Source organism: Paenibacillus antibioticophila, from assembly GCF_000455265.1.
GTDB classification, from domain to species: Bacteria; Bacillota; Bacilli; order Paenibacillales; family Paenibacillaceae; genus Fontibacillus; species Fontibacillus antibioticophila.
In genome coordinates, this window is sequence record NZ_HG005139.1 from 2,140,350 (window position 1) to 2,198,020 (window position 57,671).

The 57,671-nt window shown below is 49.0% G+C and carries 56 protein-coding genes and 1 pseudogene (1 of these 57 only partly in view); 13 read left to right on the plus strand and 44 right to left on the minus strand.

The window, feature by feature from the left end; genetic code table 11:
- The 4 genes from TX85_RS27535 to TX85_RS09850 form a co-directional block, all read right to left on the minus strand.
- On the minus strand, nt 1-431 hold a 431-nt coding region (locus TX85_RS27535; RefSeq protein WP_233500677.1), incomplete at its 3' end, for a sugar phosphate isomerase/epimerase family protein.
- A gap of 33 nt (nt 432-464) precedes the next feature.
- Complete coding sequence (locus TX85_RS09840) at nt 465-1,781, minus strand: anaerobic C4-dicarboxylate transporter family protein (RefSeq protein ID WP_044478952.1); 1,317 nt, start codon at nt 1,779-1,781, stop codon at nt 465-467.
- Nucleotides 1,782-1,903: 122 nt separating this feature from the next.
- Nucleotides 1,904-2,773 carry a fructoselysine 6-kinase gene (locus TX85_RS09845; protein ID WP_044478953.1) on the minus strand — a complete coding sequence of 290 codons (870 nt, stop codon included), beginning with the start codon at nt 2,771-2,773 and terminating at the stop codon, nt 1,904-1,906.
- Nucleotides 2,774-2,812: 39 nt separating this feature from the next.
- Nucleotides 2,813-3,787: an SIS domain-containing protein gene (locus TX85_RS09850; protein WP_044478954.1), complete on the minus strand. Its 975-nt coding sequence runs from the start codon at nt 3,785-3,787 to the stop codon at nt 2,813-2,815.
- 207 nt (nt 3,788-3,994) lie between these two features.
- Between TX85_RS09850 and TX85_RS09855 the strand changes: the two genes are divergently transcribed.
- Complete coding sequence (locus TX85_RS09855) at nt 3,995-4,705, plus strand: GntR family transcriptional regulator (protein WP_044478955.1); 711 nt, start codon at nt 3,995-3,997, stop codon at nt 4,703-4,705.
- Nucleotides 4,706-5,012: 307 nt separating this feature from the next.
- Here the strand turns inward: TX85_RS09855 and TX85_RS27540 are convergent, their stop codons facing one another.
- Both TX85_RS27540 and TX85_RS25835 read right to left on the minus strand, forming a co-directional pair.
- Nucleotides 5,013-5,108: a putative holin-like toxin gene (locus tag TX85_RS27540; protein ID WP_222860707.1), complete on the minus strand. Its 96-nt coding sequence runs from the start codon at nt 5,106-5,108 to the stop codon at nt 5,013-5,015.
- A gap of 192 nt (nt 5,109-5,300) precedes the next feature.
- Nucleotides 5,301-5,420 (minus strand): nucleotidyltransferase family protein, encoded by a 120-nt coding sequence (locus tag TX85_RS25835; protein ID WP_081671687.1) that lies wholly within the window; start codon nt 5,418-5,420, stop codon nt 5,301-5,303.
- A 451-nt stretch (nt 5,421-5,871) separates the two neighbouring features.
- On the opposite strand from TX85_RS25835, the gene TX85_RS09860 reads away from it, so the two are divergent.
- From TX85_RS09860 to TX85_RS09880, 5 genes are read left to right on the plus strand one after another with little or no spacing between them, the layout of a single operon-like run.
- Nucleotides 5,872-7,110 carry an ABC transporter substrate-binding protein gene (locus tag TX85_RS09860; protein WP_044479957.1) on the plus strand — a complete coding sequence of 413 codons (1,239 nt, stop codon included), beginning with the start codon at nt 5,872-5,874 and terminating at the stop codon, nt 7,108-7,110.
- Between the two features lie 10 nt (nt 7,111-7,120).
- Nucleotides 7,121-8,008 (plus strand): carbohydrate ABC transporter permease, encoded by an 888-nt coding sequence (locus tag TX85_RS09865; protein ID WP_101781130.1) that lies wholly within the window; start codon nt 7,121-7,123, stop codon nt 8,006-8,008.
- A 12-nt stretch (nt 8,009-8,020) separates the two neighbouring features.
- Complete coding sequence (locus TX85_RS09870; RefSeq protein ID WP_044478957.1) at nt 8,021-8,857, plus strand: carbohydrate ABC transporter permease; 837 nt, start codon at nt 8,021-8,023, stop codon at nt 8,855-8,857.
- A gap of 38 nt (nt 8,858-8,895) precedes the next feature.
- A complete protein-coding gene (locus TX85_RS09875; RefSeq protein WP_044478958.1) occupies nt 8,896-10,053 on the plus strand; it encodes a GntR family transcriptional regulator in 1,158 nt (385 codons plus the stop codon).
- A 38-nt stretch (nt 10,054-10,091) separates the two neighbouring features.
- Nucleotides 10,092-10,910: an MBL fold metallo-hydrolase gene (locus TX85_RS09880; protein ID WP_044478959.1), complete on the plus strand. Its 819-nt coding sequence runs from the start codon at nt 10,092-10,094 to the stop codon at nt 10,908-10,910.
- A gap of 353 nt (nt 10,911-11,263) precedes the next feature.
- Here TX85_RS09880 and TX85_RS09885 read toward each other — a convergent pair whose 3' ends face one another.
- Both TX85_RS09885 and TX85_RS09890 read right to left on the minus strand, forming a co-directional pair.
- Nucleotides 11,264-11,698 (minus strand): GNAT family N-acetyltransferase, encoded by a 435-nt coding sequence (locus tag TX85_RS09885; RefSeq protein ID WP_044478960.1) that lies wholly within the window; start codon nt 11,696-11,698, stop codon nt 11,264-11,266.
- A gap of 204 nt (nt 11,699-11,902) precedes the next feature.
- Entirely contained in the window at nt 11,903-12,454 is a 552-nt protein-coding gene (locus TX85_RS09890) for an AAA family ATPase (RefSeq protein ID WP_044478961.1), read from the minus strand.
- 311 nt (nt 12,455-12,765) lie between these two features.
- Here TX85_RS09890 and TX85_RS09895 point away from each other — a divergent pair, with 311 nt between their 5' ends.
- Nucleotides 12,766-13,005 (plus strand): hypothetical protein, encoded by a 240-nt coding sequence (locus tag TX85_RS09895; RefSeq protein ID WP_044478962.1) that lies wholly within the window; start codon nt 12,766-12,768, stop codon nt 13,003-13,005.
- On the plus strand, nt 12,989-13,255 hold the full coding sequence (locus tag TX85_RS09900; protein WP_044478963.1) for a type II toxin-antitoxin system RelE family toxin: 267 nt from the start codon (nt 12,989-12,991) through the stop codon (nt 13,253-13,255). The genes TX85_RS09895 and TX85_RS09900 overlap by 17 nt, the downstream gene beginning before the upstream one ends.
- 352 nt (nt 13,256-13,607) lie before the next feature.
- Here the strand turns inward: TX85_RS09900 and TX85_RS28185 are convergent, their stop codons facing one another.
- The 7 genes from TX85_RS28185 to TX85_RS09930 form a co-directional block, all read right to left on the minus strand.
- The gene (locus TX85_RS28185; RefSeq protein ID WP_049894894.1) at nt 13,608-13,883 is read right to left on the minus strand and encodes an NUDIX domain-containing protein; all 276 of its coding nucleotides are present in this window, start codon (nt 13,881-13,883) and stop codon (nt 13,608-13,610) included.
- Between the two features lie 229 nt (nt 13,884-14,112).
- Nucleotides 14,113-14,592: a DinB family protein gene (locus tag TX85_RS09910; RefSeq protein ID WP_044478964.1), complete on the minus strand. Its 480-nt coding sequence runs from the start codon at nt 14,590-14,592 to the stop codon at nt 14,113-14,115.
- A 237-nt stretch (nt 14,593-14,829) separates the two neighbouring features.
- Nucleotides 14,830-15,441, minus strand: coding sequence for an HD domain-containing protein (locus TX85_RS09915; RefSeq protein ID WP_044478965.1), 612 nt, complete (start codon nt 15,439-15,441; stop codon nt 14,830-14,832).
- Between the two features lie 326 nt (nt 15,442-15,767).
- Complete coding sequence (locus TX85_RS09920; RefSeq protein ID WP_044478966.1) at nt 15,768-16,397, minus strand: GNAT family N-acetyltransferase; 630 nt, start codon at nt 16,395-16,397, stop codon at nt 15,768-15,770.
- Between the two features lie 884 nt (nt 16,398-17,281).
- Nucleotides 17,282-17,377, minus strand: a complete 96-nt coding sequence (gene comI, locus TX85_RS25840; RefSeq protein ID WP_071784179.1) for a competence inhibitor ComI — start codon at nt 17,375-17,377, stop codon at nt 17,282-17,284.
- Nucleotides 17,378-17,705: 328 nt separating this feature from the next.
- Entirely contained in the window at nt 17,706-18,083 is a 378-nt protein-coding gene (locus TX85_RS09925; RefSeq protein ID WP_044478967.1) for a hypothetical protein, read from the minus strand.
- Nucleotides 18,084-18,373: 290 nt separating this feature from the next.
- Nucleotides 18,374-18,808 (minus strand): GNAT family N-acetyltransferase, encoded by a 435-nt coding sequence (locus tag TX85_RS09930; RefSeq protein WP_044478968.1) that lies wholly within the window; start codon nt 18,806-18,808, stop codon nt 18,374-18,376.
- Nucleotides 18,809-19,164: 356 nt separating this feature from the next.
- Between TX85_RS09930 and TX85_RS09935 the strand changes: the two genes are divergently transcribed.
- The 3 genes from TX85_RS09935 to TX85_RS09945 are packed head-to-tail and all read left to right on the plus strand — an operon-like array spanning nt 19,165 to nt 21,459.
- Nucleotides 19,165-19,935 (plus strand): MerR family transcriptional regulator, encoded by a 771-nt coding sequence (locus TX85_RS09935; protein ID WP_044478969.1) that lies wholly within the window; start codon nt 19,165-19,167, stop codon nt 19,933-19,935.
- A gap of 59 nt (nt 19,936-19,994) precedes the next feature.
- Nucleotides 19,995-20,729 carry an ABC transporter ATP-binding protein gene (locus TX85_RS09940; RefSeq protein ID WP_044478970.1) on the plus strand — a complete coding sequence of 245 codons (735 nt, stop codon included), beginning with the start codon at nt 19,995-19,997 and terminating at the stop codon, nt 20,727-20,729.
- Nucleotides 20,716-21,459 carry an ABC transporter permease gene (locus TX85_RS09945; RefSeq protein ID WP_044478971.1) on the plus strand — a complete coding sequence of 248 codons (744 nt, stop codon included), beginning with the start codon at nt 20,716-20,718 and terminating at the stop codon, nt 21,457-21,459. The genes TX85_RS09940 and TX85_RS09945 overlap by 14 nt, the downstream gene beginning before the upstream one ends.
- Nucleotides 21,460-21,645: 186 nt before the next feature.
- Here TX85_RS09945 and TX85_RS09950 read toward each other — a convergent pair whose 3' ends face one another.
- The 25 genes from TX85_RS09950 to TX85_RS10070 all read right to left on the minus strand — a co-directional run bounded on the left by TX85_RS09950 (nt 21,646) and on the right by TX85_RS10070 (nt 50,095).
- Nucleotides 21,646-22,044, minus strand: coding sequence for a hypothetical protein (locus tag TX85_RS09950; RefSeq protein ID WP_044478973.1), 399 nt, complete (start codon nt 22,042-22,044; stop codon nt 21,646-21,648).
- A gap of 106 nt (nt 22,045-22,150) precedes the next feature.
- Nucleotides 22,151-23,710, minus strand: a complete 1,560-nt coding sequence (locus TX85_RS25845) for a M56 family metallopeptidase (protein ID WP_233500739.1) — start codon at nt 23,708-23,710, stop codon at nt 22,151-22,153.
- Nucleotides 23,711-23,721: 11 nt separating this feature from the next.
- Nucleotides 23,722-24,132 carry a BlaI/MecI/CopY family transcriptional regulator gene (locus tag TX85_RS09960; RefSeq protein ID WP_316244893.1) on the minus strand — a complete coding sequence of 137 codons (411 nt, stop codon included), beginning with the start codon at nt 24,130-24,132 and terminating at the stop codon, nt 23,722-23,724.
- 149 nt (nt 24,133-24,281) lie between these two features.
- Nucleotides 24,282-25,169 carry a sporulation protein YpjB gene (locus TX85_RS09965; RefSeq protein ID WP_101781131.1) on the minus strand — a complete coding sequence of 296 codons (888 nt, stop codon included), beginning with the start codon at nt 25,167-25,169 and terminating at the stop codon, nt 24,282-24,284.
- A gap of 96 nt (nt 25,170-25,265) precedes the next feature.
- Complete coding sequence (locus tag TX85_RS09970) at nt 25,266-25,922, minus strand: DUF1405 domain-containing protein (protein ID WP_044478975.1); 657 nt, start codon at nt 25,920-25,922, stop codon at nt 25,266-25,268.
- A 66-nt stretch (nt 25,923-25,988) separates the two neighbouring features.
- Nucleotides 25,989-26,873, minus strand: coding sequence for a menaquinol-cytochrome c reductase cytochrome b/c subunit (locus tag TX85_RS09975; protein WP_044478977.1), 885 nt, complete (start codon nt 26,871-26,873; stop codon nt 25,989-25,991).
- Nucleotides 26,874-26,956: 83 nt separating this feature from the next.
- Complete coding sequence (qcrB, locus tag TX85_RS09980; protein ID WP_044478979.1) at nt 26,957-27,628, minus strand: menaquinol-cytochrome c reductase cytochrome b subunit; 672 nt, start codon at nt 27,626-27,628, stop codon at nt 26,957-26,959.
- A 16-nt stretch (nt 27,629-27,644) separates the two neighbouring features.
- Nucleotides 27,645-28,187: a QcrA and Rieske domain-containing protein gene (locus tag TX85_RS09985; protein WP_044478980.1), complete on the minus strand. Its 543-nt coding sequence runs from the start codon at nt 28,185-28,187 to the stop codon at nt 27,645-27,647.
- A 180-nt stretch (nt 28,188-28,367) separates the two neighbouring features.
- Nucleotides 28,368-28,799 carry a DUF2487 family protein gene (locus tag TX85_RS09990; protein ID WP_044478981.1) on the minus strand — a complete coding sequence of 144 codons (432 nt, stop codon included), beginning with the start codon at nt 28,797-28,799 and terminating at the stop codon, nt 28,368-28,370.
- 97 nt (nt 28,800-28,896) lie between these two features.
- Nucleotides 28,897-29,079, minus strand: a complete 183-nt coding sequence (locus tag TX85_RS09995; RefSeq protein ID WP_044478982.1) for an IDEAL domain-containing protein — start codon at nt 29,077-29,079, stop codon at nt 28,897-28,899.
- A 58-nt stretch (nt 29,080-29,137) separates the two neighbouring features.
- Entirely contained in the window at nt 29,138-30,226 is a 1,089-nt protein-coding gene (locus tag TX85_RS10000; RefSeq protein WP_044478984.1) for a hypothetical protein, read from the minus strand.
- A gap of 121 nt (nt 30,227-30,347) precedes the next feature.
- Nucleotides 30,348-33,002, minus strand: a complete 2,655-nt coding sequence (locus TX85_RS10005) for an ABC transporter permease (protein ID WP_199558827.1) — start codon at nt 33,000-33,002, stop codon at nt 30,348-30,350.
- Complete coding sequence (locus tag TX85_RS10010) at nt 32,999-33,676, minus strand: ABC transporter ATP-binding protein (RefSeq protein WP_044478986.1); 678 nt, start codon at nt 33,674-33,676, stop codon at nt 32,999-33,001. The genes TX85_RS10005 and TX85_RS10010 overlap by 4 nt, the downstream gene beginning before the upstream one ends.
- Before the next feature lie 125 nt (nt 33,677-33,801).
- Nucleotides 33,802-34,719 (minus strand): sensor histidine kinase, encoded by a 918-nt coding sequence (locus tag TX85_RS10015; RefSeq protein WP_044478987.1) that lies wholly within the window; start codon nt 34,717-34,719, stop codon nt 33,802-33,804.
- Nucleotides 34,716-35,399, minus strand: a complete 684-nt coding sequence (locus TX85_RS10020) for a response regulator transcription factor (protein WP_044478988.1) — start codon at nt 35,397-35,399, stop codon at nt 34,716-34,718. The genes TX85_RS10015 and TX85_RS10020 overlap by 4 nt, the downstream gene beginning before the upstream one ends.
- A gap of 101 nt (nt 35,400-35,500) precedes the next feature.
- Nucleotides 35,501-36,097: a histidine phosphatase family protein gene (locus TX85_RS10025; RefSeq protein WP_044478990.1), complete on the minus strand. Its 597-nt coding sequence runs from the start codon at nt 36,095-36,097 to the stop codon at nt 35,501-35,503.
- A gap of 120 nt (nt 36,098-36,217) precedes the next feature.
- A complete protein-coding gene (locus TX85_RS10030) occupies nt 36,218-36,817 on the minus strand; it encodes a hypothetical protein (protein ID WP_044478991.1) in 600 nt (199 codons plus the stop codon).
- Nucleotides 36,814-37,407, minus strand: coding sequence for an RNA polymerase sigma factor (locus TX85_RS10035; RefSeq protein ID WP_044478993.1), 594 nt, complete (start codon nt 37,405-37,407; stop codon nt 36,814-36,816). Before TX85_RS10035 ends, TX85_RS10030 begins: the two co-directional genes overlap by 4 nt.
- A gap of 264 nt (nt 37,408-37,671) precedes the next feature.
- A complete protein-coding gene (locus tag TX85_RS10040; RefSeq protein WP_044478994.1) occupies nt 37,672-39,720 on the minus strand; it encodes a glutaminase family protein in 2,049 nt (682 codons plus the stop codon).
- A 51-nt stretch (nt 39,721-39,771) separates the two neighbouring features.
- The gene (locus TX85_RS10045) at nt 39,772-41,982 is read right to left on the minus strand and encodes a hypothetical protein (RefSeq protein ID WP_044478996.1); all 2,211 of its coding nucleotides are present in this window, start codon (nt 41,980-41,982) and stop codon (nt 39,772-39,774) included.
- Between the two features lie 18 nt (nt 41,983-42,000).
- Nucleotides 42,001-44,994, minus strand: a complete 2,994-nt coding sequence (locus TX85_RS10050) for an alpha-mannosidase (protein ID WP_233500678.1) — start codon at nt 44,992-44,994, stop codon at nt 42,001-42,003.
- 48 nt (nt 44,995-45,042) lie between these two features.
- A complete protein-coding gene (locus TX85_RS10055; protein ID WP_044478999.1) occupies nt 45,043-46,503 on the minus strand; it encodes an extracellular solute-binding protein in 1,461 nt (486 codons plus the stop codon).
- A 245-nt stretch (nt 46,504-46,748) separates the two neighbouring features.
- On the minus strand, nt 46,749-47,672 hold the full coding sequence (locus TX85_RS10060) for a carbohydrate ABC transporter permease (RefSeq protein ID WP_044479000.1): 924 nt from the start codon (nt 47,670-47,672) through the stop codon (nt 46,749-46,751).
- Entirely contained in the window at nt 47,656-48,642 is a 987-nt protein-coding gene (locus TX85_RS10065; RefSeq protein ID WP_044479001.1) for a carbohydrate ABC transporter permease, read from the minus strand. The genes TX85_RS10060 and TX85_RS10065 overlap by 17 nt, the downstream gene beginning before the upstream one ends.
- A gap of 220 nt (nt 48,643-48,862) precedes the next feature.
- Nucleotides 48,863-50,095 carry a GntR family transcriptional regulator gene (locus tag TX85_RS10070; RefSeq protein WP_044479003.1) on the minus strand — a complete coding sequence of 411 codons (1,233 nt, stop codon included), beginning with the start codon at nt 50,093-50,095 and terminating at the stop codon, nt 48,863-48,865.
- A gap of 387 nt (nt 50,096-50,482) precedes the next feature.
- Here TX85_RS10070 and TX85_RS10075 point away from each other — a divergent pair, with 387 nt between their 5' ends.
- Nucleotides 50,483-52,393 (plus strand): GxGYxYP domain-containing protein, encoded by a 1,911-nt coding sequence (locus tag TX85_RS10075; protein WP_233500679.1) that lies wholly within the window; start codon nt 50,483-50,485, stop codon nt 52,391-52,393.
- 445 nt (nt 52,394-52,838) lie between these two features.
- Nucleotides 52,839-53,903, plus strand: coding sequence for a GNAT family N-acetyltransferase (locus TX85_RS10080; RefSeq protein ID WP_044479004.1), 1,065 nt, complete (start codon nt 52,839-52,841; stop codon nt 53,901-53,903).
- A gap of 616 nt (nt 53,904-54,519) precedes the next feature.
- On the opposite strand, the gene TX85_RS10085 is transcribed toward TX85_RS10080, so the two are convergent.
- From TX85_RS10085 to TX85_RS27545, 4 genes and pseudogenes are all read right to left on the minus strand, one after another.
- Nucleotides 54,520-55,614, minus strand: coding sequence for a prephenate dehydrogenase (locus tag TX85_RS10085; RefSeq protein WP_044479005.1), 1,095 nt, complete (start codon nt 55,612-55,614; stop codon nt 54,520-54,522).
- A gap of 61 nt (nt 55,615-55,675) precedes the next feature.
- Entirely contained in the window at nt 55,676-56,758 is a 1,083-nt protein-coding gene (gene hisC / locus TX85_RS10090; protein WP_044479006.1) for a histidinol-phosphate transaminase, read from the minus strand.
- Nucleotides 56,759-56,793: 35 nt separating this feature from the next.
- Nucleotides 56,794-57,594: a tryptophan synthase subunit alpha gene (gene trpA / locus TX85_RS10095; protein WP_044479962.1), complete on the minus strand. Its 801-nt coding sequence runs from the start codon at nt 57,592-57,594 to the stop codon at nt 56,794-56,796.
- 23 nt (nt 57,595-57,617) lie between these two features.
- A pseudogene (locus TX85_RS27545) lies at nt 57,618-57,671 on the minus strand (tryptophan synthase subunit beta) (its annotated part continues 292 nt past the right edge of the window); the annotation flags it as partial.

The following is a 57,671-nucleotide window of genomic DNA, read 5'->3' on the forward strand; positions in this document are numbered from 1 at the left end:
GTTTCAGCCGTTTTACAAATTTCGCTCAAAGATTCCCTGCACCATTCCCATGCCTCCGTCTCATCGGCATCCAAATAGGCAATTCCCGTTGTCACCAGCACTCTGTCACATTCCAGAAGCGACGCAGCTTCAATATGCCGGCGAAAATATTCGACACTTTGTTTGCGGTATTCCGGATCCGGATGGCTGATGCTGACCGGATAGACATACTGTTCTGGGGTCAAGCAGACAACTTTTAAGCCCTTTGATTTTATCTGTTGGTATAAACTTTTAACCTCTTGAATCGTAAAATAATCCAAATGAAAATGCGGTCCTGATGCCCATAACTCAATATTGCGGAAGCCCAACCGAGCTGCGGAATTCAAAAAATACTCTAGAGAATACCTTTTATAATGATAGTTTGCGGCCGCCACTTGCGAGATCTGTATCATACTAACGAAATCCCTCCTTCTTCTTTACTCCCCCTAAATTAAAACGCTTCCAATTAAAGTGGCCACAACGATAGAGATAACACTATTAATTAATCCCGGTAACATAAAACTGTGATTAAGTACAAACCTGCCGATTTTGGTCGTTCCAGCGGTATCAAATGAGATGGCGGCCAGGCACTGCGACGCGACTGGCAAAAAGTAGTTGGCATTGACGGCCATCCATGCTCCGATGATGATGTAAGGAGGCAAATCAAGAGCGATAGCAATCGGAATCATAATCAACGTCGTGGCTCCTTGGCTTGTGGTTAAAGCTGCGACGATGAACATGATCACGGCAAGCGACCATGGATGGCTATTTACGATAGTAGCAACATGTTCTTGAATAAAAGCGGTTTGTCCGTTGATGAAGGTACTGCTCATCCACGCGAGCCCAAAAGCACAAACCATCGCCAGCGCCCCTGCCCTGAATATCGGACCGTTAAGAATCGTTTCGATTGCCGGTCGACCAAAGATAATGATGAGCGTAGCGCAAACCAGCATAATAATCTCAATCGTATATGGCATGGATAAAATAGTAATCTCATCGCCCTGTACCCAGGATGGACGGAGATGGGTAAACAGCCCCATGATAACGATCGTCAGAACGCCCAGCAAAAAGAGAACAACCGAGACTTTCGCTCCTTTTGAGACCGCTTTTTCCTCTGCACTTTGTTCCGGTTTGACGATTAACCCTTCCGCCAACCTACGCAAGTATTCCGGATCTTCCTCCAGTTCTTTCCCCTTGCGAATCGTCAACAATGCACTTGCAACGATGCCTAAGAGTGTTGCAGGTATCACGATGGCCAAAATGGTTCCCAAACTCACACCAAGGGGAGCCATAAATCCGATCATAGCCGCGGTAGCCGCAGATACCGGCGAGCAGGTGATGGCCTGCTGGGAAGCGATGATACTGTTAGAAATCGGCCTTTCCGGTCTGATTTTATTGTCAATGGCCAGTTCATTGATGATTGGCAATAAGCTATAGACGACATGTCCCGTCCCCGACATGAACGTAAATAACCAGGAAATGATCGGAGCTATAATCGTAATATTTTTAGGCGACTTTTTGAGCATTTTTTCCGCCAGATGGACGAGAAAATGAAGCCCTCCCGAAGATTGCAGCGCGGAGGCCGCCAATACGACCGCCAAAATAATCAACATGACATCGATGGGAGGCGCCGCCGGTTTGACGTGAAAGATAAAGACAAAGATCGCCACACCCACGCCACCGAGCAAGCCCATAAATACATCGCCTTTTCTGGCGCCAAAGAATATGAGCAAAACAATAATTAACAGTTGAAACCAAAACATGAAGGTTCCCCCTCCTTATATGAATTTACCGACCTATCTAAACTAAGCAGCATTTGCCATCATAAATGAATACGCTTACAATCAGCCGGTTTAAGGTATATCTTTTGGTTTCGGAAGTTTCTTTATAGAATTGCTGTCCCATAGCCAAAAGCACCGTTGATTCGGCATATCTTCGCGGCGAATGCAGCCCCCTGCTCCATGCTTGCTTTGATTCTACGGAGCATCTCCTCATCCGAACCTGAGAACATGTTGCCGTCTTCCGAGCTTCTGATCATCCCTATAAGAAAAGCTGTTAAATAAGAATCGCCCGCTCCCATCGTATCCACGGTTTCCGTCAATTCAGCCTGCTGGTATATCCATTGATCTTTATAAAGCGCGTATGAGCCGTTTTCCCCCACCGTTCCTATCACCATTTGGGAGCCGAAGGTCTGGGCCTTCCGCATTTCTCTTTCTCGTTCGCTATCCGATAGATGACTGCAGGAAAGAAAGGAAATGTCCGCATGCCCGCATACTTGCTCTAAATACTCGTCATTCCAGCGCACCGAGAAATCAAAGGAGATCGGTACATTACTCTTTTTTAAGGTCTTCAAATCCCCCTCGATGTAGCTGTTAAGACTGGTATGAATCACGGAAAATTGTTCAATATAATTCAAGTCCTCTTCCGTAAAATCCCAAGCCTTTTCCTTCGCTATACCGCCCTTGTTCGATCCGAGAAATATACGGTCTCCGTTCTCCAATGTAACTCGCGCATACCCGTTCTCTCCTTCAAAGATCCGGCAATGACTATGCTCAATCTCCAACTTCTCCATCACCTGTTTGATATATTCGGCGACTTGATCATTGCCAAATTTCCCTATATAAGACGCTTGCATTTCGCACATTCTGGCATACGCGCAAAAGTTTAGGGCGTTGCCACCAGGGTACATCATACCCTGGTGGACATACTTGTCTACTACGTTGTCTCCAATGCCGATAACCTTATATTGTTTCATAAGAATAATCCCCTTCGAGGCTTCTAAATGTAGGTAAAATTAATATTCAACCTTCCACATATATCTGCGGGTTGTAAGCGGATGCTCTCTTTCCACCGCCAGAGCTTGGTTGTAAACCGGGTACACGTTGTTATACAGGGAGTGGTTGAAGTAATCGACCACGGAGCTGTCGATGGTGGACAAGCCCAAATCCTTGGCGTCTAATACTTCTACTCTCTTGGCATAACGGTTCAGGAACTTCAGCGCTCTTTCATCCAGGGGCCGTGTGCTTCCTTCAGAAATTTGAATGATAAACGGAATCTCGGCATCTGTAATCTCAAACGGTCCGTGGAAAAATTCGCCCGAATGAATGCTGGAGGAGTTGATCCACTGCATTTCCATGAAGATACAGATGCTTTCCATGTAGGCCGCCCCGTAACCGGCTCCGCTCGCCATGGTGTAAATGACGTTATCCTCTTTGTGATTTTTGGCGAACGTCAGCGCGCGTTTGGCCACATGTTTGCAAGCGTTTTTAACAATCTGATCAATTTTGGCCACGCCGTCGAGGAATTGATTATAATGCTCGTATCCCTCAGTTTGGTTCAATGCCTCTACCGCCGTCAACAGGGCTTTTATGGTTTTTTCACCAGCGATATCCTTGCCTTCGCCAAAGGTATATTTCACCACATAATCCGCATGCTCCGTAATTGGCGAATCCGTGAGCCAGGTTAACGCAATGACTGGAACGCCCGCCTTTTTGCCGATCTCGGCCGCTTTGACCGTTTCCGGCGTATTACCCTTATGGGAAGCTACCACCAGCACCGAATTTTCGCCAAATGATTTAGGCGTGTTGTATACAAACTCATTGCTGTTATACAGTCCTACTTTAATGTTCTTGGCCTCTTTTTCCAGAAAGGTTTTGGCCGGATAAAAAGCCCCATAAGAACCTCCGCATGCTACATAATAAATCTGCTTAATGCCTCCGACCTCTTGCTTCTCCGCTACAATTTCTCCAATAATCTGTTTTATGTCCATCTTCTTCTCCTTGTATGATACATTTTATTTTTTTCATCCCACACCGGTGATTTGTATTGGAATGTATTAATGAAATAGTAGCACATAGCAATACATAAAACAAGTACACTTTATTGCTTTTTTATGTTCATAACAAATTATCTTTGTTATAATATAGAGACGGATTGATAAAACAATATAATACAAAGTTTTTTTGGAGGTATAACCATGGTTGATCATTCTGAATCCGTGCCATTATATAAACAACTGCAAGATAAAATCCTGGACTCCATCCATAGCGGTATCCTTGCACCGGGGGACAAACTCCCCACGGAATTGGAATTAAGCGAAACGAACAATGTGAGCCGCGTGACGGTCCGCGCTGCTCTCGATTCACTTACCTCTGAAGGTTATTTAGTGCGAATTCCCGGAAAAGGTACGTTTATCACGAAAGAAAAGATCAGAAAGAACGTCACGGAGACGATTGGGTTTAGCGACACTTGCAAATTGCAAAACAAAATCCCTGGCGCAAAGGTCATTAAGTGCGTGATTGAAGAGGCTACGTTACCGGATCAGGAACATTTGGGCTTAAAACCCGGAGATAAAATCATTAACATCGAAAGAATCAGATATGCCGACAATATTCCTGTATCTGTGGAATACACCCGTCTTCCTTCTTCCTATTCTTTTTTGCTACAGGAGGATTTAAATCATAAATCTTTATACGAGATTTTAAGAAACAAGCACAAAATTTCATTTGGCATATCGCGAAAGTATATTGTGATGGAGTACGCCTCCTTCGATGTGGCCACCTATTTAAATATCGAGGAAGGCCATCCTCTGCTTTGCATCAGAAGTACCGTCAGCAGCCCGGACGGGCAAAAAATCCATCGTTCCAAACAATTGATATTAGGGGATAGATTTGAATTGATTGTTTAAACGGTTGTTCAAAAAAGTCATCTTTGATGGCGAAGTTGTGTTCTGTTACGGGTAAGCAATTGAGCCAATGAATAAAAAAAGCCCCGCTATTGTTAGCAGAGGAGCCGGATTAATATTTTCTTTTTCCAGTTTTGATTTATCATTACTCCAATTTCAGGTTTTCATGGTCTTGTAAATATGGTATCATTTGTATTTGAAAACCGGGTGCTGCTAACACCCGGCTATACAATTGGCTTGGATGGATATATCCCTTCAGTCAATTAGGGCACAAAAACCCACCTATGGCCGCGAAACCTTAGGGTGGGTTTTACTTTTTCTTGTAGTTATTCCCGATGTATGTTAAAGGAGCCAAGACAAATGTTGCGAATAGAATCATGATAGTAATTGCGTCTTTCAACTCCATGATCTCACCTCCTGTCGAAGGGAAACCATGCCCACCCAAGATTCAATTGTACTTCCTCATTTTACCATAATATCCCAATATTCAATACATTCTAAGATATGTGTTAAATAAACTTTTTCGTCCTTCATAATTGAATAGCCTCACTTAAGATAATATCTTTCATTTTCCAATGGATCGAATTCTCAGTTACTATCACAAAGATTTGTCCTCTTCAAATTCCACTAGAAAGTCAATATCACTATCCTCACGCTCTTCTCCGCGAGCTGCAGAACCAAACAAACTAATCTTTTTTGCACCATTTGATTTTGCAATACTAAGTCATGGTTCCTACCTCCTAGTAATTAAATAGCCTCTCGGCAATCGCCGAGACTTGTGGGATAAGGATTTCCTCGTCCCACCATACTTGCCTCCCTCCTACTTTCGTAGGGGGATTTTTTAATTCACCACATCTCGAATTGGAAAAAACATTTGAAAAATGTGGCTGCTTTTGCGAAAAAACACTTGACAAATCCTAAAATTCTCCAACCACCTTACCCAATGGCATCTTAATGCTTCTTCCTTTACATAACTTTTACGCTGACTTTACTCATCTGACATTGAATGTGTCAGTGACATAAATTACGCTTTTTTCAGGCCAGGCCCTGGTTCGGAAAAATGAGCGCTCTCCGGCACCTGGATGGTCTACAAAATAGCGAAAAGGAATGATGCATAAGTGTTTCGAAAGAAGGCTGGGTTAAAACGTGGGTATTCCGTTCTTGCAATAATGCTTATTATGGCTTTGCTGTTCGGTTGTTCAAGCCAGGCGGCCCCTGAGGCTAAGCAGGCTTCAAATCCAATTACCTTCTGGTATGACAAAACCGGGGTAGCGGGCGAAGCCATTGAACAAACAATCAACGGCTTCAAGCAAGCTCACCCGGAGCTTGAGGTAAACTCCGTCTATGTGGCTGACTTGACCGTTGGCGGCGGGCAAAAGCTGCTGTCGGCGATTGCCGGAGGAACAGGTCCTGATGTCGTCTTCTTCGATCGCTTCCAGATTGCCTCCTGGGCCCAGCAGGATGCGTTAACCGACCTCACGTCACTCATGGAGCAGGACGGGGTTGATTCCAGCCGCTTCTATCCGGCAGCATGGAATGAAGTCGTTGTGGACGGCAAGATATTTGGAATGCCTGTAACGACCGACGGGCGCGTGCTGTTTTATAATAAAGATCACTTTATGGAAGCGGGCCTGAACCCGGACAATCCCCCACGGACGATTAAAGAGCTGGAGCAAGCGGCGGCTCAATTGGACGACAAATCGGCAGACGACAATCGCGCGGCCTTCGTTCCTTGGGCCGGACAGGGCAATTTCTACACATGGGGCTGGACCTTCGGGGGCGAGTTTTACAATCTCGATAGCGGAGAAGTCACAGCCAACGACCCGAACATTGTCGCTGCGATGCAATGGATTCAGGATTATGCCAACGCTCATGATGTGACAAAATTCAGCGCGATTACGAGCAACGCCCAACTTGATCCGTTCGCCGCCGGTCAGATCAGTATGGAGGTGGGCAACAATCTGCTTGTATCGACGATTAAGAACAATAACCCTGATTTGAATTACGGCGTAACCCCTATTCCTGCCCCCGAAGGGCATGAATCTACGACATGGTCCGGCGGCTACAGCGTGGTGATCCCCCGGGGCGCCAAAAATGTGGAAGGCGGATTTGAGCTGGTGAAGTATTTTGCCGAAGACACAGCTCAGGAATTCATGGCGGGAGCTTATCTGTCCGTGGTACCCGAGGTGAATGAAAAGGTATTTGCCGATGATCCGGTCAGCCAGCAAATTTTGGGGTTGCTCGATATCGCACACTGGCGTCCGGTTATCTCGCAAGGACAGCTTCTGTGGAATGAGCTGCAAAGCGGTATGGAGACGGCCTATAACAATAAAGCGAAGCCCCAGGATATCCTGAACGATATTACGGCCAAGGTCAACGAGGCGCTGAAACAGGATCGGCAAAATTAAAGGGACGGATATGATGACACGCTTCCTGAAGAAAAATGCCGCCGGCTGGCTTTTTGCCTCACCATGGATTGCAGGCCTGTTGATTTTTTACCTTTACCCGTTGCTAAGCTCTATCTATTTAAGCTTCACCTCCTACAGTATTCTGAAACCCGGCAATTTTGTCGGGCTTCAGAATTACCGCCAGCTTATGGCGGATAAGGTATTTTGGCAGTCGGTAGCCAACACGCTTTATTTTGCCGCTGCCTTTGTCCCGCTCAGCATCGTCAGCAGCCTGATCCTGGCTCTTCTTTTGAATATGAACATTAAAGGGAGGACCATTTACCGAACACTGTTCTTTCTGCCGACGCTTGTTCCACTCATTGCCAAGGCGATCATTTGGACTTGGCTCTTGCATCCGCAATATGGTGCCGTCAACAATGTGCTTGCGGCGTGGGGCATCGAAGGACCGGCATGGTTGAACGACGAAAGCTGGTCCAAGCCTACTCTCGTTCTGATCGAGCTATGGAGCGTCGGGCAGATTATGACCATCCTTCTTGCCGGGCTGCAGACGATTTCGAGGGATTATTATGAAGCTGCCGAGGTTGACGGTGCCCGCTGGCACCGAAAGCTCTGGCATATTACACTGCCGCTGATGACTCCTGTTATTTTTTACAATCTGGTCATGGGAATCGTTGGCGCTCTGCAGGTATTCTCCCTCCCCTACAGCCTGACTGGCGGCAGCGGTTCTCCATCCCGCTCCTTGGTGTTCTATGTCATGTATCTCTATGATAACGGCTTTCTGTATCTCAAAATGGGCTACGCCTCAGCCATGGCCTGGATTCTGTTTGTCATTACGCTATTGCTGACGATAGTTATAACGGTTTCCTCTAGAAAATGGGTTCACTACCAAGGGGATTAAAGGAGGGATTTCATGAGCCACAACATTGGAAAGTTAATCCGGCGCGTCCCTGTCTATATCCTTCTGTTGAGCTGTCTGATCCTGTTTGTCGGGCCGTTTCTGTGGATTGTATCGACCTCCCTCAAACAGGATTCGCAGCTCTTCACGGATCCGTTAAGCCTGCTGCCTCATCCGTTGGTTTGGTCGAATTATCCGGACGCGATAGAACGAAGCTCGTTCTGGAATCTGCTTAAGAATACCATTGTGGTCACCTTCTTCACGACGCTTGGCGTTGTCGTGACCTGTCCGCTGGTGGCCTACAGTCTGGCCAAGCTTCGCTGGAAGGGCCGGAGCGTGTTGTTCGCCGTTACCGTCAGCGTCATGATGGTGCCGACCCAGGTTACGATGATTCCTGAATTTATTCTTTTTCACAAGCTGGGTTGGATCGGGACCATACTGCCTATCATTATTCAGCCTGTCTTCGGGGTACCGGTATATATATTTATGCTGCGCCAATTTTTTCTTGGACTGCCCACGGAGCTTCAGGAAGCGGCACGCATCGATGGGGCAAGCGAGCTGCGAATCTATGCGCAGATTATGCTTCCCGCCGCGTTGCCTGCCGTACTGTCCGCCGGTTTGTTCCAATTTATGAGCAGCTGGAATGACTTTCTCGGCCCGTTGCTGTACCTGAATGATCCCGCGCAATATACACTCTCGCTGGGACTGCAGCAGTTCCAGAGCGACGAAACCATGGAATGGAGCCTGCTGATGGCGGCGTCTATTTGTATGACGCTTCCGCTTGTCGTGCTTTATTTCTTGCTGCAAAAGACCTTTATTCAAGGAATTACGTTCACGGGGATAAAAGGTTAGCCGCGCCAAAAGACCATACGGAACAGGAGGAATCGCCGGTGAGAGCGCTGCAGCTCAAGAACAGTAACCTTCTCTATCTGCAAATGGCGGAAGAAATTATGGAGATCATCCGGGAACGGAACATTCAGCCCCATGAACCTGTTCCTTCCGAGGGTGAGCTTGCGAGACAATTTGGCGTCAGCCGGATGACCAGCAAGTTGGCCTTGAACCAGCTTGCCGAACAGGGCATCGTCTACAGACTGCCAAGAAGGGGGACCTTCCTGGCGGAATCCGCCGCCGTGGATCGCCAGGATCACCCTGCGGGGAAATCCCGCCCTGTTGCGGCCATTCCTCCACTGCCGGAGCAGAGCAGCCGCAAAATTGCCATCGTCCTGCCTCATTTGTCCGACTATACTTCCCGGATATTAACATCCGTTGATCGTGAAGCCAGAAAGCACGGCTGCGAAATCATGTTCCGAATGAGCTGCGACAGAGAAGACGAGGATCAATGCCTGAGTGAGTTGGTCGCGGGCGGCATTGACGGCATTATTTTGTTTCCGCAAGGTCGTAAAACGTGCAGCGACCAGGTGCTGAAGCTGAAGCTGGACAAATTTCCGCTCGTCATTATCGACCGGATTTTCCGTGAAATTCAGATTGACTGTGTGCATCATGATCATTTTAAAGGCTCGTACATGATGGCCAGGTATTTGATAGACAAAGGCCATCGACACATTGGATATATCACTACCCCTCCCAGCGGGGTCACAAGCCTGGAGGATCGCTATCAGGGATACATCCAGGCCCTGCTGGACCATGGCATAGCCGTCAATCACAGCCAGTTGCTGATCCGCAGCGAGGAGTGCGACCTCATGCAGCTCAAAAAGCTGCTTCCCGAACAGGTGGACTTCCTTCGGAACAATCCCGGGATGACAGCGGTGATGTGCGGGGATGATCACATCGCGGGTTCCGCCATGTACACAGCACTGCAGCTTGGCATATCCGTGCCGGATCAATTGTCCATCGTCGGCTTCAGTGATCAGTATTTGTCTCCCCTGCTTCCGGTTCCGATGACAACCGTCAGGCAGCCAACGACTCAATTGGCTCAGTCGGCATTCCATCTGTTGATGAAACGGATGAACAATTCTATGGAAAAGGAGCTAACGATCAAAATCGAAACAACGATCACAGAACGGGAGTCAGTGAAATCGCTCATCTGATTCTTTCGGAATAAACGCTATCGGAGGTTCTATTTTTAATGAAAATCCATTTTCTTGGAACAGCGGCGGCGGAGGGATATCCCAACGCGTTCTGCCGCTGCGGACACTGCCAAAAAGCGCGCGAGCTCGGGGGCAAAAACATCCGCACACGCAGCTCAGCGATTATTGACGATATTATAAAATTCGATTACTCACCGGATTCCTATATGCAGGCGCTCAGAGATCAGGTTGATATGGGAGCCATTCAGCATTTGCTCGTGACCCATACGCACACCGACCATTACAATCCATATGACCTGGACAGCCGGACGCCAGGCATCGCCCACGGGATTGATCATTTGCTTAATATTTGCGGCAACGATGCTGCCATGCATAAGAGCCGAATCGCTATCGGCCGCTTTATCGGGCAACGGTTTGCGCTGCATCTCATGCGACCGTTCCGCACCATAATCCTTGGAGATACGACTATCACACCGCTGCCTGCGGATCATGATCCCCTTGAAACCTGCCTGTTGTACTGCGTAGAGAGAAATCAGAAAAAACTGCTGTATGGGCATGATACCGGCTGGCTGCCTGAGGATACCTGGTCATGGCTCCAGGGCCGCCAGTTGGATTTTGCCATCCTTGACTGTACCAGCGCTTATACCGGCAGCACACGGGACCGCAATCACATGGGAGTGGAAACCATTCTGGAGACGCAGAAGAGGTTCCGGGCCGAGAACATCCTGAGAGCGGAGGGCCGCATGGCTGTGACCCATTTCAGCCATAACTCAGGACTAACACACGGGGAGCTGGAAGACATCTTTCGTCCGGTGGGCATTGAGCCAGCCTATGACGGATGGGTGACTTATATTTGACGAGGTAACAATAAACCCACCCTGGCTATTCGAAGCCTGGGGTGGGTTTACTTACATATTATGGTTCATGTATTTCTTTAGAATAATACCTCACTACAGCGTAACAATCGTTCGGCTTCCCTGTATAACCCGTGCCGTTCCAGTGCTTTTTGCAGCAGTTGCATGAGTTCAAAATTCATCACCGCCTGCTCCTGGCAGTCTCGAATGAATGAAAGCTCTCCCCCGAAATACCTCGTGCGGACCAAGGGATAGCTTGCTAGCCCGCAGCGTGAATGCGGTGTTATGTGACGTCCCCCCCTCAACTTCGAATATTCACATATTCAATAATTAATCTGATATTCTCTTATATCTATTTATAAATGTTTCCGATATCCCTCTACATTTTCCTCTTTGAACCCCAACGATTTATAAAAGGCGTGTGCCTCAACTCGTTGTCCACCAGATACAAATATTATGTAATAACAGTCTCTTTCTCTCGCTATTTGTTCAATTTTAATCATTAAATCTCTGCCTATACCCATTCTTCTAGCAGACTTAGCTACCACCACGTTCTCAATGACCATAAATGGCTTGCATTCACCAACTAAATCTTGACATACGATTCCCATCAGCGATCCGACGAGCTCATCATCCTGATATGCCCCTAGTACAATATAGTCCTTGTTATTTATTAAGTTAGAATATGTATTTATTAGTTTATTTATATTAGTGGGCTTATTTGTAAGTTCTTCATATAATATGGATAATTTTTGAATATCCAATAATTCTATATTCTTAATAGTTACCATAGTAATTCCTGCTTTCGTTTTTATGTTTTTAATGCAATTAAGGGGGGGGGTCATATAACGTTCTTGTATTCACGAATCCGAGAGGCTTAAGCGAACGGAGTGAGCGGGTCACCAGACTTAGACTCACAGGGTTGTCTTCTGAAACCGCTTCTGAAAGTGCCTCTGCAAGCCAAGGGCCGAATGGCCCGCTGCGTGAATACGGTGTTAGGCGAAGTCAGTCCTTTCTGAATAGCCTTCAATCGTCACTAATATTGTATTTATTATGTCATTTGTACTTAATTCATCCGTTATTATCTTCTCCTTAAATTTTTGGTCTTTAAAAGCATTTATACATTTTTCTATCTGCTGAAATTGCCAGCCGCCAACTATATCTCCTCGATTTGTTAAGCGTTTCTTTAATGTATCCTCATTAGCAATCAAACAAAAATGATATAACTCCTCATCTAATTCCCTAAACCCCTTTGTGATATATTCATAATTTGTTGTTTTGTATATGGTCATTGGCACAATTAAATGTTTCTTGTACTTTCTTTTTACTTCCCTGGCTATTTGAACTGTAAGGATCCTCCAAAGTTCAATATCTTGAAAGTCATCGGTACGTTCGTTGTCATGTCTTGCTTCTTCAGAGATAAGTTTTCTTAGCATATATCCAATTTCTTCGGGATCAAAAATCATACTATTCGGAACCATTGTTTGTAGCTTATAAGCTGTTGTAGTCTTTCCGGAGCCGAAAGCTCCATTAATCATAATTATCATTTAGATCTCCTGTTCTCGACTGATTTCACCTAAAGTCCTTGTATTCACGAACCAAAAAGCCTTAAGTGACCGAAGGGAACCGGCCACGATACGGTTAGGTGGTGCGGGTGTGTCCGGTTGAATCTACTTCCCTGCTGCTGAACTGCCTCTCTGAATTCACTTCTAGCTTCGTGCCGGATGGAGGGCTAATGCCCGATGTGTGAACACGGTGTTATCTGATGCCGGTGTCCTCTTCGAGAAGCTTCCATAACTCATCCAGGTGTATTTGATGTTATAATGGTTATAATTAGTTCTTGAAAGGAGTATCTGTTATGGCCATTAATAAAGAACGATTTAATGAATTACTGGATCGGTTATCTGATAAAGACCTCGAACTGGTTTCTGAATTAATGGAACGTCTTTCCCAAAAAAAATCACCTCACAGAGAAGTCCCACTTGATGATGAGCCCACTACTCAAGATGATCTAGATGCCATTAATAAAGCCAAAGAAGCATACTTAAAAGGTGAATTGATTAACTTTAAGGATGTTGAACATGAACTACGAAGTTAAGTTCCTTAAAGATGCCTACAAAAATCTTCAAAAACAAGATTCTACTACACGTAATCGGATTCTGGATCATCTGAAAATTCTATCCGATGATCCTAGGCATCCTGAACTTGATATCAAGAAGATGCAAGGTGTTGAAAATCAATATCGACTTCGAGTAGGATCCTTTAGAATTGTCTATTCAATAATAGATAAAGAGTTAATCATTATAGTTATTAAGCTAGGATCACGAGGAGATATTTACAAATCTTAGTGGCACTTGGGTCTCAAGTGTCTTTTTATTGTTTTACACCGGTTTCAGATAACGTTCTTGTATTCACGAACCCTCACGGCTTAAGGGCGCCAGCCCGCAGCGTGAATGCGGTGTTATGTGATGGTGATGCCTTCCTGATTAACTCTCAAATACCTTACTTTTATGTGGTTCTAATATCTGATCTATAAAGTATTCCTTGAGAAAGTCTTTAGTTGTAATGGGGAATTGATATGTATTTGTTAGCTCATCCGACTGAGTTTGTTTAATCCTTTCAATTGGTAACCACTCAATTCCGATTTGTCCGATATCAGCCTGTGGGCTAAGGAAAAAATTAGTCGAATTAATGTTGCATTCATATATGAATTCTACTGCATGTACTTCCTTCATAATAAAAAAGAGTATTCGTGATTCTTAGATAGGTACTGCTAGTACAAACTAATTTGTAATCCAATATATTTACCCCAAGTTCTTCTAGGCACTCACGCTTTAAAGTCTGATCCAATGTTTCACCTGGCTCCTGTGCACCTCCTGGCAAGGTAAAATAGACACCTATTTCGGGACGTTCTTTCTTAATTGCGAGCAACATTTCGTCCTGGACTATCAATGCCCGGACTGTATTTCTAATCATCTCGAATTACCCCCGTGAGTAGATTTATTAGATTTGCAGCACTTTCACATAACGTTCCCGCATTCACGAACCCGAGAACCTTAAGCCCCCAACGGGGGCGGCCGCGACGCGGTTAGGTTCGCAAGGTTGTCGCCTGAATCCACTCCCCGAAATGCCTCTGGCGACCCAGGGCCGTAAGGCCCGCCGCGTGAATGCATTGTTATGTGAAGGTTCGGTCTCCTTGAGTTGCTTACATGTTCTTCAATTTATTAAAAATGTCTCTTCCTATAAAATTTGAACTGATTGGTTCTATTCCTAATTCCCTTGCCCAAATTGATAATTGTCCAATATGATGAACTTCATGAACCAATATATGTCTAAAGATTTCGCCTTTTCTAAATGATTCTTCCATCCAAGAAGGTTCTACCCTGTCATTCTCCAAGTTATCGTTCCATTGATTTATATATTCTTTGATTTCAACTCTTAACTGATTAGATAATTCTAAAACTTCTGGAAGATCCTTGTATTCATCTAAATTTATCGAAATATCTGGCTTTTTATTCATTGCCCTGATCCAGCTATATTCAACATCTATAATATGCAATAATGTCTTTATAATCGTCCCAAGCCCTGCATTTCGGTCTTTAAACAATTCCTCTTTTGACAAGCTACTAAAAGCTTTTATATATTCATCCCGAACTTCCCAGTTATACAAAATGAGACTTTTCATGGCTTCGCCCCTTAAATCTTTCAGATTTTTATTTAGAACTACCGAACTTTCACATAACGTTTCTGTATCTACGAACCCGAGAGGCTTAAGGGAGCGCACGCGATCGGGTCCGACGGACTTAGCCTCGCAGGTGTTGTCTGCTGAGTTTCATCTGCGAAATGCCTCTTGCAGACCAAGGGCCGAAAGGCACGCAGCGTAGATACGATGTTATCGGATGTTCTTGCCTTCTTCGAATTACTAAACTAAGTCCTTCAATTCATAATAAGCGTCTCTAAGCCATGGATGAATAACTCTAAGGTTATCTTGCTGTTTCCATAAAAAATCAATATATTCGAATGCTGCATCGTTCAAAGAATGATCTAGTTTCTGCGTAATCTGAAATAAATATGGAGGTTCCCCAATTTGGTCCCATTCAATCTTATCTGCAACAAACAAAACCTTGTCTAAAATAGTTGAATTTTTCTTTAGTGTCGTATGACATCCAACTGCATCAAGAATTTCCTGATCCATAATATTAAATATATCTCTGGCCATTTCTTTAGATATCTTCTGATGAATTATCAATGGAAAAGCCTCTTCTTCAGACAGTACTTCAATACCTAGATCATAGGAAACTTGAATCCTTACATCGTCAGAATAAACTGCACTTATATCATGTAAATATCCAGCTATTTCAGCTGAATCTGCATTAGCATTAAATCTTTCTGCTATCTTTCTTGCCTCTTTCCCCACCCTGACACAATGCTCCGCAGTTTTAGGGCAACCATTGTTCACTAAAAAATTATATATGTCATCCTTGAGATTTCCAGATAAAGTATTTATAACAAGATTATTATATACTAACTTCATAAGCCCTCCTAAAACGTATTAACCGCACGCAAGAATTTCCGATAACGTTCTTGTATTCACGAACCCTCACTGGCTTAAGGGGCGCTAGCCCCGGGTCCGCTGGACTTAGCCAGTGCAGGGTTGTCTGCTGGTTCCACTCCCTCGCAAAACCTCGGGCAAACCAAGGGCTGTCAGGCCCGCAGCGTGAATGTAGTGTTATCGGATGGATACGCCTTCTTGGAATAAACTTCTCAAAAATCACTTAATAATCTGTTTAAAAGCCTTCCACAGTCAGTTTGAACTCCTTGTTTGTCGAGCATTCAATTCTCATTGACTTATGGTTCTTTTCAAACCTTTTTTCTCATAATAGCAACGTTACCTTGTTCCGCCACTTTACTGAATCCGGCTTTTTCAAATAGCCGGGCCGGGCCGATGAAATCGAAAGTTTCACGTTGGAGGCGTAGGTGAGGATACCCCTCAATTACATCAAAGCCTTTTGCCTTCGCATCCTCGCACACATGAGTAAGCAAAGCGGTGGCAATACCTTTACCGCGATAATTCGGAGCAATCTCAAAGCATAACACAGACTTAATCCTCTTATTGGGACTATCTTTATACGCATTTCTGATCTCTTCACCGATACCAAGTGTCGTATAATTTTCCTTATCGTTAGCATTACACCAACCGATAGATACGCCACTTTCAAGTGCCAAGTAACCCTGCAAATCACCGTTAAAAATTTGCTGTTCAGCAATTTTTCGGAGCGTCGACTTGAAACTAGGTATGTCGCGAGGCATGACTCCAGGGTTTGCCTCAATTAATCCGAATAGTTCAGTTTTCTCCTGCTCCATAGTCATTTGAGGTCGGCAACAGAAGCACGGCTGCATAGGAGAATTGTCAGTAAACGCTCGATTGTCGAAAAAATCAAAAAAGTCTTCGGAAAGAGCCGGGGTGAGAGGTTTGATTTCAAGCTTCATAATGGTTATCCTCCTGCGTTCAATTATTATATAATCCCATGAACTTAAAGCGCTTAATCTTGATTTTGTAATATTACTGTACTGCGTATCTTTCCGATAACGTCTACTGTATTCACGACCCCGGCGAAGCCGGGGTGTCCGGCTGCATCAACCTCCCTGTATATGTATAGCCGCTCCGAATTCACTTCTAGCTCCGGCCGGACCAAGGGCGCACGCCCGACGCGTGAATATGATGTTATGGGTTGTTCGTAGCGGGGCTACTTCGACTGTTCGTTCGGCTCAAATCCAGTCAGTTCCCTATCGGGAACGGTCCATTGTATCTTCGAATAAGCCATCTACATTTCAATTAGTCAGTTTCCGGAGGAAACGTTCTTCCTCCTCAGCTTGACCGCCCTAACCCATTCATGAACCGTAAAGGATTCTACCTCTTCCTTCTTGTAGCTCTTTATACTCTTTAGGCTCTTTCCCCGCTATGGATTTCCTATAACGTTATTGTATTCATGAACCTTCACTGGCTTAAGGGGCGCAAGCCCCGGGTCCGACGGACTTAGCCAGTGCAGGGTTGTCTGCTGATTCCGCTTCCTTGATATGCCCCTTTGCAGACCAAGGCCCCGTTAGGGGCAGCAGCGTGAATACTATGTTATAGGATGTTCCGGCCTTCTTCGAGCTACTTCTTAATTTTCATATAAGGTTGTATAGTGTGTTTATTCAGGTCTTTGCATTTTGATTTTCGGGTTTTCATCGTCTTGTAGATATGGTATCATTTGTATAAGAAAAACCGAGTGCTACGAACACTCGGCTATACAATTGGCTTGGATGGTTTATTCCCTTTTAAGTTACAGACAATAAAAACCCACCTCTGGCGCTAACCTTAGGGTGGGTTTTTACTTTCTCTTGTTGTTATTCCCGATGTATGTTAAAAGTGCAAGAATAAACATTCCAAATAGGAACATAATTTGGATTGCATCTTTAACTTCCATGGTCTCACCCCCTTTCGAAGGGAAACCATGCCCACCCAAGATTCAATTGTACTTCCTTATTCTACCACACATAGCCAGTTCTAGATAGAATGTTTGTTCGGGTTTCATGATTTATATGTAGTTTGCCGGAATTTCCTATAACGTTCAGGCATTCACGAACCCTCACCGGCTTAAGCGCGTAGCGCGGGTCGTCAGACTTAGCCGGTGCAGGGTTGTCCGCTGATATCGCTTCTCCGAAAATCCATCTCGCGGACCGAGGGGCGAATGCCCCGATGCGTGAATGCGGTGTTATATGATGTCCTGGCCATCCTCGAAATCAATAACATTATTATCTTTTAGCCGGATGATTTGAGTTCTTAAATCGTCCACTTTGTATTTGTTTATTAAGTTTTTCAAGAGCATCAATTCCGGATGTATCTCCTTCGATAATCTTATCAAAAAGTTTCCCCATTACATCAGTCTGTTTGTTCTTCTCATATAGTTCTGCTTGTTTGTCTATTTCTATTTTTATTTTTTCTATCTCTCTAAAAGACTGTTCACGTATCTTCTCAATTTCTGAGTTTTGTTGTTCCCTCAGTTTTTGAATTTCAAGCGTCTGTTGTTCTTTTACTTTTAATAGTTCGGTCTTTGATTGATGTCTTGCCCCTAAATAAGATAACAATGAAGTTAGTATTGGAACTACAATAGCTACAATGATAGCTTCCATCGAATAAGTCTCCTCCTCTATTATTTATTAATTAATTTGTTGCCAGGATTTCATATAACGTTCATGCATTCACGACGTCACAGCGGCTTAAGGCAGCTTGTCTGCCGGGTGGCGGCTACGCCACTTAGCCGGTGGGATGTGTCCACCTGCTACCTCTCCCCCGAAATACCTCGTGCGGATCAAGGAATAGCTTGCTGGCCCGCAGCGTGAATGCGGTGTTATGTGACGTCCCCCTCAACTTCGAATATTCACATAATTCAATAATCAATCTAATATTCTCTTATATTTATTTATAAATGTTTCCGATATCCCTCTACATTTTCCTCTTTGAACCCCAACGATTTATAAAAGGCGTGTGCCTCAACTCGTTGTTCACCAGATACAAATATTATGTAATAACAGTCTCTTTCTCTCGCTATTTGTTCAATTTTAATCATTAAATCTCTGCCTATACCCATTCTTCTAGCAGACTTAGCTACCACCACGTTCTCAATGACCATAAATGGCTTGCATTCACCAACTAAATCTTGACATACGATTCCCATCAGCGATCCGACGAGTTCATCATCCTGATATGCCCCTAATACAATATAGTCCTTGTTGTTTATTAAGTTAGAATATGCATTTATTAGTTTATTTATATTAGTGGGCTTATTTGTAAGTTCTTCATATAATATAGATAATTTTTGAATATCCAATAATTCGATATTCTTAATAGTTATCATAGTAATTCCTGCTTTCGTTTTTATGTTTTTAATGCAATTAGGATGTCATATAACTCACATATTCACGCATTACACAAACCCATATAATACAAACAGTATCTACGCCCCATCCGTTACTTTCTATATACATTCTACCCTACCATATGAATGGAATAATATGACGAAAAACAATAATATTTACTCGCAATAAATTCTTTCTTCAGGTAAGCCTATAACCAAGCGAACCAAAGCTATGGCTCCTAGCTTTTCCTGCCTGACTCTCTTCCAGAAACCCTCCACTTTATCACCAGCCTTCCACTCCGTTATATAATGAAATAATAACGATATAATTCCTTCCCTAAGAGGTGATCATTTCAATGAGCACATATAGAACCTCCGAACTCGCCCACATGGTCGGAATCCATCCCAACACAGTTAGGCTATATGAAGAGCTCCACCTGATCCCTAGACCTGAAAGGAAAAGCAATGGTTATCGCGTCTTTACCGCGCTGCATGTCGAGCAGATCAAGCTGGTGAAGCTCGCGCTACAGGTTGAGATTGTGCAGAACGGACTGCGGAAGCAGGCGATGGAGATTATCAAGACATCGGCTTCCAGCAACTTCAGCAAAGCGATCAGCCTGGCGGAGCAATATTTGCAGCAAATTAAAGAGGAACAGTCCCGCGCGGAAGAAGCCATATCCATCGTCGAAAAGCTCTTATCCAGAAAAGACGACACACAAGCAACGGACAGCACGGTGGCGTTAACAAGAAAGGAAGCAGCCGATTTGATGCGAATCTCTATGGATGCCCTAAGAAACTGGGAGCTGAACGGTCTGCTGACAGTAACGCGTAAACATAATGGATATCGCATGTACTCCAATGACGATTTACACCGCTTGAAAATCATCCGCTGCCTGCGTTGCGCCAACTACTCTTTAGCATCCATTTTGCGCATGCTAAACACCCTCTCCCTGAATCCGGACGCAGATATCCGCGAAATCATCAACACCCCGGGAGAGAGCGATGACATCATCTCGGTCTGCGACAAACTACTCACGTCCCTACAGAACGCAGAACAGAACGCGCTGACGATACTCGCTCGACTAGAGTTCATGAACAAAAATTTTTCCGCAAACCCTCCACTTTAACACCAGACTCTGTTCTGGTGTTATTTTTTTATTGCACATCAATACAGGAGGGATATTTTGTGGAAACGACCTTACAAGTAGTAGGCTTATGCAAGTCCTACGGCCAGGTCAAGGCCGTGAACGACATTAACATGGTGGTGAAGCGCGGGGAAGTGTTCGGACTGCTTGGCGCCAACGGAGCAGGCAAAAGTACGACAATCGAGTGCATTCTAGGCACAAAGAAGAAGGATCGCGGCACGGTGTCCATTCTCGGCATGGATGTCCACAAGGATCGCAAGAAGCTGTTCGCAAGGGTCGGCGTTCAGTTTCAGGAGGCCAACTATCAGGATAAAATCAGAGTTTCCGAGCTATGCGAAGTTACGGCCTCCCTATATAAAGACGCTCGGGACTATGCGGGGCTATTGCAGCAGTTCGGACTTATGGACAAGGTGAAAAATCTGGTCAGCGAGCTGTCCGGCGGCGAAAAGCAGCGCCTGTTTATCGTACTGGCGCTCATTCCGAACCCGGAGGTCGTGTTTTTGGACGAGTTGACAACCGGTTTGGATGCCAGAGCACGGCGGGATGTGTGGAGATGCCTCTCCGACCTGAAGGCCAAGGGCCTGACGATTCTGTTGACCTCTCACTTTATGGACGAGGTAGAAGCGCTGTGCGACAACATCATGATTTTGAAGCAAGGGGAGAGCATTTTCTGCGGTACGGTACAGGAAGCCGTTGAAGCCAGTCCCTATGACAAATTTGAGGATGCATATCTTTGGTATACGGACAAGGAGGGGTATGAATATGCGGTCATTTAAAGCCCTGCTAATATCGGAAAGCAAGCTCTCCCTGCGCGGGATGGACATGGTCATCTTCGCCATTTGCATGCCTATCGTGGTATTGATCGTCTTAGGAGTTATCTTTGGAAATAAACCCGCTTTTGAGGGAGCCGAGTATACGTTCGTCGATCAATCCTTTGGAGCCGTCGCGACCATTGCAATTTGTGCCGGCGGGGTCATGGGACTCCCGCTGGTCATATCCGAATATCGGAGTCGAAAAATACTCAAGCGATTCAAGGTGACACCTACGAGCCCTGCCCTGATTCTGGCCGTGCAGGTGGTGAATTACGCGCTTTATTCCATCGTATCGCTCATTCTCGTATTTGTGACGGCCGCCCTCTTTTTTGACTATCAATTGCAGGGATCCTGGCTTCATTTTCTGGGAGCGTATCTTCTGATTATGCTGTCAATATTCAGCATCGGGGTCATGGTCGGCGGTCTCGCGCCAAACCCGAAAATTGCCGGAGTCATCGCCAGTCTCCTGTATTTTCCGATGCTCATCTTCTCGGGTACGACGCTACCGTACGAAGTGATGCCTGCGGCACTGCAAAAAATCGCCGATGTTCTGCCTTTAACGCAAGGCATCAAACTGCTGAAAGCAGCCTCGCTTGGGTTGCCGTTGGACATCGTGCTGCTTCCCATCATCATCATGATTACAGTAGCCATAGTCTGTACCGCCATTGCTCTGCGTTTCTTCAAATGGGAATAGGGATGACGATAAAAAGCCTGCTGCCGGTTCACGGCAGCAGGCTTGATACACTTACTTCCCTTCCTGGCGCTGATTAAAGCTTTCCTCCAGGAGTTCTTCAAGCGGACGATAATTTCCGCCCCAATATTCGTATGTCCTCATTCCCTCTTGTATTTTCTAGTTAACCTTCTGATAACTTTGTGTTTATTAAAGCGTCAAGTTAAACCTCGAAGTCGGCTGCAGCTGACTTGAAAGCAACGGACTTTGATACCTGGAATAAGGCTGCGTATAAGCGGTGCCCCCCATCCCGGTACCGAGCAGCAACGGCATTAAGGAGAGGGAACTGCTGTTCATTCCGTTGAAGCTGCCGAAGGGGGACAGATTGGAGGATAACATGAACAAAGGCAGAAGATTTGCCAAATTACCGGAAGACAACCCGCTACTTTGCATTGGGGAAGGGTACAACATCCCCGTGAGAAGCGGTGCCAAATATTGATTGAAGGATCTCCCTGCCCCCGTCTCCGTCGTGGTGGTTTGCTTTCCCGTTCCTCCAATGGTTGGAGAATGATAGATACATGTACAATGCTCCAAAGATCCAATTTGCATAATAACCATCCTTTCTAATATAGATTAAATGAATTCGTTAAAAAGACTATGTTTATAGTCTATTGAAGCATATTAATGCATTCACTCGCCATAACGAGCAAAAGCATCAATACACTTTCATCCTCTCCAACAGCTCCAGGCTTGCTACATCGCTCATCATTTTTTTGCCGCTGCTGAACCCCCAATATTTGATCGGACGATACGGATAGTGCAGCATCAATAACACATTGCCGGACGAAAGACCTTGTTCGCGAAGGGTTGCTCGAATAGGACGAACATCGACTTGTATGGGCCGCGGCCGTTCCTCGGACTCGATCAGCAAGTGCAGCCGATTCCAGGCATGCTGAAGAGGATCCGCTTCAAATGGCGATTGATATACGAGCCGAACAGGCGAGTCGCCGACAGCGCTCCCAGTCCTTCCGATCATCTGAGCGGTCATCCTGTTGATCACATCTGTATCCCGCGGATTGGCTCCTTCCTCCAGCCAATAGGCATACAGCATCGGTGTTTGCTCCTGGCGAAGCAGGCCATAGAGATTACTGGAGGGCAGCAGGACGAACGCCAGCATAAAAGCCGCGCTGATTTCCAACAAGATACGCCAGGGCCGCCGGAGATTAGCTTTTCCATACGACCGTTTGAGGAAGGCTGACACATGGCCGATACGGTGTCTGATTCCGGATGCCCCGGTCAACAACGGGAGTCCCGGCCCGCCGCTAAGTGATCCGCCACCGTTAAGCTCCCCCTGACGAACAAGCAGCAAGCCGTAGTTCAATCCCTCTTCACGCTCCAGTTGACGCAACACCCGCCAATCACAGCGGATTTCCAAATCCTCTTCAAATCGCTTAAGCGCCAGCCGAATCAAGGGGTTGAACCAATGAACGAGCCGCAGAAAGCGGGCCAGCAGGAACATGAGTATATCCTTCTGCTTATAATGCCATAGCTCATGGAGCAAAATGAGTCTCAGTTCATCTTTCCCGTAGAGTGTCATGCTCTCATAAGGCAACAGAATCACAGGACGAAACCAGCCATGCAAGGCCGGATAAGGAAGGGCCGAGCGCATCAGCCGAACCTGCCTGCGAACCTTGACCTCCTTACAGCAATCCTCCAGCAAAAGATCCAATTCATCGCTTTTAAAAGGCACAGACATTGCAATCCATCTTCGGATGCCGCGGCTTTTCCAGTGCTGCCAGCACCACACGCCCGCTGCCCCTGTGATCCAGAGGATCGCCATGACCGTTTGCGACTGCATCATGCCGGTTTGAGCCTGCAGAGAACTTACAAGCTCCTGCTTCACCGCAGGCATCGGCACTTGCAGCTCCTGCCCGTTCTGATACATTCTCATTGGGCTGTAAGCCATCCATTCCTTTTCCTGCGGAAGTAAATGATCTCGGAGCCCGTTCCATACCTTTCCCGCTTCAATCACCATTTTGCCTGCGCCGTACCGGGTATCATACAGATACGGATCCGTCCAGTTCTCCAGACTGACTATTCCTGACCAGGAAATGGGCAGCAGAAGCTTCAAAAGGAGAATTGCCCATAGCCAGCACATGATCCGGGGACCCAGCTTCTTGGATCCAAAGCGGCGGATCAGAAGCAGTAGAACCGCGATAACCGTACCGGCTAGCGTTAGCTCCAATCCTTTCAGAAAAAGCATGGACAACAGCATCGTCACCCCATTCATTCCTCCTCGGCACTGGAGTTAAGCATCCGCCGGAGCTTCTCTGCCTCCGCTGCGGACAATTTCCCGTCCTGTAAAAATCCTGCCAGCAGGGAACTGCGGTCGCCCCCATAGTATAGATGAAGAAATTGCTGCCTCTCCTGTTGCAAATACTGCTCTTCATCAACCAGCGGCGTATAGTAGTAAATTCGGCTGTCCTGCGCATCGACTTCATAACCGACAAACCCCTTCGCCACCAGGTTTCGCAAGAGGGTCTTCACAGTACGGAAATGCCAATCGGAATGCTTCGCAACCTGATCAACGACCCTGCTGGCCGGACAACGCCCTTCTCTCCACAGCACATTCATCACCACAAGCTCGGACCGGCTAATGCTCTTCTCTTTTCCTTTCAGAAAATCCCCTCCCTGTATTCACGTCCCTGTCTGTTTTATCGGCATCTCATTAGACTATGTTTATAGTCTTTTATAAATCTCCTCCCCTGACAAAATAAAACGGCCTTCATCCCACCCAAAATCAGGACGAAAGCCGCCTTACTCATATAGGTTCATATACATTCCCTTCAAAACCGAAACCGATCCGCTCGCTCCGAAGGTCCGTGCACCGACTCGACATTCTGATAGGCTTGGTATTTACGCAATCCGGTGTAGACAAGCGCCAGCAGGATCCATCCGCCGATCAGCAGTGTCCAGGACCAGGGATTTCTGTATCCGGCAATCGGCAGAAAGACGGGATCTGCACCTTTACGCCCGAACAGTTCCTTCAAAGCGGCCTCGCCTTGCTCAAGCGAACGGCTGAGCGAAGCGTCATCCGCCGAGTTATCCTTGCTGATTTGACCCATGTAAGAGAGCCAGGAATCAAATTTATTCACTTCCGACGGCTGACGGCTGATGATCAGGGCAGGACGAACGATATCATAATGCGATTGCAGGGACAGAAAATATTCCCGCAGCACGGTTCGCTTTCCTTCCGCCCTGCTCTTGGTCATTCCAGCCAAATCGTCGGCTAGGACTTTATAATATTGCACCCATAGCGCCTTGTCCTGATGGGCGAGACTATTCACGGCGAGCCGCAGCTTGGCGGATGATCTTGCCCATGCTTCCGGATCTACGTTCACTTCCGCAAGTGTCCCGCGCGTATCCATAATCACTTCCGCCAGCGCATGAATTCCTTCGACGGAAGTCAAGCCTTGAAAAGACAGCCCCTCCAGCGAATCAATAAGCAACTCCATCTGCTTAGGGGCATCGGTCAGGTTAATATCCTGCATATCCCGGTACAATTTCTCGGTAATTTGCTCAAATTGCGCCAGCTTCTGCTCCCGCTCATTCCCTTTTGGCAAAGCGGTATTGTTCCCCTCTGCATGTGCAATAGCCGGACTCAGCCAGACGGCAAGCAGCAATAAACAGCATAGCAATAACAGAAGCCGCCGGTTTAACGCCAGTATTTTCACGGACAATCCCTCCTTTACCACATGGTATGGCGGGTTGTCCCTGCATAGAACCAATTTTGTCCGTGATGATAGACATAATGTCAAGGCAGACAGAAATTATGCGGATTCCGGCTGCGGCTCCGGCGCTCCGTTTCGTCGCCCGTATTTCAAGGCGAGCCAACCGGCACCTATGCTTGCCAGCGTTAACAGCACGGTGAATACGGCGACAGCCGGGACATAGTCCCACAATGGTCTGGGCAGCCAAGGATAGACGCCAAAACCGTAATCGACAGTATCATTAAGCAAGGTCCAGGCTCCGGCAATGACGAGCATAACAGACCGCAAGCTGAACAGCCGGACGAACAGCAGGGCTTCAACAGCCATCGCCAAATGGGATGCTACAAGCATCCAATCCTGCCACACCAGCGAATCTCCCATGGCCGCACCAGCAAAGATCATGCTTACCGCCCAGATCCCGTACTTCACGCTAGTTACGACCGCCAAGCCCTCAATCAAGCCGCGCAGAAAGCGGAACCGGCCTAATAGGTTCGGCAACAGCAGGAACAGTAGAGATACGGTAAAAAATAAACTGGCAGTCGGGCTGTCCGGAACGAAGATAAGTTGCCACATTGGATGGTTGTCCCAGGTATAACGAAGCTGGGACTCATACCAGACATAACCGTAGATCGTGCCAAGCAGATTGCACACGAACAACGTCCACAGAATCGGGCGCGAAGCCAGAAAAGAACGGCTCCAGAAAAATGACAGCTTCAAGATGTATTCCTCTTTCCTTATATAAATGAAAAACCTGACCGTTACCGATCAGGTTTTCTGTTCCTTCTATTCTACTGCTTCCGCCTTTTGCTTCGCAAGCCATTCGGCTAAATGATCGACATCCTCGTCGGTTAAGCCTGCATTCATCGCCGCCGTATACATCTCCGGCATCTTCCCGTTGTACCCTTCCTTGATTATGGCAAGGATAGCTTCTTTATCATGCTTGTCACCGATACCCCTCAGTGAAGGGCCGCCCGAGCCCTTCAGGTCTGCGCCATGGCAGCTGATACAAGTTGCCTTGGTATAGAACTCCATTGCCGGATCATCCTTATCAACAATGGCGATCTCGGCCTGCGGCTCACTGCCTGCCGGAGGAAGTCCGGCGAGGCGATTCTCAAGCGCCTGCTCCTCACGCTGGATATGCTCGGGCTCAACGCCCGCTTTTTCCAATTCGTGCTTATAGTGCGTCCATGCAAAATTCGTCAAATAAACGAGGGATGCCAGAGACAGGAACATCAGCGCTGAAGCAATCGGCCGCTTATAGAAGCGGCGTTCCTTGCTGGTATCCAGGAACGGAGCCAGCAGCAAAGCACCGAATGCAACCGTCGGAATACCTATCGTTCCTAAGATAACATAGTTGCCTGAGGCATACGGATATTTCAAATATTGATACAGAAACAGGAAGTACCAGTCCGGCATCGGAATGACCGAAGCGCTCGGGTCCGCAGGGAATCCTAACGGCGCCGGCTCCGAAATGGTCAACACGAGAAATCCGACAAGCACCACGACGCCGACCATCCACTCCTTGAGCAGAAAGTTCGGAATAAATGCCTCGGATTTGCCGGGATAAGCCGTATAATCAGGAGGCGTAACGAATCCGTTGCCCCTTCTGACCCGGGAATCGCCGACGAATACAACCTTTTCCTGCTTGGACTTGTCATTATGAGCCATATTTATTGCCTCCCTTCTCTTCTAGAGGTTGAACACGCACTTCTATCGTTCTAAGTCCATACTTCCCGAATACAAGGGTTGGCCTAGAGCGGGCCCGATATTCCTTGTCTGCGGATCATAATAAAGTGTCCTACCAGCAGGATCAGCAGTACGGCAGGAAGGAAGAACACATGAATGGCAAAAAAGCGAGTCAGAGTCTCGGCTCCGACAATCGTTCCGCCTTGCAGCAGCTCCTTCATCACCGGTCCTAACACCGGAATCGAATTGGCGATTTCGAGCGTGACCTTGGTAGCGAAATACGCCTTGTTATCCCATGGAAGCAGATAACCGGTCAGCCCCAGCCCGATCATGACGAAGAAAATCAGCATCCCAACCACCCAGTTCATCTCCCGAGGCGCCTTGTAGGAGCCTGTGAAGAAGACACGAAGCGTATGCAGGAACATCATGACAATGACCAGACTTGCCCCCCAGTGGTGCATGCCGCGCACGATTTGTCCGAAGGCAACCTGGGTTTGCAGGTATTCGACACTTTTGTAAGCGTTAATAATATCCGGGACATAATACATCGTCAGGAACATCCCGGACAAGATTTGAATCACGGTGATAAAAAACGTCAGGCCGCCGAAACAGTATACGAATGCGGAGAAATGGTGCGCCGGGTTGACATGCTCCGGTACCTCATGATCCGCAACGTCTCTCCAGATCGGCGTAATATCGAGACGTTCATCAATCCAGTCGTACACATTTTTAAACATCAGGATTTGCGCCTCCTTAAGATACAATCGTGTTCGGAACGATCTCGCCGAGATATACCCAATCATCCTTAATCATGACCTTATACTCGTCGAGCGGCTTGGAAGCAACGGCCAGTTGCTTGCCCTCCTTCGTATAATGCGCTCCGTGGCAAGGGCAATGGTATTGGTCCGGAAAATTGCTGTTGCTGTTCCAGCCAACCGTGCATCCGAGATGCTTACAAATCGGTGAAAGCGCATAAATATTTCCGCTCTCATCTTTGCGAATCCAGGCAACCAGGTTCGCTGTGCTTAAGTACCATCCGTCTTGCTGCTTTAATTCAAAGTGGAACTCCTGCGGTTCATTCGTAATTTTGCTGACCTCGGCCACTTTTACGAAAGCGCCTTCTCCTTTATCCCGGAGGATCGGGTCTACGGCAAACCGGACCATTGGAAGCGTAACGCCTGCCACCATAAAGGCGGTGGCGCCTCCCAAGGTGTATGTAAGAAACTGCCGTCTGGACATTTCCTTACGGACAGGCGGTTTGTGCGATGATTCGTGTTCCTCGTGCTGATGGCTCATACTCTCTTCAACCCCCTTTACACGCTAAAATGCCGCTGTCTTCAATGACAAATATCACATTATTATAGAAGTCATATTTATAATATATTAGCGCATTTGGACCGTCAAGAATTTGACACAACTTTTCCATCATTCGGGAGTTTCGATCTATGTAAAAGTCAAAATTTTGTCACAATTATTCTATTTTCCCTCTTGCCATAATCTGAGAATTTGTTCTTGGACTGCCGGATTCTGTGATTTATGTTGACCTGCAGATTTGGCATACCGCTGCGGTGTCACAATCAAATTTACCCCTGACAGCAGCTCCTCGTTCAATTCCTCTACTGCCGAAGCCACGATGACATAGATGAATCCGGCTTGCCTTACGCCCTGTATGATCCTGTTGATCTGGTCTGCCGCTTCAGCACCGCCATATTGGACAGCCGGGTAAGTTACCACTCTTCCTTGAAAAGGAGACTCGATCCAGTCCATGACATCACGCAGCAGCTCCAGTCGTTCCGCAGCCTCGTGGGGCGCTTCGCTTCCGGTTAACCCAGTTACCGGGAGAAGACAGGTATCGAAGAATTTCTTCATTTCATCCCAGGTCTCCGCTTCAAACTCGCTGAACTTCATTACATCTGCCTCCTTCTTTTTCGTACCTATTATATACATGTTTCTGCCGTTGACAAGTTCGAGTGACAAAAAAAAGAAATGCCGTCATGGCATTTCTTTATTTTTTCAACATTCTCAGTTCTTCCGTCAAGAGACGAAACGCCGTCTCGTCGCCTTGGGCTAGCGCATTGTCGATCTCGCAATAAATTTGCTCCGAACGGTGTTTGCGCAAAGCCTCGTCCCAGACCATTTCCGCGGCCAAACTGAGCATTGCTTCGTAAGTCACCTTCATCTGATCCATAGGATGCACCTCCAGCGCATAAATAGGAGTGATTATTTTGCCGAGATCTGATTGTCTGCTACTCTTTGGTCAGCTTATGTACGGCCGTTCTGCCAAAGGGAGTCGTCTGGATATACTTCTCTCCTTGACCGTTATCACCGATTCTTACCATGCCGAGATGCAGCAGCATCCGGATGATACGTTCTTCAAAGATGGATTCTGATGAATCGTAGAAAAAAGGCTTGATCAAGGGCGACAAATTGCTGAACAGCGAAGCGAGCGACACCCATTCCCGGCAGCAGTGCAGCGTCCAGTAGACTAAAGAGAGCAGGTTTGGAATCGGCCCTTTATAGAGTCTTAACCAAAACAGGACAAACTGCATCATGGGTTCTCTGCGTTCCTCTAGCAGATAGGACTCTCCCGCAGAGGTAAGGGTTAGCGAAGCCGGGTTCTCCTGAATCAAGCGGGATTGGGTGGCATAATCGTACAGCAGCGACATTCGGTTGGGGTAATCCTTGAAGTGCCGGCCATACCCGAACCGCCAGCCTTTACCCACCAGCGGCTCGGCAACGTGAAGTGTATCCAGCAACTGCTGCTGGTTTCTTCGGTACATGACGCCCTCATTATTGAGCGGGATCTCATGATCCCGAATATACCTCAGCAGCAGCAAGAGATCCTCGCTAAGCAGGTCCGGCTCCTCCCGGTAGATGGACGGCTCCTCCCCCAGAGGAATCATGCCGGAGGCGAATCTTCGCTCCAATACCTCTCTGAAGCGCCGCTTCAAGTCCTCAGGAACCTCATACAAGTAACGGGTGTTCTGGGTCATCCCCTGGAATAGCCAGCCCCGCTGACGGAACCGGGATATAACTTCCCTCGGGTTCTCCTTCTCCCTTGCATCGTCCGTAAACCGTGAATGCTGTGCACAGGCGACCAGCTCCTCCAGACTGAAATGCCGGCGGCCGTCAAAGAGCAGCGCATTCAGGAAGCGCAAATCTTCCATGCTCATGTCCTCAACGTTTTGCTCCAGAAATTCCCTTCTCCCGATCCTCTGCAGGATAGACTGGATAAGCTCATGCTTCGAATTCCCGTTGCAATCGCACTGGTAATGGTTCGCTATTCTGCTAAGCTGACCGATGTCGGCATAGGTAAGCATATCTGCCAGATTCATAACATCCCGCCTCGCCGTTTTACTACCATTATGGGAAGATTTCTGAACTTTATTCGAGGACAGTCAAAAAAATAACCCGGCAATTGCCGGGTTATTTCGCGGGACTAGCCTATTTTCTCTATCATCCTTCAATGTCGCGCAGCCGTTCCACAAGGGTCTGGCGCGCCGTAATCCGATAGACTAGCAGGGGCAGACAGATCCCCAGCAGTGCAAACACCGGAGCAATCCCCAGCACGGGGATCAGCGTGAACCGATATGTGAAGAACCAGAACATGCCGGATAAAGCCGGATCTACCAGCGGGGCAGTCAGCACGCTGATCACCAGAGATAACCCTACCGCGCCCAAAGTATAGAGCAATCCTTCCCAGACCAGCATTCCCTTGAGCTGCCGCCCGGTCATGCCGATCGACTGCAGGACGGCAAATTCCCTTTTGCGGGTAAGAATACCCGTCAGAACCGCATTCAGGAAGTTAAGAATGCCTACCAATCCGATGACGCCGCACAACACCCCGCCCAGGAGCAGGAACATGGACCGGAAGCCCTCAAATTCTTCGGCATAGGTCTGCTTACTCTCATAGTCATAGCTGGTCTGCGTGGTGGTTGTATAATCCGACAAGAAGGCCTCCATCGATGCTTCCGCTTCATCCGTCGTGTCGAAAGCGTATAGCATAATCGAATCGGTGCCGGAATCCTGAACAAACGTCTCGGCATTGAGGACGAATTCATCGGCACCGTAATGCCGGAAGCTTATCGTATGCGGAACGCCCACCAGAGCGGCTATTTCGTACTCTTTATCCTCATATTTGATCGCCCGCGCATCTACAGGCTCATCTTGAGGGATATTTCCTTCGGAATAAATCTCACCGGTATTCCGATTATAATATTCATACTCTTTAACATATCGCAGAGTAATGACATCTCCCAGCTTGGCCCAATGCGAGGACATGACAGGGTTTCCGTAATCATCATAACTGTAGACCGCAGCAACATACTTGCTCCCTGCCTCGTAAAGCTTCGAAATATCCCCGTCTAACAAGGTCAGCTTATCCAGCGGGGTTCGTTCCATGCCGTAAAGCTGGACCTGATCCGCCAGCCGGCCGTCTGGAAGTCGATCCTTTCTCTCAACCATCATGTCCAATGCAGCCTTATCGTTCCAAATTTCCCATTTGGAGCGGTAGAACTCTTCGGAGACGAATTCCAATACGCTTGTGGTATTCGCGTAAATTCTTCCGGCATTTTCAATTCCCGGCTGCTTGTGAATTTCGGATATGACATCTTCCGAAACCTCCATATCCTCGTTCCAGAATTGGCCGGCCACCTGAAAATAATTGCCGTCCGCCACGATGAAATCGGCAACCTTGTTCGCCAAATATTTGTTCATGTCAAAGCCGTTCGTGAAGGTAACGGCAAGATTTAGCAATACTACCGCAAGAGAGAGGGAAATCACCGTGATGATCGTCTTGCTTCGGCTGCGGTCCAAATTCGCCCGGGCCATAAGCCACAACGAGACCTTGGTTTTCCCTTTTCGTGCAGCTTTCCGGAGAGAAGAGCTTTCCGTATAACGAACCGCCTCCACCGGGGATACCCGGGCAGCCAGTCTCCCTGGTCTCGCGCAGGACAGCATGACGGTCACGAGCGAGAAGACTGCCCCGCAGATGAAGATGAGCGGATTGGCCGTTAACGAATCGCGGGATACCCCGTTGAGTTGATCTAGTACGGCTGGCGTCAACAAGACGCCGACGACGTAGCCGATAACCAGTCCCAGCGGGATACCTGCTGCCGACAACAGCAGGGCCTGCCGGCGGATGATCCGCCGAAGCTGTCTTCCCGAGGCTCCGATCGTCTTGAGCAAGCCGTAGAACCGGATATCGCTGGTCACGGAAATCCGGAACACATTATAGATGATCAGATACCCGGTAATGATGATGATGATCAGCAGCAGAATGATCGTGATGGCGGTCATCGGGTCAAGGCTATCCGCCAGCTGAGCACCGGTATATCCCCAATTCACCCCGATGGCGACATAGTTGCCTTCCGCCTTGGTATTGCTCTGATAACCATGCCGTTCCAAAATCGTATTCAGATCTCTCTCAATATGGAGCGAGCTTCCGAGCATCATATCCAAATGATAGGTCCCTGTTATTCCGTCCACGCCTTGCGTATCGAGACGCTCGAAAATCTCCTCGACGCGGCTCTCGGGAATGAACACATGACTCGCTATAACCGCCTCATCGTATTCCCACCAACCGCTCAGGAGGAATGTTTCCGTCGTCTCCTTCCCGTCTACCTCAAAGGTCATCGTGAACTCGGCGCCGAGCTTCGGCTCGACGCCTAGCAGGGATAACACCCGCGTATCCGTTGCTGCTTCCCGGGTTCCCTCCTGGGGAAACCGCCCCTCGACCGGCTCGGCAAACATCCATTTCGCTTCGGTAGCATCACTGTAGCTGACTTCCACATGCGCTTTGTTAAAAGGGGGCTCTGAAGGCATGCCAACAAATCGCCGTAATCCGTAATCCCGAATCATCGGGTCATCCTTCAGCTCCTCAAATTGCTGCTCCGTTAAATACTTGAAGCCCCCGTGAGAGTACCCGCCTACCTGCCGAAAGTTAGCTTGCTGATAAGAGTGGTTAATCGAAAAAGCAATCGTGAATAGCGCGGTAAACAGCACCGTAGTCAGCATGATGGCCATTATCGCGATCAAATTCCGGTTCCGGTTGGCCCTTAACGATTTCCAGGAAAGCCTGGAGATCGCTTTCTTGTTATTGACCTTGATCATTGCCCCTCACCGCCTGCGATTCTCCCGTCCTCGATGCGAATGATCCGGTCGCACAGCTGGGCGATCTCCTCATTGTGGGTTATCATGACGATCGTCTGGGCGAACTTCTGACTGGTCACCTTCAGCAGCCCCATCACGTCCTGACTCGTACGGCTATCCAGATTGCCCGTCGGCTCGTCCGCCAGAATAATGGCCGGCTTGGCCGCCAGAGCCCGTGCAATCGCCACCCGCTGTTGCTGCCCTCCGGACAAATGATTGGACAGATTGTTCAGCTTCGCATAAAGACCAAGCGTCTCGACGATATTGTCTACATGCTGCTTGTCCGGCTCGTTGCCATCCAATTGAATCGGCAGAACGATATTCTCATATACGTTCAGAACGGGCACCAGATTGTAATTTTGAAAGACGAATCCAATTTTCCTGCGGCGAAAGATCGTGCGTTCTTCATCCCCAAGCGCAAAAATATCCTTACCATCTACCCACACCGTGCCTGACGTTGGGCGATCTAGTCCGCCCAGCATGTGCAGAAGGGTTGATTTACCCGATCCGGAAGTGCCGACGATACCGACAAATTCTCCTTTATTCACCTGAAAGTCAACCCCGTCGAGAGCCCGGACTGCGGTTTCACCTTTTCCGTATACCTTCTTTAAATCCGAGGTCCTTAAGATCTCCATCCTCCATTTGCCTCCCCAAAAAGAAAAGTCTGTATTTGACTTGCTCATACAGACTTTACCAGCATAATCTTTCCACATTCTTTCCAGTGCAGCATGAATTCTAACAGTTCTGAAAGATGTTCGCTTTATTTCTCCAGCGGCAAATAGACAGAGAAGATGCTCCCCGCATGCGGCGTAGATTGAACCCGGATATAGCCGCCCTGACCCGTGATGATTTGCCGCGAGAGATAAAGACCGATGCCGACCCCCTCTGTCTCGGAAACGGCTGGAGAACGGTAGAAACGGGCAAATATCCGCGGCTGCTCCTCTTCCGAGATGCCGATGCCGTTATCGGAAACATCAATGCGAAGAAATAGTTCATAACTCTTCACAACGAGATGGATTTCGCCTTCCGGAGCGGTATATTTAATCGCATTATCCAGCAAATTATAGAGGGCTTCTGCCGTCCACTTCAGATCATAACAGGCTGCGCTCTCTGTCCGGTCAAAGTGCACGCTGATTTGCTTCGCTGCCGCTTTCGGAATAGCCTGCTCCAAGACCTGCTCCAGCAACAGCTGAACCGGCTGCTTCCTCGGGCTAAGCACAAGCACCCCGGATTCCAGCCGGGATATTTTTACGAGAGCATCTACAAGAAATGCCAGCTTCCCGGCCTGTCCCTTCAGAACTTCCAGACTGTCCATGCTCTCCTCAGGCAGTTGCTGCTCGCTAAGCAGCTCAGCATAGAGCAAGATGTTGGAAATCGGCGTCTTGGTCTGGTGAGAAATATCCGCGATCAGCGTCTTGATTTTGTCTCTCTCACCGGCCAGACTCCGTTCAGCTAAGAGCGAAGCCGATAAATAGCTCGCCATCCTCGTCTCTACCGCAGAGAGCATGCTCTCGTCAAACATCGTCTCCGAGAAGCTGCCTGCGGCTGCAGAATCCAGCATATCATTCAACCTCTTCATCAATTTCTTCTGCCGGTAAAGGGTATGCCAAGCAAGCACTATAGCTGAGAACAATGCCAAGAAAGACACTAGCAGCACGAACCATTGCAACCGATTCACACTTCTCCCGCCTTCCAGGTGTAGCCGATGCCATATACCGTCCGGATATACTCAGGCTTTGAAGGGATCGACTCCAGCTTGTCCCGCAGCCGCTTGATCGTGACAGACAAGGCATTTTCATCGACAAATTCGGCTCCATCCGTCCAGATGCGGTCAACCAAATCGGCGCGCGATAAAGTGATCCCCCGATTCATCACTAACAAACGCAGGAGCTTCTGCTCAGTTTTACTGAGCTCGATCAACTGACCTTTCTTGCGAAATTCCATATGTTCAAAGTCGAACCTGAAATCATCCATGACAACCAACCCGCTAACGGGCTGCTCCGTACGCCTGAGCTGATTATTGATACGCGCACGAAGCACAGCCAAGGAGAACGGCTTGGTTACATAATCGTCCGCGCCCAATTCCAGTCCAGCTACAATATCAGTCTCCATATCATTGGCCGTCAGGAGGATCACCGGGGTGTTGAGAGAACTGCGCAATTCCTGCAAATAATCCAGTCCGCTTCCATCCGGAAGGTTAATATCCAGAATGAACAAATCAAAGATCCCTATACGAGCAAGCTCCCTGGCTGAATGGAGATCAAAGGCCTGCTCAACTTCTATACTGTCATTTCTTAACGTTAGCAGAATGCCATGGCTCAGGGTTCGGTCATCTTCTATCAATAAGATACGCTTCATAATTCACTTATCCTCTACTATGTATAGTTTCAGCCTTAGTATAATACAGACACCGAAAAAAACCGCAGAATAATATCATATCCTGCGGTTCGACGCTCCGTTTAATTTTCCTTGGACGCATACTCCAGATGGCGGGTACAGTTGTATAGATTCAGCTTCCATTCAGCGGTTTGATTCTCCAGGATGGTTAGCGATAAATTGCCGATGCGTTCCGTGCATTGCTGGGGAAAAAGAGCTTCATACATCTGAGCCAGCAAGGCACCATGCGACACAACGAGCACATGGTTATCGCCGTATTTCTTCTTCATCTCTTCTAGAAAGGACAGTGCCCGGCTGCGCAGCTGCCCTTCGGTCTCCTGACCCAGGTCTTGAAGAATCCAATCCTTGCCCCATCTGGCTTCCCGTTCCGTAGAAGTCAATCCTTCAACTTGTCCGAAAGAGCGTTCAACAATGCGTGAATCCGGATCTAATAAGGGGATACCGAGCGCATCGGCAAGGATGGAGCCCGTCTCTTGAGCTCGGGAAAGTCCACTTGTAATTACAAAGTCCCAATGAGGCTCTTGCTCGTTCTTCAGGTGGTCAGCAAGAAGTCTAGCCTGTCTCCGTCCTTCTTCATTCAGCGGGATGTCACTTTGACCCTGAATTCTTCCGACCGCATTCCAGTCGGTTAAGCCGTGTCTGATCAAACCTATCAGCATAGCTGCCCCCTCCTTTTCTATGTCAGACCATTATAGCATGATATTACTAAAAAAATGATCAAAAAAACGCCCCTTCGCAACAGCGTGCGGGGAGCGTTAGGTCTGAATCTATTGAATGGCCTATCTCCGGTAACGGCGCAGGCTCTTCCAGGATACAAATGCAAGGACCATCCCTGCCGACGAGAGCAGCATCCAGTACTGCGGATAAGCAGGGCCCAGCTGTACGACAAACGGGTCCACGATCCCGCGGGAAGATCCCGGTAACGTGAAGGAGAAATCGGAAGTCATCTCTTCGTCAGCCGCCAGAACCACTGCTGGCAGAATGCCGGTCAGCTGCTGAGATTGCTGCTCCTCCTTAAAGGAACCACCCAAGGCAAACAAAATGCTGCTGAGGAGAAACACCGCCATAAAGCATGCAGCCCAGATGGTACTTCTGCGGCGAAGTCGTCTGGAGTGCGCTTTGTCCCGGATATCCGGCGCAAGCCACGGAGATTCCGCATAAATTCTGTCCATCACCCGCCGGTTCACTTGCTCGGCCTGAAACTCCGTAACCTCTGCCGGCATGGCAAGGACAGCATCCATGCTGTAATTCCATATCTTGTATTCAGCTGCACAATACTCGCAGCCTTGCAGGTGCAAATCCAGCATTTTGCGTTTAGGATCACTCTCCGTCAATTCGGGCATGACCCCAAACAGCTCTTGGGCCTCTTTACAATTCATCTGCTTTTCATCCCTTCAAATTGCTCGAAAACAGGTTCATACAGGTAGGGTTCAAGCTGACTCTTCACACTGCTCCTCGCCCGAAAAAGCAAGGATTTCACTGCGCTCACACTCTGGCCGAGTATATTGGCAATCTCCTGATAATCCAGCTGTTCGTATTCCCGCAATATCAGGGCCGAACGCTGCTTCTCCGGTAAATTATTGATCGCTTCCCGCACCATGCCGACCTTCTCATTACGGAGAACGGCCTGTTCAGGAACTTCATCGTTTGAGGCTACAGGTACAAATCCGCTCTCTTCCAGCGGAATATTGCTGCTCCGCTGCTTGCGAAGCTCGCTGAGCACCGTGTTTCTCGCGATCGTATACAGCCAGGTTGAGAACGAAGCATCCACCTCTCGGAAGGAATGCAGGCTCCGGAATGCCTTGTAGAACGTCTCCGAACAAATATCCTCTGCCAGCAGCTCCAGATGAGCGCTCTTTAACATGTGATAAATAAAGGCCAGAATTTTGCGCTGGTAACGGCGCATCAGCTCGGAATAGAGCTCTGTATTGCCTTCCTTAATCTCTCGAATCATTTGGGAATCCGTCATCACAGCGCGATCCTCCTCGCCCGTCTATATACATCTTCCCGTCCAATCCATCTAATATTATTAGACCGAACAGGAAAGTAAAAGTTGCGGAACATATGTAATAAAAATTAATCAATAACAGCGGGTTTTTAATCAAGCCATATTATAGCACGAAAACCAAATTAACAAAATAAAAGAAAGTGTATCCTATGAATTTCCCATAGAAGAGGGTGTCCCAATCATCTACGATGGTTTTGGGACACCCTCTCACCAATAAAGCTTAGCTCATGATTGACCCGCTTGGGCAAGACCCTTATCCTTCAGCAGCTTGATGAACATGCCGCCCACCACGCTGCGGTGCTGGAACCCGATTTGCCGGCCGGTAATGGTATCATACCAATCCGAGAACGGAACGCGGTCGCTGGTCTCGTTCATGAAATCCCACAGCGGGGCGATCATCGCCTCGAAATCCTTTTGCTCCTCCGCCAATGAAGCCGCCCATACCAGCCAGTCTCCCTTCGTGTAGGACTTCCGGTTATCAAGCGGAACACCGTAACGATTCTGTTGTTCCAGATACCATTTGATCTCACGTTGAATGATGGCCTTGTCAAAGATTTGTGTATCGAAAATAAGATCCCAGATCAGGTTGTATTTCAGGCTCCAGGTGTCCTCACTGCCAAATGAAAGCCTGGTGTGCGGACTCCCTTCGCCTTCGTTCGCTGCAAGCTGAGCCCATTGGACAGCCATGTCCTTGGCCGCCTGCAGATAGCGGTCAGCCTCCGCAGATTCACCCAGCAATCCGCACAGGATGGAATAGCTCGCCACCCCCATGATCGCTTTAGCCGATAAGTTGGCGTTCCGGGCTAAATGTCCGGCAAAATCATCCGTACACAGCTGATTCTCCGGATCCAGTCCGAATTCCAGCAAGTAATCTGCCCACTGAGACAACAATTGGCGGTGCTCTGCCGCAAACTCCAGATGCCCGTCAGCCAGGCTGACTGCCGCTGCCATTACCAGCATATTGCCGCATTCCTCCACCGGCATCTGCGCCTCGCGCGCATTCTCTCCATACACCTGCCCATTGGCAAGCGGATACTGTCCCACATCATGCGGGGCAAATTCAAACGGCCATGCATCGCTCGCCGCATATTTCAAAATCGGCCGCATCATTCCCCGCACCAGCTCAGGCTGGTACAACAAAAACATCGGAATGGAAGGATAACTGACGTCGACGGTTGCGATGCAGCCGTTACTGAAGCACTCCTTGGACATGAACAGCGGCTGCCCCTTTGAATCAAGCACCAGCTTATGAGAAGCAATGGCCTGACGGTAGGACATAGACAGAATATCCGCATATTTCTCCCCACCCGCAGCGATAGCGTCCGCTTGGAGGCGTTGATCAAAGGCCTCGCATCGAATTATGATCTCAGCGTATTCCCGATATGCCGCTGCAACCATTTCCAGGGCGGACTGGCCCGTTTTTTTCCAATAGGCCTCGAGCTTCTCTCCAAAATACTCAATTGCATATATATCATCATAGGCAAGCACGATCAGATGCGACTTTTCTTCCTCTCCATGGATTTCGCCGCAATCCCATAGGGTGCCCAGCACCGGCTGTGCCGCGCGGACTTCATGCGCTTCGGACGTTGCCAGTTGGGGCTCCCAGTCGGCCGGCTTAAGCTCGCCTGATCGCACGAACGCCTTCCGAATCTGTGCCGAGCCGATCCAGGTCTGCGTGTCGGACTTCTGTTGCACAGCAAGCATCAGGGTTCCCCAATCAATCCGGTGATCATCGCCGGAAGCATTGAGCACCTGCTGCTTCGCATGGCTTGCCTTCAAGACCGTCAGACCATCGGACTGCTCCTGTTCCAGGATAACTTTTTGATCGCTCGTATTTACGCACCATTCCCCTGTGACATCAAAATAAATCTGCACGGCATGAGGCTTGCCGTCGATGGAATGAACCCGGAAGGACACATAGGATGCCGGCCGGGACAACAGCTCCAGACTGTCCGGCAAAAGCGGGCTTGTAAATACGGCTTCCAGTGTGACACCGCCCGCTTCAAAACGGTAGATCGTGGATAATGGCGTGACTTGAACTCCGGTCTGCCGCATGGCCTCCGGCTCGGTGTAATATTGTTCCGGGTTGGGCTCTGTCCGTCCTGCGAATCGCCACGGAATACCATCAATACGGATTAATCCTGTCATAGCATTGCGCTTGCCTGTCCAATGGCGCGTGAAATCGTCGGTCAGCCGGTCTGCCATCGACCAGACACTGAAATAGGGATCAATGGCTACCAGCGGAACTGCCGGCGGGCGTAATGTCGTCGTCATTCGTTATCGGCCTCCAAGGTTATAGGTCCGGCAAAAGGCCGGACCCTAAACTTATTTTATAATCGTAATGTTCGTACCCTCTTCTCCATGCTCATAAAAAATAACCAATGTTTGTGATTCGGCATCATACTCATAGTGGAGCGGATCAGTCCCGTTAGTGACAGCTTCCGGCCTTGACTCACAGCGTATCCGCACAATAGCCTGAAGTGGGCGGGGACCTTTGGCGGTAAATGTAATCGTCCGGTCGTTCTCATTGTAATCCTCAACACGGGACGAGGCTGCCACAATCTTTCCGCCTTGCCGCTCCTTGTAATCCAGATCATAAAGGAGGACCTGTTGCCCGGGCGATACAGTAATTTGCTCGCGTACAGGCAGTCCCTTTTCCAGCAGATCCACATACCGCCCTTGCAGGATAAGCGGTGTATCGTTGACGGATTCCGTCATCACGGATGCCACCACATAAGGTCCTCGGCGAATCCGGTAATAATTAAGCGGCTCCCAATGCAGCCTTTCCCTCTTCCCGGCTTCGGCCGCTTCTCCGGTCTCAGAGGCGTCATTCAACGCCGCCATGGCTTCGCGAACCTTGGCCCGGTAAATATCCGCGGCACTACGGCTTTGTGCCAGCTGCTTGGGATGCATGCGCAAGAAGGTGACTGTTCCCTTTCCCACCCGGGATATCCCTTCACAGACAGCAGCACGGTCCAGGCCGAGGCTTTCAAACAAATGGGCTCGCGGCGTAGCGTACTTTCGCTTCCCTTGATTCCACCATTCCCGGATTTGGTGATAGGGATCGCTGTCGTCACCGACATAGATCAGCGCCCCGCCTTCCCGTACCCATTGAGCCAGCGCAGTGTGCAAATCCGGATATTCCGGCTTCATAAACTCATAGCTGAGCACAAGCACCCGGTAGCCGTCCAGATAACCGGGAAACCGCCGTACATTGTCCAACTGGACAGGCCTTACCGGAAGTCCACGCTTCACCAAGGGCAGCGTTAAGCCATAGAAATCCGACAGATTCAGCAATTCCACAGCAGCCTCATCGGTCAGCTCCACCTCATTGGTGCCGTCATACTTCATCATGAATCCGGCCGTTTCCGTTCCGATCACCTTGCGCTGGAACATCGCCGAATCGGCAAGCAGCACTCCGGTTACCGCGGGATTCCCATAGACCTGAACATCCTCCTGCTCCATATTGCCTAATGAATGCATAACGGTCAGAAGAGTGCTCGCATAATCGGAGGGGATCCCCTCTTTCCCATTTCCATGCTCCGCAGGATATCTCCCCTCAAAGACCCTTCTTGGCCAAGGAGATACCTCAAAGCGGGCAACATCCGGGTGAAGCAGTGAAGCGGCCAGTGTCTTGATGTAATTGGCCCGGTAATCCGCCCATGTCCGCTTGGGATCGTCCTCGATCGGGTCATGCAGGAACCACATCTTTCGATCAGTGCCGCGCACCAGCTCCTGCATTATGCCGTATTCCAGAAATGCCGTCTCGAAGGTTCTTTCTGCACGTGTCCCCTCATACACATTTGCCGTACGTGAGGTTCCCGTCCAGATCTGGGCAATATAGCCGTTAATCGAAGGCAAATCCAGCAGCCGCGATTCCGGGCTGACAATCCTCCACTGCGTATAATTGATCAGGCTGTGCGTCGGTACGAAGAAGCGAAGCGGCCGCTGATAGCGAACCAGCGAATATTCCTTCAGTGCCGAGCAGATGCGATCCAGGCATCGGGTATACAGATAGGCCTTCAGCTTGGAGGCGCGATATTGTGCATCCTCCGAGGCATGCGGCGGGATCCACGGCTCATTATAATAATTTTGCCATTCCCGCTTGAAGGCTTCGGAGTAGCCGCCCTCCACCCAAAACTCCGGCTCCTCCAGGTGGATCGCTTCAACGCCCGCATCCACGGCAGGACGAATCCGCTCCACGAGGAAATCACTGTAACTCACCGTCGGCACCATATAGGGGATATCCGCTGAGGTTCCGTGGATAATCATCTCGCCGTCGTGATATTTCTGTGCTTCATCCCAGTGGGATCGTCCGTCTACCTTACCGTTCAAGTAATCCTGATAACCGCCCCAGGACACGCCGGTCATCAGGTGTACCCGGTATCCTTTCGCGGCCCATTCGGCAATTCTGCGCGGCATCGAATCATTGATGCCGTACACCATTACGAAATCGGCCTGCAGATCATATGCCGGACCGAAGCTGCTCCCTTCTTGAAAGCCTGTTCGCTCCTCTGCTCGTGATCTTCCGCTCACGATGCGTCTCCCCCTCGCTTAGGCAAGCTTTATACGGATGGTCTTGATCTCAAACGGTGTAAAACACAAGCTTGCCTCATTCTTTCGTTCAACCAGTAATTCAGTCGCATTCTCCAGCAAATCGGTCTCCTCGATGGTCTGACAGTCCAGGGGCAGGGATAAGCGGGCCTTGGCACCCGCACCTGCCGTTTCATACAGGCGCAGAATTAAATGATCGCTGTCCTCGGCTTTTTTCACAGCCTCGATCATGACATTCGGATGGTCGATGTGCACCAGGCTTTCCGGAAGCTTCATAGCATCTGCTCCCCGGCTCGCCGCCGATGTCTCCGCGACATGAAGGGGGATGTTCAGCTCATAACCCTTGCGGTATACAGCTGCTTCGATGTAATCCCCTATATGCGGATACAGCGCGTATGTGAACTTATGCTCAGCCACATCAGCCTTCGGATCAGGGTAAGCAGGACTGCGCAGCAGATTCAGATCCAGTACCCCGCTCTCGGCGCTGTGTCCGTATTTACTGTCATTCAACAAGGCCACGCCGTAGTCCGGCTGAGACAAGTCGATGTAATGATGGGCGCAAATTTCATCGCGGGCAAACTCAATTTGATTGTTGCGCGTTGTAGGCCGCTTCATCACCCCGAACTGAATCTCGCAGTTTGCCAGATCTGCCGCCACATTCACCGGGAAAGCGACGCGCAGCATTTTACCGGCTTCGTGCCAATCCGCCTCCGTATCGAACCGAAGCAGTTCTCCGCCTTGCTCCAGGGAAATTCGCTGTCTCAGCGTGGATTTGCCGAAGTGGTATTCTTGGTCAATGACAGCATAAGGTCCCGAAAGACTTGCTTTTACACCTTCAAGCTTCATTGTTCCGGCGATCATCTCCCGATAGTCGCGCGGGAAGTCCCAGGCATCGCCGTCATCGTGATACACCGTGAACAGATTGGCCTTCGCCCCCTGCTTCAACACCTCGCGATTAGCCCGCTTGTCGAACAATGAAAGGATGCTGCCATCCTTATCAAAGAGAACTCTGAGCCGTTCATTTTCCAGCTTGAAACTTTCCGCGGCCAGCAGCTCATCCGGATGCTTCGCTTCAGCATCTGCAAGCGAGCTCCAGCCCATTGCCGGAACCTGCACGTAATGCCATTTGCCTCCGCGCTCCAGCCACTGCGACCGGTCCCAAGGCAGTGAATTGAACAGAACAGACTCTCCCTTCGGTGTTCCGGACAGGCTCGCGAGCTGCTTGTAGGCTTCGTTAATCATCGTCTGTACTTCACTCAACAGCTTGCCGTACCGCTCCAGAGATTCATCATATACTCGTGTTATTGAAGAGCCGGGCAGAATGTCATGGAACTGGTACAGAAGAACCTCTTTCCAGATCACCTCAAGCCGTTCGGCCGGATAAGCATGATCGTCGCCCGTTAGCAGCCACAGCAAGGATAACGCAAATTCCAGCTCCCGCAGGCCCTTCTCCAGCTTACGGTTATACCACTTGTTCCTTGCCTGCGTAGTCAAGGTTCCCTGATGCTTCTCCAGATACAATTCGCCGCGGTAGGTCCGGAAGCGTGAAGCCTCCTCCTCCAGCCGATGGAAGAACGAAATGGCAGGCTCCTGAACAACCGGCAGTAAGCCTAGCAGATTCTTCTCCCGGGACAGGCGCTCCAGATGCTCCTCTCCCGGGCCGCCCCCGCCATCGCCGATACCAAACAGCATTAACGCATGCTCCGACACGCCCCGATCCAGATAGCTCTCTTCGATCTTGGCAAGCGAGCGGGGAGCCGCCGGGCTGTTGTACGTATCCTCCGGCGGCAAGTGCGTCAGCACCTTCGTGCCGTCAATGCCCTCCCACAGGAAGCTGTGATGCGGATGCTTATTATAGACGCTCCACGACAGCTTCTGCGTCATCATATAGTCGACGCCGGCCTTCTTGAGCAGCTGCGGCAGACTCCCCGTATAGCCGAAGACGTCAGGCAGCCACAGCACCTTCATGTCCTGGCCGAATTCCTCCTGAAAGAATCTCTTTCCATATAAAATTTGCCGAATCAGCGCCTCGCCGCCGGAGATATTCGTATCCGGCTCTACCCACATCGCACCTTGGACCTCCCAGCGTCCTTCACGGACACGTTCCTTCACCTCTGCATACAGCTCAGGATGGTGCTCCTTCATCCAGGCATATAGCTGAGGCTGGCTCGCCCCGAACACGTAATCCGGATATTTCTCCAGATTCCGAAGCGCGGTTGAGAAGGTCCGGGCGCCCTTGCGGATCGTCTCCCGGATCGGCCAGAGCCAGGCCAGGTCAATATGCGCGTGCCCGACGGCACTGACGGTAACCACCGGGTCCCCGCCTTTCTTGGCTAACTCCGGCGCAACTCTGGCTCTGGCTAACCGAACGGTTTCTTCACTGATTTCGGCGAGCAGATTGGACGCTTCATAGACACTCTGCAGCACGCGCGCCTTTCTGGCACTGGAATCAGGCAGCTGCTCTGACAGCTCGATCAGCACCTCCAGGTCGTAATAGAGCTGTCTCGCCTCTTCATGGCAGATGGCAATGCAAGCTTCCTTCAACGTGCCGCTGCGATAATGACCAAACAGATCGTTACAGCCTGCATCTCCCCACAAATCGATCACTTCGCCGCCTCGGGCTTCGTTGGTGATATCCACTACGCGCTTGCCGGGCATGCCCAAGCTGTAATCAAATTCAGAGCTTACATTCGTCAACCCCTGTCGCGGCGTTCCGGCTTCGTCCACCAGACACAGCTCCCCATTGATATCAATCAACAAGACGACCTTCGCTCCCGCAGCCGAGGCCGGGACTTCTCCCTGGAAATGAAACCAGGCACAATCCCATAGATCCCCCCATTTATCACCGGGCTTCAGCTTGATGGAGGTTCCGGTGATCCGGTCCTCATACTTTACAGGCTCCTTGGTTACCCAAGCGGTAACTCCAAGAGAGGAGACTGGCTCATAAATGCAGCTTTGCAGCTTGGACAAACGTCCCTTTGCTTTTTGGGTCATGATTGGATTTGTTTCAAAAGGCATGCTGGATCACTCTTTCAATGTAGTTTACTTCGTTATCGCTTCCGCCTTCTTCTGCGCATCGTCCAGAATAGACTTGATATCCCCATTCGTCATCAAGGATTTTGTGACCGCATCGCCAAACATTTGCCAGATCTTTGAATCTTCCTTCGCAAAGGTAGGAAGGCCTTGCACATTTCCTGCCATGGCCAGATAATGCTGATACATTTCCGGATGAGCAGCCTGATATTCGTCTGTCTCCGCGATGGATTTCAGCACCGGGGAACGAACCCCTGTGTCTGCGATCAATTGCTGAATCTCATCACTGTACATTGCCCGGATATAGGCAAATGCTGCTTCCTTGTTCTTCGCGTCCTTAGGCACCGAGTGGAATGCCGCGCCGATCGTAATATTCCCTGCCTTGCCGTCAGAGCTTAACGGAATTTGCGACATGCCGTAGTCAATGCCGATCTGCGAGCTTTCAATGGCGCGCCATGGGCCGTCAATCAGGTAAGCGATCTGCTCTTTTTTGAAGGCATCGAAATAAGTTCCTTCATTGGTGTTCGCCATCAATCCTGCCGGGTGAGCCGCATTCAGCTCTTTCAAAAATTGTACCGTTTCCACGTTCGCATCACTGTTAAAGACCGGCTGACCTTGATCATCAGCAAACCCGCCGCCGTTAATGACCAGAAGCGTACCATATCGCAAATAACCGCCCGCATTCGGACCGGCATATACGCCGCCGCCATAGTATTTTCCTTTACCTGCTTCCGTTACCTTCTGTACATTTTCCAGCAATTCATCCCAGGTTGCAGGAGCCTTTTCAGGATCGAGGCCCGCTTCTTTTACCAGCTTTTTATTCCAGAACAAGCTGCTTACCCCGGGCTGCGAGGCGAAGCCGTAAATCTTCCCGTCATACTCCATCGGCTTCCAGGCTGCAGGCGCTATATTGTTGCAAATTTCCTGTGCCATATCATCAGGGAAGGGCTCCAGCAAGCCTTGTTGGGCGAAGCCGGGCATTTGTGTCTCTCCTACGATAATGTCCGGAATATTCTTTGCCAGGAATCCAGCTGTCTGCTTCTGGATCAACTGCTCGCCCCAGCCCCAATCCTCCATTTTCACCGTAATATTCTGAGCTTCCATCTTCTCCAGCATGATGGTTTGGTAGAAGTAAGGGAAGACGCCGGCCTTTAGCGGCTCTCCAGGAGTATAGCTAAAATCCTCTTCCACGACTCTAGGATTCATGGCTTCATCGGCGATTAACGCCTGCTTCTTCTTCTCCAGCAAATCATTCAGCACACCGACTCCAACCCCGACGGCACCTTCATTGAGGACGGTAATCGTTGCTCCTCCCGGGGCTTCGTTAGTTCCTTGCGAATTATCGGTTCCGGATTGACCGCCGGCCTGGTTGCCTCCACTTCCACTGCCATTCCCGCCTCCGCCGCAAGCGGCCAGACCAATCGTAAGCATAAGCGTGAGCGCGATGAGTGTCATTTTTCTCAATACCATTCTTGAACCCCTCCATCATATTTATAGATAATGCATGTTCGAACTATATAAGTTGAACTAAGATTGTACACTGGAGGCAACGTGCGAAGTGTTCTTACGATCGCTGTTGTTCACGGATTTCTTTGACTGGACTAAGGCATCATAGCGTAGAAATCCGTTCACAAAGGCGAACGCTAACGCTTCTTCAGCACACTTCACACTTTTGCCCTTTCTGTGTATTTTTCTAGTTCAACTTATATAGTCGCTCAGCCCTTAATGCCGGTATTCGCCAATCCCTGTACAATATACTTTTGGAAGAAGGCAAAAATCAGCAAGGCTGGAATCGTGATGCCAAGGCTTAAGGTAATGATCATCGGATAATTGATTACAGCACCCGGACTGGCGCCAACCGACGATAATCGGGTGATCGCTGCCGGAAGCGTTTGCAAATTATCATTGGTTGTGTAGAAGAACGGTGTGATGAAATCATTCCAGGTCCCGAGCGCTGTCGTAATCGCAATAAAGGCCATAATCGGCAACTGCAGCGGGAACAGGATCTGGAAGATAAGCCGGAACGTTCCGGTTCCATCCATAATTGCAGCTTCATCGATTTCAATCGGTACCTTTTCAAGCGACTGCTTGACTAAAAACGTGCCCATAATATTGATGCTCGGCCCGCCTATCAAATACACCCACCAGGAATTGAGTATCCCTGTACCGCCGGTGAAAATATCATTCCCGCCCGCGAACGGAAATCTGGCAAACTCCAGATAAGTCGGGATAATGGCCAGCGTACCCGGGATCATTTGCGTGGCCAGCATAATCAGAAACAGCACCTCGCGCCCCTTGAATTTCAGACGAGCGAATACATACCCTGCGAGAAAGGAAGTCAGAATCGCCCAGAAGGTGTTGTATGCCGTCCTAATCACGGAGTTGCGGAAATACATCGCTACCGAGGAGTCCGTCGATCCAATAATCAAGGCTTTAAAGTTCTCTAATGTAGGCTGCTTGGGAATAGGGAAGATCCCCAACACGGTTGCCGTAAATTCTGTCTTGGTAAAAAAGCCGGCAAGCACCATGAAGATCAGGGGATAGAGCAGAATCAGGCCAATGCCGAGCAACACGATATGACCGAAAAAATAGGCTGGCTTAAACTGCTTCTTGAAATTTGTGTTACGTGTTCCGGACATGGCTGCTTCCCCCCTTCGTGCTCCGGTTCACAGGCTTGATCGGAATCGTTGTCTGCTTGTCGGATTTGGTTGACCAATTATAGTACAGCACCGTAGCTGTGATGACGATGATCGCCATGATGAGCGAAGAAGCTCCGGCCATCCCGAGATTGAAATCCCAGAAGCCGTCCCGGTAAATCCGGAAGACAAGCACCTCCGTTTGCCCGTAAGGTCCGCCGTTTGTAATGAACAGTACCTGCTCGTAAATCTGAATAGCTCCGATCAGGTTCGTGATTACAATATAGGTCGCAATCGGCTTTAGACCGGGCATGGTTACGTAGAGGAGCTTGCTGAACCGACCTGCTCCATCCATTTCCGCCGCCTCGTATAATGACGCATCCACGGACTGCAGTCCGGCCAGCCAGATTAGCGCCGCCCCCCCGACACCCTTCCAGACCGAATAGACTACGATCCAGAAAATGCCCCAGCCTACGGAATACTGCCATACAATCGGGTCCTTGCCCAAGGCCTTGAGAATGTTATTGATCACTCCGTTATTCGAATCGAGAAAAATGTTAAACACCTGTGTTGTGGCTACCGTTGCTGTGACAGCCGGGATATACCAGATCGAGCGGTAGAATCCTTTGCCGAAGAGAGGCATGTTCATCAGTAACGCGGCCCCGAATCCCGCACCAAGCGTAATCGCTGTAACGAGTCCGCCCAGCCATATCGATCGCCACAATGCGTCTGTGTAGACCGGATTATTAAAAAAGCTGACGAAGTTGTCGAACCAGATAAAATTCGGCGTATCCGCCAATCCGACCCACTCAAAAAATCCGAGTGCGAAACCGAACAACGTTGGGAACCCCGATACGACGAGCCAAAATGAAAACATCGGTATCAGAATGACGGCGGCGATAATGGCATCCTTATGTCCGCCCATGCGCCGGCTGAAAGAAACCCTTCCCTCCTGTTCTGCCGTTTTTTCCATAGCCAAGCGACCTCCTAGTGATTTCTGCCCTGCAAAAACATGTTGCGGAATACAATTCGAATTGTATTATTAAATATATTTCAGTATGTCATTTATGTCAAGATATTAGATATATCATTTATTGCTAATTTACTCCAAAAAAAGACACCTGACGCAAAGGTCAAGTGTCATCCTTATTCTGATTGTTTCATTCCCATTTGTTCCATTTCCATGCTGCGCTCTATCTGCGCAAGGGTCCTGTGGATTGGCTCTCAATGAGCTTTGGCTCCAGGATCACTTTGGTGTAGCCCTGCTCCCTGGAATTCCCGTTCTCCAGCATATCGATTAAAATTTGCGTCGCCGCTTCCCCCATTTCCATTTCCGACTGTGAAATATGGGAGAAGTAGCCCCATTCATGCAGCCCCGGGGAGGGATCGTCAAACGTCAGGATCGAGACGTCCTCAGGCACCCTGAGTCCCAGCTCCTTGCAGATGGAGTATATATGCAAGCCCAGCCGGCCATTCAGCGTAATATAGGCGGTGGCAATTTGATTTTTAATGAACCGGTAAAGCGGGTGTTTCTTATCAATTTCACTGTAATCCACGGCAAAGTCAGTCAGGATCAGCGCCGGATTAATCATCGCCTCTTTTTGCTTCATGGCCTCCATGTATCCGTTGATCCGATCCTCCACGGTAATCGTCGGCAAGGGAGAATCCGAGCAGATCGCAATATCGCGGTGTCCTAATCCCCAAAGGTAATCCACGGCAAGCTGACCGCCGACCATCCCGTCGCTGCGTGCCACATTGGTGGCTACGCCGGGTAAATACCGGTCGATCAGGACAAACGGGAAGCCCTGCATTTTAAGCGACAGAATATCCTCGTTGTACATTTCAGCATCGGAAGGGAAAATGATCAGTCCAGCAGCCCCCTTGCGGATTAGATCCTGAATCGCCGCCTTTTCACGGTCAATTGAATTATAGGTCAGGACAATTTGCAGGTTATAGGGACTATTCTCGATCACACTGTTGATCCCTTGCAGCAGCCGGATGGCAAAGTAATCGACCAGAAGCGGCATGACCAATCCGATCGTCATGGAGCCTGGAGGCACCTCATTCTGCCCCGGCATCACCAGGGATCGATCTCCATGAGCTACGTGGCCTGCTCCCGCCTGCGGAAAGCTGATGCCGCTCCCTTCCGGAAGCAGTCGCGCCGCACTCTCCTGCTGATGTTGATGTGACAGTAAATCGCCGATTTGTTCGCTGACAAAGCTTCCTCTGCCGGGAATACGATAAATCCACCCTTCCTTCGCAAGCTGGATGAGCGCATTCGCCACTGTAATCCGGCTAACGTCGAACTGCTCCATCAATTCTTTTTCCGAAGGGATCTTGTCTGCCTCCCGCAGCTTGCCGGACAAGATCAAATCCTTAAAGTACTGTTGAATCTGCATATATAACGGTTTACGTTCATTTTGCATAGGACTCTCCTTACTATTTCTCTATTACATATTTACGTTATATCATTTATGTCATTTAGTCAATCTTCTGAAATATTGTTTAAATTATTGACAAACCACATTGGATATATTTAACATATTGTTTAGGTGTTGTCGTTAAACCTAAAATATAGGGTCAGAAAGGAGGGAATTCATGCCGGGCCTGCGACTCCAGACGATGACCCCCAATTCGAGGATATGAGGTGAACGAACTTGATTCGAACATTCGCGATCAGATGTTTCGTTGTATGTTGTACACTGTCCTTAGTCTTTGGCACCGCCTCAGCATCTGCACATTCCTCTACAGGTTCTACACAAAAAAATCAAATTAGCTGGCCTGCATCGCAAGCACTTCCCAGCTTTGCAAGCGTGAAGCATCTGGATGTTGCCAACGTGCTGGACGCCCCCGGAGATACCCGGCTGCTGCTGGCTACGCTCCAGGGCATTGTAAACCGCGCTGAACCGAGAATCTATCTGCTGGAAAATGAAGAAGAGGGAAAATTAACCTGGCTGAAGGATCTTCGTGTTCCTTATGTTCTGCACGACGATGTCTGGACCATTGTGAAGAAATACAAGAACGAACTTAAAGGCCTGATTATCTATGATCCGGAAGTCCCCGATTCCATCAACGTAGCTACAACTTTGGCCGGACTTAAGGATGCTGTCGTGGTTAGTCCCGAGCTGGCCGTTAAGCTGCAAGCCGCCCCCTACAAGCTGAAGATTGTTCAGGATTTGCGCGGCAAATTCAAGGATCGGCTGGACGCGTATACATGGCAATACGAGCAGCTTTGGGACAAAACCACGCACCGGATACTCGTTGGCCTCAGTCCCAACGTATCGATCAAGATCCCGGCGGGACTGCCTGAATCCTTTGTGACTATCGCACAAGAAACCGATCCGATTCGCGATGCCAGCAATAAGGCTGCTTATGATCTGGACTTGACCTCATTTCTGGGTAAAGAGGCCGTGTATTTGCGCTTTGATGATGCATTCACCCAGGACGGATGGGGCTCGGCGGTTCATGAAGTGATCATTAAAGCGGACGGCAAGACGATTGCTCAATTCATTCCCGGTACGCCGGAAGAAGAAGCCTTCTTATACGACCGTCAGGACTCTCAAGTCTCCGCTGGCGACGGCGGGCATCGATTTGCCGATAACGGGCGCTATTTCGTCTACAAATTCACGCCTCCTGCCGGCACCCGTGAGTTGACCGCTACGGTGTATATGTGGAACCAGTATAAGGTTTCTGCAGGGAATATTCAGCCCCTCTCCTCCGAGCAGAAGGAGCCTTACGGCTATCTCAGAGATTATGCAGTAGCCAATAAAGCAATGGTGTTCTGGCTCGAGGTGAATGATCCAAAGCAAAGAGCCTTGTTTGAAAAAATAATGTCGGACGTTAAACCTGGAACACCTTATCTGGGCTGGTTCAGCAATGATGTGGAGGGCGAATTCAGCTCTGTAGAGGTGGCCTCCAATCACAGCGTATATGTGCTGGCAGCCGACTGGTTCAGCAATTTGACCGTGTTCTCCGGCACCAAAATACAGCCTTCACGGGCCAAATCATCCCCTCAGCCTAAGTTGAACAACAAGATTTATGTGACATATACCTTCAGCGAAGGCGATAACTTCCAATACAACCAGCACCGCATGCGTATTCTGTGGGATGATCCAGCACGGGGAGAGGTTCCGATCAACTGGACCTCAAGCCCGCTGTTATACGATGCCGCTCCGGCCATCCTGAACTACTACCGTCAGACAGCAAGCGCGAACGACCTGATCATTGCCGGTCCATCCGGAGCCGGGTACTTCTATCCCGCTGCCTGGCCGGAATCGACGTTTGCCGATTATTTAAAGCAATCCTATAAATATATGCAAAAATCCGGTATGGAGCTGACTTATGCGTTGAATCGGATCGACGGTCAGAACGTCCCTCTGGGCTCCTCTTATGCCAAAGCCTATGAGCGCTATTACAAAGCACCGGGCTTATTCCTGAGCTGGGAGGACCGCTTTGGCGTGGAAATTCTCGATAACTCGCTGCCGGTATCGACAATTCAGGGCATCAGCACCGTTCAAGAGGGTGTGCAGATTCTGGAGCGGGCAAAAGCGGATTGGGACGGAAAGTCGCCGTTATTTGTGTCGATCGGTCTGCTGGCCTGGAGCTTGACTCCTTCGGATGTTGCAGAGATCACAGAGGCACTTGGGCCTGAGTTCGAAGCGGTGCGCGGAGATCACTACTTTTCACTCATTCGTGAAGCATACGGTCTCTCTGTCAAACCCTAAGCTGGATTTAGACTTCATGATTTAGCTGCATTCAACCTTCAGACTTTCGTCTTTTCAAACGTATCTGATCTATATAAGTTGAACTAAAGATTGTACACTGGAGGCAACGTGTGAAGTGTGCTTACGATCCCTGTTGTTCGCGGATTTCCCTAATTGAACTAAGTTATTATAAGGTAGAAATCCACTCACAAAGGCGAACGCTTACGCTTTATGCTTTCGAAGCAGCTTTCTTACAGAAAGCTTTTAACACTTCACACTTATGCCCTTTCTGTGCATTTTTCTAGTTCAAGCTTATATAGTTCAACTATATAGCCCGGAAATCACAGTCTCACTGATGATTTCCGGGTTTTTTCTGCCTCACCTCGCTACTTCTGTTATTTTGGGTAGAGGTTTGTTAAGATAGCGAGTGAACCTATCAACTTCAACTTTAAAAGGATGAGCAGTTATGCAGATTAGAAAAGTACGCAAGCACGAACTGTCCCAAGCGGCCGAGCTGGCTAACAAAATATTTCGAAGCAACCGTTCCCCGATTATGGGATCCGCCTTTCCGGCACTATTCCAGCCCGGTATAGTTCATTCCTTCGGCGCTTTTGATGACCGAGGCAAGCTAAGAGCATTTATGGGGATGGCCCCATTACAAATTCGTACTGAAGCCGGCGTGGTGAACGCCTTTGCGATCGGCTCGGTATGCACAGATCCCGAATTCCGCGGAGCTGGTCTGGCCAGTAAACTGCTGGAGCAATGCCAAGCCTATGCGAGGATTTCCGGTGCTCCTCTATTGTTCATATCCGGTGACCGCTCTCTCTATACTCGCAACGGGGCTGCTTATTTCGGACAATCGCTGCGGTTTGAGCTACACGCCGGGAGTCTTATCCCGCAAGATTCACAGAAGGAATCGCCCTATATCATCTCTGATTTTACAGCCTCTGATATTTTCACGCTGCATCGCTTACTTGAACAGAAGCCTGCTGCATTAGGCTGGAGCGTCGCTGAGCTGGAGCAATATGTGGATGCCGCTCCTTATGCCGCTGTCAGCGATCAAGTTCCCTGCTTCCGGACAGCCGCTTCATCTTCGGGTGAGATCGTCGGGATTGCCATGTTCAGCATCCCTTCCACGGACACGTCAAGCGCAAATGCGGAACAGGAAAGCAAGGGCAGGCTGCTGGAATGGGCCGGTGATCCGGAGAGCATAATCGCAATCCTTCATAACGTCCTGTCTTCCCAACAACTAGACGGATTGACGATCACACTTCCTTGGCAGGATCAGGCATTGTCTTCCTTACTGCAAAGCTACTCTTCCCAGCCCGTTGCCGAACGTAATGCGGGAACTGTCATGATCGTAGACGGCCCGGAGCTCCTGCGGCAGTTAGGGCATGATGGACGAACTGATTTGACGGCGGAAGAGCTATGCTCCTGCCTGTTTGATCCGCAAAGTCCTTATCGCAAGGAAGACCGCTCCAGTTTGCCCCTTGTTCCACTGCCTTATATGTACGGATTATTCTTCATTTAACCTAAAGACGCTAGGCTGATCGCTGGATCACCTTGTCGATGAATTGTATAAAGTGCAACTAAAATCTTGACATTTCCAAATTTCATAATCTTAAGTGTACCACGTACAACTAAAAGTCTGTCTTTTTTCAGAATGGCTGCGTTTTTGCGAATCTAACTGCACCCTATACAGCTATTTTTAAATGCAGAGCCAAAGTTCAGAAATTAGGTGTACCTTTTACCATTAAACCGCCACCATAAATTGAATATAAAAACTGGAGTAATGATCCTGTTGGTTCGGCCTTTGTTCCCTCCACCCGCATAGCGGGTGGTTTTCTGTTTCATACGCTGCGCGAGCTCAACTGGCTAAATCCGCAAAAAAAAAAACCGCTTCTCAACCGAAGCGGTTCTTGCCCATTTTAGAGCAACAGATATTGGATAGGAGTGGAGAGAAACCATACTGTACTTTTATTATATGTATACGTTTTCATTCTGTCAACCACTTTTTTAAGCGTTTTCATTTTTTAATCGAAAAGAAGGAACTCGCTCATCAAAATGTGCTGTTCCTCCCAACTTTCAACTATATAAGTTGAACTAAAACTACATCATGGCTTCACACACCGCCTCCAGCTTAGCCATTATAAATATACGGCATAGCCTTGCGCATGAAGATGCTGCTTGGCCCGCTCCATCTCGTTCTCCTGACGGAAGGACAGGCGCAGCACGCCAGGCACATCTTCCCGGCTCTCAATAATCTGCATATTACTGAGGTTGATATGCTGGACGCCGAGCTCTGTAGCAATTTGACCGATGATTCCCGGGTGGTCCGGCACATCGATGTAAATATCATACAACGAGGTGATTGCACCCTTCCGGCGTTCAGGAAGCTCTCCCCGGAACTGATTCGCCTTTTGGAAGGCTTGTTCAATCCTCTCGCCGTCGCGTTCCTCCAGCATATGGATGAAGCCGTCAATTTCCCGGTTCCAATCCTGCAAGAGGGAGAGCAGCACATTGCGGTTGCTCAGCAAAATATCACGCCAAATAATCGGATCGCTGGACGCGATTCGCGTAATATCGCGGAAGCCTCCGGCAGCCAGCATCCGGTGCAGTCCGTTATCCTTATCGTAATCACATACCTGATTGACAAGGGCGACAGCAATAATATGCGGCAAATGACTGATCGCTCCGACAATCTCATCATGCAGCACCGGGTCTACCCGCACAATTTGTGCCCGGGTATAACCCAGCAGCTGCTCCAGCCGCAGATAGGCTTCCTCCGGCACGCCAGCAGAAGGCGTTAGAACATAAAAGGCATTTTCAAACAGCAAGGTCGAGGCTGCCTCCACTCCGGAGCGCTCAGAGCCCGCCATAGGATGTCCGCCGATAAAATGCACCCCCGGTCTGGAGCAGGTTTCCGCACAAGCCGAAATGGAAGCTTTCGTGCTTCCCACATCCGTAATGATGCAGCCCGGCTTTAACGGCAGCTCATTCAGCCTGCGCAAATACTCCTCCAGGTTGCCTACAGGAACGCACAGGAAAATAAAATCCGCATCTGCAGCCGCTTCCTCCATCGAAGCTGTCGCAGCGTCCACAACGCCCCGCTCAATCATCCGGTTGAGGGAGCCGGGACGATGGCTATGTCCCACAACCGTGATTCCAGGCTTCCCTTTCAGGCACAGGCCCAGTGAGCCTCCAATCAGTCCTACGCCAAAAATAGCAACTTTTATCGTCATCTTGTTCACTCGTTTTCTACAATTAGGTTATGAATCCATCAGAAGGACATGCTCGGGTCTTTTATTTCAAGAGCACCTGCTCCAGGGCTGAGATGAACTTGGCATTCTGTTCCGCCGATCCCACAGTCACACGGATATGGTTCGGATACACCGGGAACCCGGCCCGCACGATGATGCCAAGACGAAGCAAGGACTGGAACATTTCGGTGGCTTTCGTCTTTACGTTAACCATTATAAAGTTGCCGTGCGCCGGGAAATACTCCAGACCCAGACGGTCAAACTGCTCATTCAGATACCGGATTCCTTCCCGATTTCTGGCCTTGCAGGTTGCAACGAATTCAAGGTCAGCAAGGGATGCCTTCGCTGCTGCCTGGGCAAAGCGGGACGTGTTGAACGGTTCACGAACCTGATTGATCAGCTTGATCACACCCGGTTGTCCTACGCCATACCCGATCCGCAGCGATGCCAGCCCGTAAATCTTCGAGAAGGTGCGCAGAACAATCAGGTTCGGATATTTTTCCAGCAAGGATATCCCGTCAGAGTATGTAGGATCAGCCACATATTCGGCATAAGCCTCATCAAGCACGACCAGCACCTGCTCCGGAACCCGGTCAAGGAACGAGGTGAGCTCGCTATCCGGTACAATGGTTCCCGTCGGATTGTTGGGATTACATATCCAGACGATTTTAGTCTTAGGTCCAATCGCCTGAAGCATCCCCTCGAGATCATGAACTCCGTCCTTCAACGGAACTTCAATGCTCTTGGCCCCTTCGATGTCCGCGTTGCTCTTATACACCGAGAAGGTTTGATCCGCCATGACACTCTCATCCCCTGGAAGGAAGAATGCACGGGCAATCAATGCGATAATCTCATCCGAGCCGCAGCCGAAAATAATCTGGTCGGAATTCACGTGATGGTACTCCGCCAGCGCACCTGCCAATTCAACCGCACTGCCGTCAGGATAAAGGCTGATGTTCGCAATTTCCTCTTTCAATACGGCTTGAACTCGCGGAGAACAACCAAACGGATTCTCATTTGAGGCCAGCTTGATCACCTCGGTCAATCCCAGCTCACGCTTGACATCTTCAATGGGCTTGCCCGGCTGATAGACGGGCAGATTAACAATATGGGGTTTTGGCAACAAGACGGGTCCCTCCTCTATCTCTTTAAACTTTCAACTTACCGTATCTTTAATTGTGCCACAAAGTCTCGAATTTGCAACAGCCCCTGCTCCCGCTGCTCCTTACTTTTCAAGAGCCGCAGACTTTCCTCGATCTTTCTGACGATAGCGCTGCCCACTACGGTGCCGTCACAAATCTTTGCAAACCGCTGGACCTGCTCTCCGTTAGAAATACCGAAGCCTACGGCAACCGGAAGATCCGTTCCTGCTTTAACCGAGGCAATGAAGTCATCGACACCCTTGTGAAAATCGCTCCGTTCTCCCGTTACGCCCAAAGAAGATACGCAATACACGAATCCTCTGGCCCGGGACAAAATCAGCGAAATTCGTTCGCTTGAGGTTGGAGCGACGAGCGGAACAAGCAGGATACCATGCTCATCCCCAAGGCGCAGCACCTCTTCCGATTCCTCGAACGGCAAATCCGGAACGATCAGCCCGCTGATATCCGCTTGACGAAGTAAAGTGAAGAACTGCTCCAATCCCATCTGCAGCATGGGATTATAATAGGTAAACAGGACAAACGGCATGGTTACGCCACGATTTCGCGCTTTTTTCGCCGTCTCCAGACATGTCTCGATCGTAATCCCATGCACCAGCGCACGCTCGGATGCCCGCTGAATAACCGGTCCGTCAGCCAGCGGGTCAGAATAAGGCACGCCAAGCTCTACGATATCTGCCCCGGCCTGCTCCAGCTGAAGCAGAATGTCGACAGTAGTATCGGGGTCCGGATCACCGACCGTAATAAACGGCATCAGTGCTGTCTCTCCGGCTTCACGCAGACGGCGGAACGTCTGCTCCATCAAATTGTTGCTGACGGCTTCCTTCACAGCTCTGCACCCCCTTCGGTATAGGCCATAATGGATTCAACGTCCTTATC

Coding starts and splice junctions, on each gene's coding strand:
- TX85_RS09840 (WP_044478952.1), bottom strand. CDS start 1,781: ATGTTTTGGTTTCAACTGTTAATTATTGTTTTGCTCATATTCTTTGGC.
- TX85_RS09845 (WP_044478953.1), bottom strand. CDS start 2,773: ATGAAACAATATAAGGTTATCGGCATTGGAGACAACGTAGTAGACAAG.
- TX85_RS09850 (WP_044478954.1), bottom strand. CDS start 3,787: ATGGACATAAAACAGATTATTGGAGAAATTGTAGCGGAGAAGCAAGAG.
- TX85_RS09855 (WP_044478955.1), top strand. CDS start 3,995: ATGGTTGATCATTCTGAATCCGTGCCATTATATAAACAACTGCAAGAT.
- TX85_RS27540 (WP_222860707.1), bottom strand. CDS start 5,108: ATGGAGTTGAAAGACGCAATTACTATCATGATTCTATTCGCAACATTT.
- TX85_RS09860 (WP_044479957.1), top strand. CDS start 5,872: ATGCTTATTATGGCTTTGCTGTTCGGTTGTTCAAGCCAGGCGGCCCCT.
- TX85_RS09865 (WP_101781130.1), top strand. CDS start 7,121: ATGATGACACGCTTCCTGAAGAAAAATGCCGCCGGCTGGCTTTTTGCC.
- TX85_RS09870 (WP_044478957.1), top strand. CDS start 8,021: ATGAGCCACAACATTGGAAAGTTAATCCGGCGCGTCCCTGTCTATATC.
- TX85_RS09880 (WP_044478959.1), top strand. CDS start 10,092: ATGAAAATCCATTTTCTTGGAACAGCGGCGGCGGAGGGATATCCCAAC.
- TX85_RS09885 (WP_044478960.1), bottom strand. CDS start 11,698: ATGGTAACTATTAAGAATATAGAATTATTGGATATTCAAAAATTATCC.
- TX85_RS09890 (WP_044478961.1), bottom strand. CDS start 12,454: ATGATAATTATGATTAATGGAGCTTTCGGCTCCGGAAAGACTACAACA.
- TX85_RS09895 (WP_044478962.1), top strand. CDS start 12,766: ATGGCCATTAATAAAGAACGATTTAATGAATTACTGGATCGGTTATCT.
- TX85_RS09900 (WP_044478963.1), top strand. CDS start 12,989: ATGAACTACGAAGTTAAGTTCCTTAAAGATGCCTACAAAAATCTTCAA.
- TX85_RS28185 (WP_049894894.1), bottom strand. CDS start 13,883: ATGATTAGAAATACAGTCCGGGCATTGATAGTCCAGGACGAAATGTTG.
- TX85_RS09910 (WP_044478964.1), bottom strand. CDS start 14,592: ATGAAAAGTCTCATTTTGTATAACTGGGAAGTTCGGGATGAATATATA.
- TX85_RS09915 (WP_044478965.1), bottom strand. CDS start 15,441: ATGAAGTTAGTATATAATAATCTTGTTATAAATACTTTATCTGGAAAT.
- TX85_RS09920 (WP_044478966.1), bottom strand. CDS start 16,397: ATGAAGCTTGAAATCAAACCTCTCACCCCGGCTCTTTCCGAAGACTTT.
- comI (WP_071784179.1), bottom strand. CDS start 17,377: ATGGAAGTTAAAGATGCAATCCAAATTATGTTCCTATTTGGAATGTTT.
- TX85_RS09925 (WP_044478967.1), bottom strand. CDS start 18,083: ATGGAAGCTATCATTGTAGCTATTGTAGTTCCAATACTAACTTCATTG.
- TX85_RS09930 (WP_044478968.1), bottom strand. CDS start 18,808: ATGATAACTATTAAGAATATCGAATTATTGGATATTCAAAAATTATCT.
- TX85_RS09935 (WP_044478969.1), top strand. CDS start 19,165: ATGAGCACATATAGAACCTCCGAACTCGCCCACATGGTCGGAATCCAT.
- TX85_RS09945 (WP_044478971.1), top strand. CDS start 20,716: ATGCGGTCATTTAAAGCCCTGCTAATATCGGAAAGCAAGCTCTCCCTG.
- TX85_RS09950 (WP_044478973.1), bottom strand. CDS start 22,044: ATGCAAATTGGATCTTTGGAGCATTGTACATGTATCTATCATTCTCCA.
- TX85_RS25845 (WP_233500739.1), bottom strand. CDS start 23,710: ATGCTGTTGTCCATGCTTTTTCTGAAAGGATTGGAGCTAACGCTAGCC.
- TX85_RS09975 (WP_044478977.1), bottom strand. CDS start 26,873: ATGGCTCATAATGACAAGTCCAAGCAGGAAAAGGTTGTATTCGTCGGC.
- qcrB (WP_044478979.1), bottom strand. CDS start 27,628: ATGTTTAAAAATGTGTACGACTGGATTGATGAACGTCTCGATATTACG.
- TX85_RS09985 (WP_044478980.1), bottom strand. CDS start 28,187: ATGAGCCATCAGCACGAGGAACACGAATCATCGCACAAACCGCCTGTC.
- TX85_RS09990 (WP_044478981.1), bottom strand. CDS start 28,799: ATGAAGTTCAGCGAGTTTGAAGCGGAGACCTGGGATGAAATGAAGAAA.
- TX85_RS09995 (WP_044478982.1), bottom strand. CDS start 29,079: ATGGATCAGATGAAGGTGACTTACGAAGCAATGCTCAGTTTGGCCGCG.
- TX85_RS10000 (WP_044478984.1), bottom strand. CDS start 30,226: ATGAATCTGGCAGATATGCTTACCTATGCCGACATCGGTCAGCTTAGC.
- TX85_RS10005 (WP_199558827.1), bottom strand. CDS start 33,002: ATGATCAAGGTCAATAACAAGAAAGCGATCTCCAGGCTTTCCTGGAAA.
- TX85_RS10010 (WP_044478986.1), bottom strand. CDS start 33,676: ATGGAGATCTTAAGGACCTCGGATTTAAAGAAGGTATACGGAAAAGGT.
- TX85_RS10020 (WP_044478988.1), bottom strand. CDS start 35,399: ATGAAGCGTATCTTATTGATAGAAGATGACCGAACCCTGAGCCATGGC.
- TX85_RS10025 (WP_044478990.1), bottom strand. CDS start 36,097: ATGCTGATAGGTTTGATCAGACACGGCTTAACCGACTGGAATGCGGTC.
- TX85_RS10030 (WP_044478991.1), bottom strand. CDS start 36,817: ATGAATTGTAAAGAGGCCCAAGAGCTGTTTGGGGTCATGCCCGAATTG.
- TX85_RS10035 (WP_044478993.1), bottom strand. CDS start 37,407: ATGACGGATTCCCAAATGATTCGAGAGATTAAGGAAGGCAATACAGAG.
- TX85_RS10040 (WP_044478994.1), bottom strand. CDS start 39,720: ATGACGACGACATTACGCCCGCCGGCAGTTCCGCTGGTAGCCATTGAT.
- TX85_RS10050 (WP_233500678.1), bottom strand. CDS start 44,994: ATGACCCAAAAAGCAAAGGGACGTTTGTCCAAGCTGCAAAGCTGCATT.
- TX85_RS10055 (WP_044478999.1), bottom strand. CDS start 46,503: ATGGTATTGAGAAAAATGACACTCATCGCGCTCACGCTTATGCTTACG.
- TX85_RS10060 (WP_044479000.1), bottom strand. CDS start 47,672: ATGTCCGGAACACGTAACACAAATTTCAAGAAGCAGTTTAAGCCAGCC.
- TX85_RS10065 (WP_044479001.1), bottom strand. CDS start 48,642: ATGGAAAAAACGGCAGAACAGGAGGGAAGGGTTTCTTTCAGCCGGCGC.
- TX85_RS10070 (WP_044479003.1), bottom strand. CDS start 50,095: ATGCAAAATGAACGTAAACCGTTATATATGCAGATTCAACAGTACTTT.
- TX85_RS10080 (WP_044479004.1), top strand. CDS start 52,839: ATGCAGATTAGAAAAGTACGCAAGCACGAACTGTCCCAAGCGGCCGAG.
- TX85_RS10085 (WP_044479005.1), bottom strand. CDS start 55,614: ATGACGATAAAAGTTGCTATTTTTGGCGTAGGACTGATTGGAGGCTCA.
- trpA (WP_044479962.1), bottom strand. CDS start 57,594: ATGGAGCAGACGTTCCGCCGTCTGCGTGAAGCCGGAGAGACAGCACTG.